This is a genomic window from Amphibiibacter pelophylacis, from assembly GCF_037688875.1.
Taxonomy (GTDB): domain Bacteria; phylum Pseudomonadota; class Gammaproteobacteria; order Burkholderiales; family Burkholderiaceae_C; genus Amphibiibacter; species Amphibiibacter pelophylacis.
In genome coordinates, this window is the sequence record NZ_JAWDIE010000009.1 from 56,360 (window position 1) to 112,128 (window position 55,769).

Sequence of the window (55,769 nt, forward strand, 5' to 3'; positions counted from 1 at the left end):
CCTGCGGATTCGTGTTCTGCCCGGGCGAGATGATGGCGCAGACCGACACCTGGCGGCAGACCGAATCGGCCTGGAACGCGCTCTTTGCCGGCTGGACGCGCCAGCCCGACCCGACCGCGCTGATGCTGACCTGCGTGTTTTTCGACCTGCGCGGGGTTTACAGCGGGGGCGGCAGTGGCGATATGTCGCTGCTGGAGCGCGTGCGCAGCCGCGCGCTGGGCTCGACGCGTGGCAACAGCCTCTTTCTGGCGCACATGGTGCGCAACGCGCTGTCGCACACGCCCGCGCTGGGCCTGTTCCGCCAGCTCAGCACTCGCCGCAAAGGGCCGCACAAAGGCACCATCGATCTGAAAATGAACGGTGTGGTGCCCATCGTTGATCTGGCGCGGGTCTACGCGCTGGCGGCGGGCCGCCCCGAGGTCAACACGCACGACCGGCTGGAATGTGCCAGCCGCAGCTGCGAGATCAGCGAACAGGACGCGCGCGACCTGCGCGACGCGCTGGAGTTTCTGTCCTCCACCCGCATCGCCCACCAGGCGGCGCAGACGGCGCAGGGCCAGCTGCCCGACAACCACCTCGATCCGCAGGAGCTGTCCAACTTCGACCGCAAGCAGTTGCGCGACGCCTTTGTCGTCGTCCAGACGCTGCAGGCGGGGCTGGGCAAGCGTTACGCCCTCTGACGGCCGGGCCGCTCAGCGCAGCGTCAGGGCGCAGCCCGCCACCATCAGCGTCACCCGCTGGGCCTGCGCGGCCATGGCCTGGTTGAGCCGCCCCAGCGCGTCCACATAGGCGCGCACGGGCGCGGCCAGTGGCACGACGCCCAGACCAATCTCGTTGCTGACCAGAACCACCGGCCCGGGCGCCGCCCGCAGCGCGTCCAGCGTGCGCGCCTGCAGATCCAGCCAGGCGGATTCTGTGAGCGCATTGTGTGGCGGCGGTGGCATCAGGGCGTTGACCAGCCACAGCGTCAGGCAGTCGATGACCAGCAGGCGCTGCGGGCTGCTTTGCGTGCGCACGGCCTCGTCCAGCGCCAGCGGGCATTCCAGCGTGGCGGCGGCGGGCAGGGTGCGGGCGCGGTCGGCGCGGTGGCGGGCGATGCGCTGGGCCATTTCGCCCGCCGTGTCCTGCGCGGTGGCGATGAACAGGGCCTCGTGGCCCGCGCTGCGCTCCAGCCAGTTCCGGGCGGCTTCCTCGGCGGCGCGCGATTTGCCGCTGCGCTGTCCGCCCAGGATCAGGTGCAGCCCGGCCGTCACTGCACGCCGCTGGGGCCCGGCGCGCCCTGCGGATCGGGCGTGAACAGGTGGGCGACATCGACTGCGTCGTAGCGGTAATGTTCGCCGCAGAACTCGCAGGCGATCTCGGCATGGCCACCGCGCTCGGCCAGCAGGGCCTGCACGTCGTCGTGGCCCAGGTGGCGCAGCATGCCGCCCACGCGCTCGCGCGTGCAGGTGCAGCCGTAGTGCGGCGTGCGCTGGCCCATGTCCAGCAGGGTGTCTTCCCAGAATAAGCGGCGCAGCAGCTCAGGCGCAGGCAGGGTGAGCAGCTCTTCGCGCTGGACGGTGGCAACCAGGTGGCTGATGCGCTCCACCGCGTCGTCGTGCGCGGCGCGTGTGGCGCTGTCGCGCTCGCCGCCCAGGTTGTTTTCTCCCTCGAGTGGCAGGCGCTGGATGAGGATCCCGGCCGCCGTCTCGCCGTCAGCGGCCAGCACGAAGCGGGTGTGCAGTTGTTCGCTCTGCTGCATGTAGTGCTCGAGCGCGTCGCTCAGGCGGTGCAGGGGCTGGCCGCTCGCGTCGTTCAGGGCGACGATGCCCTGCCAGGCCTGCTGGCCCGGGCGGGCGCGGCCGGGATCCAGCGTGATGGCGCAGCGGCCCAGGCCCCGCGTGTTGACCAGGCGGGCGAGGTCGGGGTTGCCGTGCGCTTCGGGCGGATGCTGGCTGTGCTGCGGCCCCGTCCATTTGCAGGTGGCGCGAAAGCCCAGGTCGTGACGCGCCTCGGCGACCAGCAGTTTCAGCGCGGCATCGCCCTGGATCTGCAGCTCAAGAGCGCCTTCAAATTTCAGATTGGCCTGCATCAGCACGGCGGCGGCGGCCAGTTCGCCCAGGGTGTCGCGCACGGCGTCCGGCAGCGGGGCCAGCGTCTGGCGGCGGCGCAGCAGCTCGCGCCAGCTGCCGCCCAGACGCACCAGCAGGCCGCGCACGGGCAGGCCATCGAACAGGAAAGACTGCAGCACATCGCCGCTGTCGGAAGTCATCGGGGTCATGGCAGTCGGCGTGCGGTGTCGCGGTGGCGCTGGGCGGTTTCCACGTAGTGATCGGCGCTGCGGCGCAGGCCGGCGATTTCTTGTTCGGTCAGCGCGCGCAGCACGCGGGCGGGGCTGCCGACGATCAGGCTGCCGTCGGGGAACGATTTGTTCTCGGTGACCAGCGCATTGGCGCCGACCAGGCAGTTGGCGCCGATGCGCGCGCCGTTGAGCACCGTGGCGCCCATGCCGATCAGTGCGTTGTCGCCGATGGTGCAGCTGTGCAGGATCACGCCGTGGCCGACGGTGACGTTCTCGCCGATGACCATGGGCACGCCCAGATCCGAGTGAATGGTGCTGTTGTCCTGGATGTTGCTGCGCGCGCCGATGCGAATCCACTCGTTGTCGCCCCGCAGCACGGCGCCATACCAGACGCTGCTGTGTTCGCCGAGTTCGACGCGGCCGACCACGTCGGCGCTGTCGGCCACCCAGGCGCTGCTGGCCAGTCGCGGGGTATCATCACCCAGTTGATGGATCGCCATGTTTTTTCCTGTTGCGGCCGCCATGCTGGCAGCCCGGTCTGGAGGGGTCTGGAAGGTCTGTGATGCCGCAATTCTACGATTGGCGCCCCGCGTGAGAGCCGCTGCCCCCGCAATCCCCCCGAACCCGTCCAGGATGGACCCAAGCCCGCCCGCTGGCCCACGCCAGCAGGCGCTGGCGGCGCTTGTTCAGGCGGATGTGGATGCCAAGCTGGTGGCCACGCAGCAGCTTTGGGCGCAGTGGCAGGCTGCGCAGGATGGGCCGCAGGCGGATCGTCTGGCCTGGCTGGATGCCGCCCGCGCCTGGCCCGAACCGCCGGAGGTTCCGGGCCGCCCAGCCCGCCCGCGGCTGCTGGACCCGAAATCGGTGCCCGCGCGCAACCCGGCGTCCTTGGCCGGTCGCCAGGCGCTGCTGCACGCCATTGCGCACATCGAGTTCAACGCCATCAACCTGGCGCTGGACGCGGTCTGGCGCTTTGCCGGAATGCCCGAAGATTTTTACGGCGACTGGTTGCGTGTGGCTTTTGAGGAATCGCAGCACTTCTCCCTGCTGCGCGATCACCTGCGGCATCTGGGGGCCGATTACGGCGATTTCGATGCCCACGATGGCCTGTGGCAGATGACGCAGCGCACCGCGCATGACATCGTGGCGCGCATGGCGCTGGTGCCGCGCACGCTGGAAGCGCGCGGTCTGGACGCCACGCCGCCCATCCAGGCCCGGCTGCGCCAGGCGGGAGACACGGCGGCGGTGGCCATTCTGGACATCATCCTGCGCGACGAAATCGGCCACGTCGCCATCGGCAACCGCTGGTACGGCTGGCTGTGCGCCCGTGAAGGGCTGGAGCCTCTGTCGCACTACCGCCGCCTGGCGCGCCAGTACGCGCCGCCCCGCCTGCGCCCGCCCATCAACTGGCCCGCGCGCGAAGCCGCCGGTTTCACCGAGGCGGAACTGGCTTGGCTGAGGCAGGAGGTGGGATGAGTCGGTTCAGGCGAACAGATCGGCGTGCGTGCCCGCGCGCACAAAAATCAGCAGGCCATGGCGGCTGAGGTTTTCTAGTCGGTAAATGAGCAGGAAATCACCCCCGGCATGGCATTCCCGGTGCCCGGCCCAGTCGCCCGCAAGGGCGTGATCCAGCCACTGCGGCGCCATCGGGCCACTGTTGGAGGCCAGCAGCGCCATCGCCTCTTTGAGGCAGTTCATGTCGTAGCGTCCCGAATGCGTCAGCCGCTGCCAGTCTTTGAGAAACTCGCGGGTGTAGTCCGTTGCGTGAGGCAGTGCTGCCCGCTTACGACTGGCGGCTGGCTTGGTCGAGTTCACTGATCAGCTGCTTGACATCGCTGAAGCGGGCGCGGCGCGTGATGGCGATCTGCTGGCCTTCGGCGATTGCGGCCCGGCTGCTGGCGGTGGGCGCCTTCAGTGCAAACGGCAGCTCCTGATCGGCCACGACACGGGTCAGGAAGACCCGGATGGCGTCGGACACCGTCAGGCCCATGGCGGCCAGTGTTTCTGTGGCCTGGGCTTTGATGTTTTCGTCCACGCGAACATGGACCATGGTGCTAGCTGCCATCGGGCCTCCTGCCTTCAACTTTGCGTCTGAATGAGAGACATTGTATCTCGCCCGACGTCTCTGCAGATCACTGTGCGCCCGCCAGACCCCACCACCCGCGCACCACGTCCGCCACGGCCTGGGCCAGTTTCGGGTGCTGGTCGGCGTCGAAATGGATGCCGTCCACGGCGCTGCTGCGGATGATCTGTCCGGCATCCAGAAAATCGGCGCCCGCCTCGCGGGCCACGGTGGCGTAGGCGGCGGCCAGGCCCTGCGAGCGCTCCGGGGCGCCTGCAAAGCTCTCGCGGGTGGGTTCAGCGACCACGATGGGCGGCGGCGCCACAACCAGTACGCGGGGCGTTGCGCCGTTCGGGCCACATTCGGCCTGGTGGACCAGTTTGAGCAGCTGCGCCACGCCCAGTGCGATGTCGATCGTGGGCAGGCCAAAGCGCTGCTTGCAGTCGTTGGTGCCCAGCATGATCACGATGCCATCCAGCGGCAGGTGCGTGGCCAGCAGCATGGGCAGGGCGTCTGAGCCGCGCCGCCAGGGCGTGAAAGGGTCTTCCAGGCAGGTGGTGCGTCCGCTCAGGCCTTCTTCGATGACATGAACCTGCGGCGCCAGCAGCGTGGCCAGCACGCCCGGCCAGCGCACATGGCGCGGGAAACGCACCGGCGCGCTGGGGTCGGCGCCCCAGGTGTTGGAATCGCCAAAACACATCAGGCTGCGGGCAATGACGGGGGAATTTTGTGCGGTCATGGTCGAAGACGTTGAGCAGTGGAAAGAGCAGTTTCGCACAAACCGGACCAGGGAAGACCCCCATGTCCTCCTGTCACATGTCCAATATCATATGGGCAGTCAACCGGATTCCGGTCCGACCGTCCAGCCAGACCCAACAACAGATCCCCCAACAGACCACGGAGACAGGACATGAGCCAGATCACCCCCCAGAACCGCCAACGCCGCGATTTTCTGCGCCTCAGCGCAGCCACCGGGGTGGCGGCCGCTTTGACGGCCGGCCTGGCCGCCTGTGGCAAAGGCCCCGAATCCAGCGGCAGCATGGCGGCAGCGCCTGCGGCAGCGGCCGATGGCACGGCGGGGGCGCCCGCTCAGGACGTCAACGTCATGATCGGCTACAACAACAACAGCAGCTGGGATCCGGTCAACACCACCGGATCGGCGTTCGCCATGGCTGCGCACAACCACATTTATGAGGCCCTGTTCGACGGCGATCCCTACACCCGCGAGCCCTACGCCGCGCTGGCCAGCGCCTTGCCCGATGCCGAAGCGCTCAAGGGCAAGGATCTGACCGTGACCCTGCGCGAAGGCGCCACCTGGCACGACGGACAGCCCGTGGTGGCCGATGACGTGGTCTACACCTTCGAGCGCATTCTGAATGCCGAGAAGCGTGTGCTGCTGTACGCCTTCTTCGGCACCTGGCTGGACAAGGTCGAGAAAAAAGACGACCGCACCGTCGTGCTGCACATGAAGTTCCCCTTCCAGGACGCGCTGAAGCGCCTGTCGGTGGCCAAGATCGTGCCCAGGCACGCCTACGAGGGCAAGAGCGACGAATGGCTCAAGGACGGCAGCAACCAGATCGGCTCCGGCCCTTACCGCGTGACCCGCTATGTGTCGGGCTCATTGGCCAAATTCGAGCGCTACGACAAGTACAACGGCCCGCTCAAGCCGATGATCAAGACCATGCAGTGGAACGTCACCGTGGACGCCTCCGCGCGCGTGGCGCAGCTGACGGCCGCGCAGGGCGGCATGCTGGCGTCGGACAACATCCCGCAGGACAACATCGAATCGCTGCAGCAGGCGGGCATCACCGTGGAAGGCGCTGGGTCGATGAACATGCTGGCCCTGGTGTTCAACGCCGCCAAAAAGCCTTACAGCGACCTGCGCGTTCGCCAGGCCCTGTTTTACGCCATCGACACCGACAAGCTGATGGCCATCGCCATCAAGGGCAAGGGCAAGCTGGCGTCGTGCTACCTCAACGAAGAGAACCCGTCTTACAGCAAAGCCAGCGATGTCTACGCTTACAACCCCGACAAAGCCAAGGCGCTGCTGGCCGAAGCCGGGGTGAAGGGGCTGAAGATCACGCTCAAGGCGGTCAACATCAGCTGGCTGGCCACGGCGGTCAACACCATCAAGGAATCGTGGGACGCCATCGGTGTGGAAACCACGCTGGAGGTCATGGACACCGCAGCGCTGGCGTCGCAGATGGCGTCCAAGGGCGATTTCGACGTGTCGGCCTGGTCCAGCAACCCGACGCAGTTCAGTATTGACGCCGATCTGAACATCCGCTGGTTCTACGCCGCCGATTCCAAGCACCTGCAGTGGTCGGGCTGGGACAAGACGGCCGACTACAAAAAGCTGGAAAAAACGCTCAACGACGCGCTGGCCAGCGCCGACGCCACCGAGCACAAAAAGCTGCTGGACAGCGCCCTGGGCACCATCGCCCACCAGGCGGTGATTTACCCGGTGATGCACATGCAGCTGTTCTCGGGCTGGCATGCGGACAAGCTGGAAGGCATGAAGGCGCTGAACTACCCGGGCCTGTATCTCAATCGGGCCAAGCGCATCGCCTGATCAGATCAGACCACGAAAGGACGGGCCGTGCAGGTTCTGAACATCATCCTGAGACGACTGCTGCTGCTGGTGCCGCTGCTGGTGGGCATCGTGCTCTTCGTTTTCATCGTCATGCGCTTCTCGCCGGTCGATCCGTCGGTGGCGGTGTTTGCCGAAGGGACCGTGGACGCGACCCAGCTGGCCGAGTTTCGCCATCAGCACGGGCTGGACCGGCCGCTGCCGGTGCAGTTTGTCAGCTTCCTGGGCCAGCTGGCCCAGGGCAATATGGGACGCAGCCTGGCGACGGGGCAGAAGGTGTCGGACATCATCGCCACGGCCATGCCGCTGACCATCCAGCTCACGGTGCTGGGCGTGCTGATCGCGATGGTGCTGTCGCTGACGCTGGGCGTCACCTCGGCCATCTACCGCGACCGCTGGCCCGACCAGCTGATCCGCGTCATCACCCTGGGCGGCGTGGCGGCGCCGTCTTTCTGGGTGGCCCTGCTGCTGGTGCAGTGGCTGGCGATTGGTCTGGGCCTGTTCCCGGCCGGGCGTTACATCAACCCGAACGATTCCATCTCCGGCTGGCTCATGACGATGACGCTGCCTGCCCTGTCACTGGCCCTGCCGGTGGCGGCGCAGATGACGCGCATCATCCGCACCTCGATGGTCGAAGAGCTGGACCGTGATTACGTGCGCACCGCGCGCGGCGGTGGTCTGCACCCGCTGGTGGTGGTGGCGCGCAATGTGCTGCGCAACGCGCTGATCAATCCGTTGAACGTGCTGGGGCTGCGCATCGGCTATCTGCTGGGTGGCGCGGTGGTGATCGAGACCATTTTCAATCTGCCCGGCATGGGCATGGTGATGATCAATGCGGTGCAGAACAACGAGCCCGCCATCGTGCAGGGCGTGGTCATCACGATTGCGGTGGGCTTCATCGGCGTGAATCTGCTGGTGGACATCCTCTCGCTGCTGATCAACCCGAAACTGCGCGGGAGGGGAGCATGAGCCTGATTTTTGGACGACTTTTTGCCCGTGCACCGGGCAAGCGCTCCGGGGGACTCGGTCTGCCGGGTCGCCTGTCGCTGGTCTTCATTGCGCTGCTGGTGGTGGTCGCCATCGTCGGCCCCTGGCTGATGAACGGCAATCCCAACGCCCAGGCCATCGTGGCCGACAAATCGCCCGCCTGGGGACACCCTTTTGGATTTGATTACCAGGGGCGGGATATTTTCGAGCGCCTGGTTTACGGTTCGCGCTGGTCGCTGTCGATTGGGCTGGGCGCCACGGCAATTGCGCTGGCGCTGGGCGCTTTCATCGGCGCCATGGCCGCGACCAGCCGCCGCTGGGTGGATGAAAGCATCATGCGCGTTCTGGACGTGATCATGGCCTTCCCCGGCATTGCGCTGGCGGCGGTGCTGGTGGCGGTGTTCGGGCGCGGTGTCGAGGTGCTGGTGGTGGCCATCGGCTTCCTGTACACGCCCATGGTGGCCCGCCTGGTGCGCGCCAATGTGCAGGCGCAGTACGAGGAGGATTACGTCCAGGCCGAGAAAATCATCGGCGCAAAGCGCTTCTTTATTCTGGTGCGCCACGTGGCGCGCAACTGTGCGGCGCCGGTGCTGGTGTTCTGCACGGTGATGGTGGCCGATGCGATCGTGTTCGAGGCCTCGCTGTCCTTCATCGGCGCGGGCGTGCAGCCGCCCAATCCGTCCTGGGGCTCGGTGATTGCCGACGGCAAAAACCTGGTCCAGCTGGGCGGCTGGTGGGCGACGCTCTTCCCGGGGCTGCTGATTTTCTCCACCGTGGTGGCGCTCAACATCCTGTCGGAAGGCGTGTCGGACGCCTGGGCCGCGCCGTCCAGCCGCCGCGTGCAGGCGGCCAAAGCGGCGCAGGCCGCCGAGCAGGCCGAAGCCGCTGTCGACAAGACGGCGGGCACGCTGCCGCCGCTGCCCGCAGGTCTGGCTCAGGCCCGCGAGCGCCTGAAAGCGCAGGCGCGCACCTTCACGCAAGAGCCGCTGCTGGAGATTCAGAACCTGAAGGTCTCGTTCAGCGGCTCGCACAACGGCGTCAACATCGTCAACGGGCTGAGCCTGTCGGTGCGCCCGGGCGAAGTGCTGGGCCTGATCGGCGAATCGGGCTGCGGCAAATCGCTGACCTCGCTGGCCATCATGGGCCTGTCGGCGCGCGAGGCGCGTCTGGACGGACGCATCCTGTTCGGTGGCCAGGATCTGCTGACCCTGTCGGCCGCAAAGCGCCGCGCGCTGATGGGCCACGAGATCGCCATGATCTATCAGGACGCGCTGTCCTCGCTCAACCCGGCCATGACGGTGCGGGCTCAGCTGCAGCAGTTCATTTCGCGGGGCGGTCAACGCAGTGCGCAGGAGCTGCTGGAGCTGGTCCACCTCGATCCGCAGCGCACGCTCAACGCCTTCCCGCACGAGCTGTCGGGCGGCCAGCGCCAGCGTGTGCTGATCGCCATGGCGCTGTCGCGCAACCCCCGCCTGATCATCGCCGACGAGCCCACTACGGCGCTAGACGTGACGGTGCAGGCGCAGGTCATGCAGCTGCTGCGCGATCTGCAGGCGCGCTTGGGCTTTGCGATGATCCTGGTCTCGCACGATCTGGCGCTGGTCTCGCAGATGGCCGATCGCATCGCCGTGATGTATGGCGGTGAACTGGCCGAAGAGGGCCGCAGCCACCAGGTGCTGGGTTCGCCCGCGCACCCTTACACGCGGGGGCTGCTGGCTTCGGTGCTGTCGCTGGAGGCCGACGAGCAGGAGCTCAGCCAGATCCGTGGCACCGTGCCCTCACCGGCCGATTTCCCCGCTGGCTGCCGCTTTGCCGGCCGCTGCGCCCTGGCGGACGCGGGCTGTCACAGCCGCAAACCCGTCGCACACGACAGCCTGGAAGCGGGGCACCGCGTGGCCTGCCACCGCCCGATCTGGCTGTCCCCCGATGATCTGGAGCAGGCCGCATGAACGCGCCCCAAAAGATGGACGACACCCGCCCGCCGCTGATCGAGCTGCGCGATGTCTGTGTCTGGCACCGCATCGGCGGCCAGAAACTGTTCGAACGCCAGACGGTTTACGCCCTGAGCGATGCCTGCCTGACCGTGCGCGCCGGTGAAACCGTGGGCATCGTGGGCGAATCGGGCTGCGGTAAATCGACGCTGGCCAAGGCCCTGGTCGGCCTGCAGCCGCCCACGCACGGCGAGATTTTCTTTCGCGGCCAGTCGCTCTGGAAAATGGACGCCGCCCAGCGCCGCGACGAGTTCGGGGGCGCGGTCGGTATGGTTTTTCAGGATCCGTCCACGGCGCTCAACCGGCGTCTGTCGGTGCGCCAGGTGATCCGCGATCCGCTGGACGTGCACCGGCGCGGCAACCCCGCCGAGCGCGAGGCGCGCGTCATCGCGCTGATGGAAATGGTCGGTCTGCCACTGAGCGCGCTCGATGCGCTGCCCACGCAGCTGTCGGGCGGACAGCGCCAGCGCGTGGCCATCGCCCGGGCGCTGGCCTTGGGCCCGGCGCTGCTGATCGCCGACGAACCCACTTCGGCGCTGGACGTGTCGGTGCGCGCGCAGATCCTCAACCTGCTGGGCGAGCTGCAGCAGCGCTTCAACCTGGGGATTGTGTTCATCTCGCACGATCTGCAGACGGTGCGCCGCATGAGCGACCGTGTCGTAACCATGTACCTGGGCCGCATCGTCGAGGAAGTGCCCGCCGCGCAGCTGCGCCAGGGCGGCGCCCACCCGTACACGCGCGCCCTGCTGTCGGCCACGCCCGGCATCCTGCACCCGGCCCAGCCGATTGCGCTGGATGGTCCCGTGCCGTCGGCCACGCGTCCGCCCTCGGGTTGCGCGTTTCGCACACGCTGCTGGAAAAGCACCGAAGCCTGCGCCCGGGAACTTCCCCCCCGGGTGCTGATCCAGCCCGGCCACGCGGTACGCTGTCTCACCCCGGAATCCGGGACCGACTGATCCCCCACAGATGGAGACTGCCTTGGACATCGAGCCCCTGCGCCCCCTGCGCCGCGCCCCTTTGCTGCACGTGTCGGTGCAGCACAGCCTGCGCGCCTTCATCGAAGACAACCAGCTGCCCGCCGGAGCGCCGCTGCCGCCCGAGGCCGAGCTGGCCGAAAGCCTGGGCGTCAGCCGCAACTCGGTGCGCGAGGCGGTCAAGGCGCTGGAATCGGTCGGCGTGCTGGAAACGCGGCGCGGCGTTGGGGTGTTCGTGCGCGAGTTCTCCTTCGAGCCGCTGCTGGACAACCTGGCGTACGGCATCGGCAATTCGATGCGCCAGGTCAGCGAGGTGCTGGAGATACGCCGCACCCTGGAAATGGGCCTGATCGACACCGCGCTGCACCGCTTCACGGCGCAGGATCTGGTCGATCTGCGCGCCGTCACCCAGCGCATGCACGATCGCGCCCGCCAGGGCCAGAGCTTCCCCGAGGAAGACCGTGAGTTCCACCGCATCCTGTTCCGCTCGCAGGGCAACGAAGTCCTGCTGCGCCTGATTGATGTCTTCTGGCTGGCTTTTTACAAGGCCTCCGATTTCGTCAACCTGGAAAACATGGACCCGATGTCCACCTGGCGCGATCACCAGGACATCGTGGACGCCATCGCCAGCGGCAAGCTGTCCAGCGTGCGCGAGCGCCTGGCGCAGCACTACCAGGGCGTGGACAAGACACTGGCGGGCGAGCTTGCCCCGCCGCCGACGCAGTAAGCCTTTGCGGACCCTGCCGCACCGGCCCAGAACCCCAGATCCAGAACCCCAGATTCCCCACCCACAAGGTCTCATCATGTCCCGATTTTTTGGTGTCGTTCCCCCCGTTGTCGTTCCCCTGCTGGCCGATGGTCAGGTGGATTACCCCTCCTACACGCGCGTGCTGGAGCACCTGATCCAGGGCGGCTGTCACGGCCTCTTTGTGCTGGGCTCGACCAGCGAGGTGATTTTCTTTGACGAGGCCACGCGCCAGCGCATCATCGAACATTCGGTGAAAGTGGTGGCGGGCCGTCTGCCGGTCATCGTGGGCGTGATCGATCCGGGCACCGAGCGCGTCATCGGCCACGCCCGTGCGGCGCAGCAGGCGGGCGCGGATGCGGTGGTGGTGACGGCGCCGTTTTACGCCATCACCAATCAGCAGGAAACGATGGATCACTTCCGCCGTGTGCGCGGCGCCATCGATATCCCGGTGGTGGCCTACGACCTGCCGGTGTGCGTGCACACCAAGCTGGCGCGCAGTACCACGGTGCAGCTGGCCCGCGAAGGCGCCATCCAGGGCCTGAAGGATTCCAGCGGCGACGACGGCAACACCCGTTACGTGATCCTGGACACGCGCGATGTGTCCGATTTCTTCGTCATGACGGGCTCCGAGATCGTGGTCGACAGCGCGCTGCTGATGGGCGCACACGGCGTGGTGCCGGGCCTGGGCAACGTCGATCCGGCCGGTTATGTGCGGCTGTGGGATGCGGTGCAACGCGGTGACGCCGCTGCGGCCCGCGCCGAGCAGGAGCGCCTGTGCCGCCTGTTCGAGATCGTCTGGGTGGCGTCCGGCCGCCTGAGCGGTGGCGCCAGTGGCGTTGGCGGATTCAAGACCGCCATGCGCCGTCTGGGCCTGATCGCCACCAACACCATGACCTCGCCGCGCGGCTCGCTCAACGAGGCCGAAAGCCAGCGCGTGGACGAGATCCTGCGCAGCGTGGGTCTGCTGGCTGCCTGATCTTCCCCTGTTCTGACCCGCCCCATCCGGGCGGATCGCGACCGGTATTGCTGCTGCTCTGGCTGCTGCTCTGGCTGCCGCCTGGGTTGCCGCGTTAGGCCGGGCGGATGAGGCCGCCTGTGCGTTTTCAAAAAAACCTCATTTTTCGCGGTTGCTGCCGTGACTTCTGGAGACATCCCATGAAAAAAACCAGCCTTGCCCTGATCGCCGCTTCTGGCCTGATCGCTTCCCTGCCCGCTGTGGCGCAATCCTCGGTGACCCTGTATGGACAGGCCTCGATCGGTATCGCGCAGGGCAAAACGAAGACCGTTATCAACGGCGTGACGACCGAGACGACCAACCGCGGCGTCATGAACAGCAATTACTCGGGCAGCATCCTGGGTTTCAAGGGCACGGAAGATCTGGGGGGGGGACTCAAGGCCAACTTCGTTGTGGAAGGCAATGTGTCCATGGACGGCGGTGCTTCCTTTGCGTTCGACCGCGTGACCATGGTCGGCCTGTCCGGCTCCTGGGGCGCGCTGAACATCGGCCGCCAGTACAGCCTGGTGCACAACATCCTGTGCGGCGCTGATCTGGACTGCTTCTCCAACTGGTCGACCACGGTGCACTGGTTTGTGCCGACCTATCTGCCGGGCACCGTGAACTGGCGCAACCAGTTTGGTCCCATCGACATCGGTCTGCAGGCGTCCAAAGGTCGCGGCACCACCAATGGCGTGACCAAGCCGACCAAAGCCGGTGGCGCCCTGCTGCGCTACGTGTCGGGCAGCAGCTTCATTGGCGCGGCCTACAACTATGCCGAAGGCAATTTTGACAACCGCAAGGGCATCAATCTGTCGGCGGGCGCTGCCGGAACACCGGCCGCAGACCAGTTCATCGTGGACAAGGGCCAAGGCTACACGGTGGCCGGTTCTTACGATTTTGGCGTCGCACAGACCTACGCCAACTACGTGGACAGCAAGGGCTACCCCGACCGCGACGTGGACAGCTATGCCCGCCACCAGCAGCTCAACCTGGGCGTGGCCGTGCCGGTCGGCGCTGTCACTCTCGGGGTGGGCTATGGCCGCAACCAGGGCGAATTCGTCACCGGCGGCGTGCGCACCGTGGGCAGCCACTACACCGGCAACAACTACTATGCAGGTGCTGTCTACAACTTCAACAAGGGCACGCGCCTGACGGTGCGTGCGGGCGTGAACAACGACCGCAAGGCCGATTCCGGCAACTCCACCCGCTCGACCCTGGTTGGTGTGGATTTTGCCCACCGCTTCTGATCCGGAAAACCGCATGAATCACGACGTCTCCACGCGCTCCAGCGCGCCTTCGCCCGCCCCCACCCACCCCACCTGGCAACGACTCGGCCTGTCCCTTCCCGCGCTGATCGTCTCCTGTCAGGCGGTGCCCGATGGCCCGTTCGACACGCCGCCTTTCATCCGCGCCTTCGCGCTGGCGGCGCTGCAGTCGGGCGCGCAGGGGCTGCGGCTGGAGGGCGTGGAGAACGTCCGCACCGTGCGCGCCGACTGCGACTGCCCCATCATCGGCATCGTCAAGCGCGATCTGGCGGACAGCCCGGTGCGCATCACGCCCTTTGTGCACGATGTGCAGGCGCTGGCCGAAGCGGGTGCGACGGTGATCGCGGTGGACGCCACCGATCGTGTGCGTCCGCAGCCGGTGGCCGAGCTGCTCGCGGCGATCCACGCGGCGGGCTGCCTGGCCATGGCCGACATCTCGACGCTGGAAGAAGCCCGCGCCGCGCAGGCGCTGGGCTTTGATGTGATCGGCACGACGATGTCGGGCTACACCGGCGGCCCCGTGCCCGAGGGGCCGGACCTCGTGCTGGTGCAGCAGGTGGCGGCGCTGGGCGTGGCGACGCTGGCCGAAGGGCGGCTGAACAGCCCGCAGGCGGCGGCCGATGCCGTGCGCTGCGGGGCGCAGGCGGTGGTGGTGGGGTCGGCGATTTCGCGGCCCGAGTACATCACCAGCTGGTACCGCCAGGCGGTGGACGCAGCGGCGGCGGCCGGGTCATCGGCGCAGCCGGGCGCGCCCGTGCTGGCGCTGGACATCGGCGGCACCAAAACGCTGGTGGCGCGGGTGGAGAACGGCGTCATCACGCACGAACTGCAGTTCCCCACGCAGCGCGGCGAGCATCCCGACCAGTGGCTGGCGCAGGCTCTGGCGGTCACGCAGGGCTGGCCGGGTGGCTGGACCCACGTCGCGGCCGCCGTCACCGGTGTGGTCGGCGACGACGGGCTGTGGACGGCCTTCAACCCGCAGACGCTCGATTTCCCGCCCTATCCGCTGGTGCAGCGCCTGCGCGAGGTCTTTGGCGTGCCCGCGCTGGCGCTGAACGACGCCCAGGCCGCCGCCTGGGGTGAAGCACGCTGCGGCGCGGGCCAGGGCGATGATCTGATGTTTGTGACGGTCTCGACCGGCATTGGCGCCGGGCTGGTGCTGGACAGCCGGTTGCGGCGCGGCCCAGCGGGCATCGCCGGCCACCTGGGCCAGTGGCGCGACGACGCCGGGCACCGTCTTGAGGATATCGCCTCCGGCAGCGCGCTGGGTCGTCAGGCTGTGCAGGCGGGCTGGCCGGGCGGGGCGCCGGAACTGGTCGAGCGCGCCCGCCACGGCGAGCCCGCGGCGCAGGCGCTGCTGCAGGCGGGCGTGGACGCGCTGGCGCAGGCCCTGGCGCGCGTGCAGCTGCTGCTGGACGTGCCCACGCTGGTGCTGGGCGGAGGCCTTGGGCTGGCGCCGGGCTACGCCCCGCTGCTGGAAGCCGCGCTGGCGCAGCGTCTGGGGCCACACGCCCCGCAGGTGCGCCCCGCCGCTCTGGGCGCGCACGCGGGCATTCTGGGCGCTGCGCTGTGCCCGCTGAACTGATCTGAAAGGCTGAACCGGTGACTTTTTCTCCCCTGACTTCTTCGACCGCCATGCGCCGCGAGGCGCTGGAATGCGCGCGCACCGTGCGCGACCAGGCCGATCTGGCCCGCGAGCCGCTGGCTGCCCTCGTGCGGCGCTGGCAGGCGCAGCCGCCTTCGCTGATGCTGACGGTGGCGCGTGGCAGCTCGGACCACGCGGCGCAGTACCTGGGCTATCTGGCCATGCTGCGCCTGGGGTTGCCGACGCTGTCGCTGCCGATGTCGCTGCCTACGCTGCACCAGGCGCCGTTGCAGGTGCAGGGCCAGTGGGCGATTGCGCTGTCGCAGTCGGGCGGCAGCCCTGATCTGGTGCTGGCCATGCAGGCGTTGGCCGCGCGGGGCGCGCACACGGTGTCCTGGGTGAACCAGGCCGCATCGCCCCTCGAGGCGGCGTGTCAAAACCACCTGCCGCTGGGCGCTGGCCCCGAGCGCAGCGTGGCCGCGACCAAAAGCTATCTGGCTGCGCTGGCGCTGGGCGCGCGCTGGGTGGCCGCGCTGGCGCAGGACGCGGCGCTGGCGTCGGCCCTGCAGGCCCTGCCCGATGATCTGGACGCAGCCGCCGCTGCGCAAAACGGCGCGGGGGCGTGGGCTGACACCGCCGTGCCGGTGCTGCAAGGCGCCGAGCGCATCATGGTGGTCGGACGGGGCCTGGGCCTGGCGGTGGCGCTGGAGGCCGCGCTGAAGTTCAAGGAAACCTGCGCCATCCAGGCCGAAGCCTTCAGCGGCGCCGAGATCCGTCACGGTCCGATGGCCCTGATCGGTGCGCTCTACCCGCTGCTGATTTTCGCGCCGCGCGGGCCGGAGCAGGCGGGCCTGCTGCAGTTCGCCGCCGACATGCGTCAGCGCGGGGCCGCCGTGCTGCTGGCCGCCCCGGCCGATGTGCCCGAGCGCGAGCTGACGCTGTCCACCGCCCACGACGCCCTGCTGGATCCGCTGCTGGCGGTGCAGGGCTTTTATCTGATGGTGGAAACGCTGGCGCGCGCGCGCGGTCGCGACCCCGATGCGCCGCCTTTCCTGAACAAGGTGACCCTGACGCACTGAGGCGGCGGGGACGCCTGGCGTGACACAATCGCAGCCATGCGAACCGACTGTTTCACGTCATGGTCCTGACCTCTTTTGCTGATCGTCTGCGGGCGCTGGTGAGTGCGCTCTATGGGGCCCTGCTTCCCCTGCTGTCCTGGCGCAACTGGCTGCTGGCGGCGCGGGTGTTCTGGGGCGCGGGTCAGCGGTATTCGCGTGGCGCGGGCATCAGCCACGGCGCGGCGGTGGCGTTTTTCACGGCCCTGTCGCTGGCGCCGCTGCTGGTGGTGGCGACCAAGGTGATGGTGCTGCTGCTCAGCCGCGATGCGGTGCAGCAGCAGCTGCTGGGCTATATGTCGTCCTGGCTGGGGCCGCAGGAGACGCAGTTCCTGGCCGAGCTGATCCAGCGCGCGCTCAACACGCAGTACGATCTCAGTCTGGAGAACCGCACCGCCTGGATCGCGCTGGTGACCACGCTGATCGGCGCGACCGCCGTGTTCATCGAACTGCGCACCGCGCTGCTGGGCATGGCGACGCAGCCCACCGAAACCTTCAGCCTGTGGGGCCTGCTCAAGGTGCGCATCCTGGCAGCGGCCATCGTGATCGGCGCGTCTTTTCTGCTGTCGGTGGCGCTGCTGCTGCAGACCGCCAGCCAGATGCTGGTGGGCTGGCTGTCCACGCGGGTCGAGCTGCTGGTGCCCGTGGTGCAGCTGGCTGATCTGCTGCTGGGGCTGTTCTTCATCGGCCTGGTGTTCGCGCTGCTGATCCGTGCGCTGTCGGGTCTCGGTATGAGCAAACGCCATGCGGCCATCGCGGGCGGCGTGGGCGCCATCCTGTTCATGCTGGGGCGCTACGCGATTGGCTGGTACATCGCGCACTCGGCCACGCAGTCGGCGCTGGGCGCGGCGGGCTCGCTCACGGTGATCCTGATCTGGGTTTACTGGACGAGCCAGATTTTTCTGTTTTCCGGCGCGATTGGCATCGAACTGACCGAGCGTTCGCGCCCTGAACCTGCGCCAGCCGCTGCTGAATCCGCCGTTGAACCGGCCGCGACGGCTGATCCGCAATCCTCCACTTCCGTCCCCGAAGAGCCTGCCCATGACGATGTCCGCGACAACGCCCAGCCCGAATCCGCAAACCGTCCTGCCCCCGCTTGAGCTGCCCTGGCAGCCGGTCTCGCCGCGCCTGCAACTGGGCGAGGGCGTGTGCTGGAGCGAGGATCAGCAGGCTTTTTTCGGCTGTGACATCGACGGCGGCAGCGTCTGGCGCCTGCGCTTTGACGGCACGAAGATCGACGGCGCACAGTTCGACACCGTGGCGCATTTCACCGACCCCAGCGCCTGCGTGCAGACCGTCCACGGCGAGTGGCTGGTCAGCGCGCGCGATGGCATTTACGCCTGCAGCGCGGATTTCAGCCAGCAGCGCCTGTGGGTACCCTCGCCCTTCGACACCGCGCAGGAGCGCTGGAACGACGCCCGCATCGGGCCCGACGGCGCCTTTTGGCTGATGACGATTTACGAGCCGCGCCAGCCGCCGCTGGCTCGCCTGTACCGTCTGGATGGCACAGGTGTGCTCACGCCGCAGATGCAGGGCCTGACCGTGGGCAACGGCCTGAACTGGAGCGCCGACGCCCGCACCCTGCTGTGGGCCGACACCACGTCGCACAGCGTCTACAGCGCCGATTTCCCCCTGGAATCGACCGCTGATCCGATCGACAGCGCCGCACAGAGCGCCGTGCTGCGCCTGCCGCGCAAGACCGATCTGCCCGAAGGTCAGGCTTACGGCGGTCGCCCGGACGGCTGCGCCCGCGACGAAACCGGCCACTTCTGGTCCGCCTGTTTTGAAGGCGGGCAGTTGCTGCGCTATGGCCTGGATGGCGCTGCAGTGCAGTCCGTGCCCGTGCCGGTGCGCTGCCCGACCATGCCCTGCTTTGGCGGCCCGGATGGCCGCACGCTGATCGTCACCAGCGCCTCGCACAAACGCCCGGCGGACGAGCTGGCCGCGCACCCGCACAGCGGCCACGTACTGGCCTGCCGCAGCGCCGTGGCGGGCCCGGCACCGCATCGTTTTCAGCGTGAACATCGCTTTTTCTGAGGGCAGCGGCTCCCATTTGAGGAACTTCGGCCCCGATTAGCCTAAAGCTGAAGATGGCATGCGCTAAAATTTCAGATCGCTGATGACGCAAAAGCGCAACAGGATGTGAAATTTCAAGGGTTTCTCCGTATAATGCGGCAGCTTTTGGCTAAGACCTTGTTTTGAAAAAGAATTTTACAGATTTGTCGGCGCGTCAGGATCAGGAAATCGACGGCTGGCAAGATGTGAAGGTCTTGAGCCGTGAAGAAGTGCGCGCCATCACACAGCAGCAGCCGAAATTTTCGTTTGCGGCCGTGGTGGTCTGGCAGGTGATTTTCAGCCTGCTGCTGGTGCTGTTCATGGGGTGGCGTGCGTCGTCTCTGAGAGACCCGGCGGTGGTCGCTGCAGCCTATGGTTCAGCCTGCATCTGGCTGCCACAGCTGCTGCAGAACTGGGGCATGCGCCGTCACCGTCTGGCCCTGGAGGTCGGTGTGCTGGTGAACCATGCCGGATTGGCCCTTGTGCATGTGTACACTTGGGAAATGGTCAAGGTGGGGCTGACGCTGGTGATGCTGGCTTTGGCTCCGGTGCTGATGTCGCCGGTCCGCTGGCTGCCTCTGGTGCTTGGTTTTGTGCTGTGTTTGAAGTTGGGGTGGTGGATGGCGCTGATGCTGCACGTGCAGCGCAGCAGGCGGTTCAGATCCACGTCGCAGGTAGTCAACTAAGGTCATTTATGTCTTCAGAAGGTCAGGCCCTGACAGCGGGCGAATACATCAAGCACCACCTGGCGCACCTGCAGTTTGATTTCGGCTTCAATGCCGTCAAACAGAAGAATATCGTCGACTTCTCGCTGTTCAACCTGGATTCAGTGTTCTGGACCGTGCTGCTGGGCAGTATTGCGTGCTTCGTGCTGTATCGCCTGGCGTCCAAAGCCACGGCGGGCGTGCCCGGGCGTTTTCAGGCTTTTGTCGAAATGCTTTTCGAAATGGTCGATAACCAGGCCAAAGCCCTGATCCACAACGAGAAAAGCCGCAAGCTGGTCGCCCCGATGGCTTTCGTTGTGTTCATCTGGATTTTCCTGATGAACTTCATGGATATGCTTCCCGTCGACCTGATTCCTGGTCTCTGGCACATGGCGGGTCCGGCCATGGGTTTCAAGGACTACATGCGCGTGGTGCCGTCGGCCGACCTGTCGACCACGCTGGCGCTGTCGATCACTGTTCTGCTGTTCTGCATCTACTACAACATCAAGATCAAAGGTCTGGGTGGCTGGGCGCACGAGCTGGTGGCCGCTCCGTTCGGCGACAAGTGGTTTCTGTATCCGATCAACTTCCTGATGCAGATCATCGAGTTCCTGGCCAAGACGGTTTCGCACGGTATGCGACTCTTTGGCAACATGTTTGCGGGCGAGCTGGTGTTCATGCTGATCGCCGTGATGGGCGGCGCCTGGGCCTTCAGCCTCAATCCGGCCACGGCGGGTTTCTGGCTGGCCATCGGCCACCTGATCGCTGGCACCATCTGGACGCTGTTCCATATTCTGGTGATCGTGCTGCAGGCTTACATTTTCATGATGCTGACGCTGATCTATATTGGTCAGGCGCACGACGCACACTGATTTGAGGGCGTGAGTGCGTAAGGCCCGACGCTCTCATCGGATTCTTTTTGGGCTGTTCCTTTTTTCTTAGGAGATATCATGGAAAACGTTTTGGGTTTGGTCGCTCTGGCTTGTGGCTTGATCGTTGGCTTTGGCGCTCTGGGCGCTTCGGTCGGTATCGGCCTGATGGGGGGCAAGTTCCTGGAATCTTCGGCGCGCCAGCCTGAACTGATGAACGAGCTGCAGTCCAAGATGTTCATTCTGGCCGGTCTGATCGATGCTGCCTTCCTGATCGGTGTTGCTATTGCCCTGCTGTTCGCCTTCGCCAACCCCTTCCAGCTGGCTTAATCGGGTCTGACCCTTTCAACACGGAAAGGATCATGTTGTGAATATCAACTCGACCCTGTTTATACAGGTCATCGTTTTCCTGGTGCTGATTGCCTTCACCATGAAAAAGATTTGGCCGCCGCTGGCCAAGGCCCTGGACGAGCGCGCCGCGAAAATCGCGGCCGGTCTGAAAGCCGCCGACGATGCCAGTGCGGCCATGGCCAACACCCGCCAGCAGATCGACCAGCAGCTCGCCCAGACGCGCGCTGAATGCTCGACCCGCCTGGCCGACGCCGAGCGCCTGGCGCAGTCCATCGTGGACGAAGCCAAAGGCAAGGCCAACGACGAGGGCCAGAAGATCCGTCTGCAGGCGCAACAGGAAGCCGGGCTCGAAATGGGCAAGGTGCGTGACCAGCTGCGCGAGCAGGTGGCCCTCCTGGCCGTCAAGGGCGCTGAGCAGATTCTGCGGCGCGAGGTCAAGCCGGCCGATCACGCCGAGCTGCTCAACCGCCTGAAGTCGGAGCTCTGACATGGCTGAAATCTCCACCATTGCCCGCCCCTACGCCGAAGCCCTGTTCAAGGCCGTCCCGGCCGCACAGGCCGCGCAGGCGGTCCGGCAGCTGGACGCCGTCGTGACGGTCTGGTCGGATGCGCGGGTGCAGTCCTGGGCGGAAAACCCCTCCTCGAAAGCGGCCGACGTTCAGTCGCTGCTGCTGGCTGCGGCGCCTTCCGCGCTGCCGGTTGTGGGCAATTTCGTTCAGGTGCTGATCGAGAACAAACGCCTGCGAGCCCTGCCCGAAGTCGCCAGCCAGTTCGCTGATCTGGTGCGCAGTGCGGGCGGTGCCCGGGTGGCGCTGGTGGAGAGCCCTTACGAGCTCGATGCGCAGCAGCTGGCCGACCTTCAGCCCACGCTGGAGCGCCGTTTCGGTGGTCGGCTGGAGCTGAAAGTGCGCCAGAACGCCGAGCTGATCGGTGGCGTGCGTGTGACGGTGGGCGACGAAGTTCTGGATACTTCCGTGCTGGCGCGACTGGGGCAGTTGCGTGCGGCCCTGACGGCCTGATTTTTTTAATTTGTCCAAGGTGGGGCGACGCGTGTCGTCCTGTCCCGCCGGGAGAGCGTAATGCAACTGAATCCCTCAGAAATTTCCGAACTGATCAAGACCCGGATTGAAGGTCTTTCCGGTGGCGCTGACGTGCGCAACCAGGGCGTCGTGGTCTCGGTGACCGACGGCATCGTGCGCGTGCACGGCCTGTCGGACGTCATGCAGGGCGAAATGCTGGAATTCCCCGCTGGCAGCGATGGCCAGCCCTCGTTTGGCCTTGCGCTGAACCTGGAGCGCGACTCGGTCGGCGCGGTGATTCTGGGCGAATACGAGCACATCCGCGAAGGCGACACCGTCAAGTGCACGGGCCGCATCCTGGAAGTGCCGGTCGGCCCCGAGCTGATCGGCCGCGTGGTCAACGCGCTGGGCCAGCCCATCGACGGCAAGGGCCCGATCAACGCCAGGATGACCGACGTGATCGAAAAAGTCGCCCCGGGCGTGATCGCGCGCCAGTCGGTGGACCAGCCGGTGCAGACCGGCATCAAGTCGATTGACTCCATGGTGCCCATCGGCCGTGGCCAGCGCGAACTGATCATCGGCGACCGCCAGACCGGCAAGACCGCCGTGGCCATCGACGCCATCATCAACCAGAAGGGTCAGAACATGACCTGCATCTACGTCGCGATCGGCCAGAAGGCGTCGTCGGTGAAGAACGTGGTGCGTGCGCTGGAACAGCATGGCGCGATGGAATACACCATCGTCGTGGCGGCAACGGCTTCCGAGTCGGCGGCCATGCAGTATGTGTCGGCCTACTCGGGCTGCACCATGGGCGAATACTTCCGCGATCGCGGCCAGGACGCCCTGATTGTTTATGACGATCTGTCCAAGCAGGCCGTGGCTTACCGCCAGGTCTCGCTGCTGCTGCGCCGCCCGCCGGGCCGCGAGGCTTTCCCGGGCGACGTGTTCTATCTACACAGCCGTCTGCTGGAGCGTGCAGCCCGTGTCAATGCCGATTACGTTGAAGCCTTCACCAAGGGTGAAGTCAAGGGCAAGACGGGCTCGCTGACCGCGCTGCCGGTGATTGAAACGCAGGCCGGTGACGTGTCCGCTTTCGTGCCGACCAACGTGATCTCGATCACCGACGGTCAGATCTTCCTGGAAACCAGCCTGTTCAACGCCGGTATCCGCCCCGCCATCAACGCCGGTATTTCGGTGTCGCGCGTCGGCGGTGCCGCCCAGACCAAGCTGATCAAGGGCCTGTCCGGCGGTATCCGTACCGACCTGGCGCAGTATCGCGAACTGGCCGCTTTCGCGCAGTTTGCTTCTGACCTCGATGAAGCCACCCGCAAGCAGCTGGACCGCGGTGCCCGCGTGACCGAGCTGCTCAAGCAGGCCCAGTACAGCCCGCTGCCGATCGCCCTGATGGGCGCGACGCTGTTCGCGGTCAACAAGGGTTTCATGGACGACATCGACGTCAAGCAGGTGCTGCCCTTTGAATCCGGCCTGCACCAGCACCTGAAATCCAGCCACGCCAGCCTGCTGCAGAAAATGGGCGACGAAAAGGCGTTGAGCAAGGACAGCGAGACCGAACTGTCTGCGGCCATTGCGGCTTTCAAGAAATCGTTCGCCTGATGGGTGTTGAGGGCCAGACACCGTCTGGCCCGTCCGTCTGAAAAGGAGCTGCCCAATGGCGGTAGGCAAGGAAATACGCGGCAAGATCAAGTCGGTGGAAAACACCCGCAAGATCACCAAAGCCATGGAAATGGTGGCCGCCAGCAAAATGCGCAAGGCGCAGGAGCGCATGCGGGCGGCGCGGCCTTACAGTGACAAGATCCGCAACATCGCCGCGAATCTGTCCCAGGCCAACCCAGAATACAAATCGCCCTACATGCGCAAGGCGATGAAGGTGAAGAACGTCGCCTACATCGTGGTCACGACCGACAAGGGTCTGTGCGGCGGTCTGAACACCAACGTGCTGCGTCTGGTCACCCAAGGCATGAAAGACCGCCAGACCGAGGGCCAGTCCATCAAGGCTGTGGCCATCGGCAACAAGGGCTTTGGCTTTCTGGGCCGTGTCGGCGTGCCGGTCATCAGTCACTACGTGCAGCTGGGCGACGCGCCGGTCATGGACAGCCTGATCGGGCCCGTCAAGGTCGCGCTGGATGCCTTCGTCAATGGCGAGGTGGACGAGGTGGTGCTGTGCTACACCCAGTTCATCAACACCATGAAGCAGGAACCGCGCATGGTCACGCTGCTGCCGCTGGGCGCAGGCCATCTGCAGCAGACCGAGGCCGAGAAGAAAGCGCACGCCTGGGATTACATCTACGAGCCGGACGCTGCCACCGTCATCGACGAGCTGCTGCAGCGCTATGTGGAGGCGCTGGTCTATCAGGCCGTGGCCGACAACATGGCGTCCGAGCAGTCGGCGCGCATGGTGGCCATGAAGGCCGCGACCGACAACGCAGGGAATCTCATCAGCGAGCTCAAGCTCGTTTACAACAAAACGCGACAGGCCGCCATCACCAAGGAACTGTCCGAAATCGTCAGTGGTGCCGCCGCCGTGTGATGGTTGCGACCGGAATGTGAATCGCGAATACCCAAGGAACAGATTATGACTACCCAAACCCAGGCCGTTCAAGGCCGCGGCAAAATCGTGCAGTGCATCGGCGCCGTGGTGGACGTCGAGTTTTCCCGTGACCAGATGCCGCGCGTGTACGACGCGCTGAAAATGGAAGGCTCTGCGCTGACGCTGGAAGTGCAGCAGCAGCTGGGCGACGGCGTGGTCCGCACGATCGCGCTGGGCAGCTCTGACGGTCTGCGCCGTGGCATGGAAGTGGTCAACACCAACGCCTCCATCACCGTGCCGGTCGGCAAGGCCACGCTGGGCCGCATCATGGACGTGCTGGGCACGCCCATCGACGAACGCGGCGAAGTCTCGCACGAGCAGACGGCCTCCATCCACCGCGCTGCTCCCACCTATGACGAGCTGTCGCCCTCGCAGGATCTGCTGGAAACCGGCATCAAGGTGATCGACCTGATCTGCCCGTTCGCCAAGGGCGGCAAGGTGGGTCTGTTCGGTGGCGCCGGTGTGGGCAAGACCGTGAACATGATGGAACTCATCAACAACATCGCCAAGGCCCACAGCGGTCTGTCGGTGTTCGCTGGTGTGGGTGAACGCACCCGCGAAGGCAACGACTTCTATCACGAGATGGCCGATTCCGGCGTGGTGAACCTCGAGAACCTGGGCGAATCCAAAGTGGCCATGGTTTACGGCCAGATGAACGAGCCCCCGGGCAACCGCCTGCGCGTGGCGCTGACCGGCCTGACCATCGCCGAATCGTTCCGCGACGAAGGCAAGGATGTGCTGTTCTTCGTGGACAACATCTACCGCTACACGCTGGCCGGCACCGAAGTGTCCGCGCTGCTGGGCCGTATGCCTTCTGCCGTGGGCTACCAACCGACGCTGGCCGAAGAAATGGGCCGCCTGCAGGAGCGCATCACCTCGACCAAAGTCGGTTCGATCACCTCCATCCAGGCCGTTTACGTCCCTGCCGATGACCTGACCGACCCGTCGCCCGCCACGACCTTCGCCCACCTGGACGCCACGGTCGTGCTGTCGCGTGACATCGCTTCGCTGGGCATCTACCCCGCCGTGGACCCGCTGGATTCGACCAGCCGCCAAGTCGATCCTAACGTCGTGGGCGAAGAGCACTACAACACCACCCGCGCCGTGCAGCAGACCCTGCAGCGCTACAAGGAACTGCGCGACATCATCGCGATTCTGGGCATGGATGAACTGTCCCCGGAAGACAAGCTGGCCGTGGCCCGCGCGCGCAAAATCCAGCGCTTCCTGTCGCAGCCCTTCCACGTGGCCGAAGTGTTCACCGGCTCGCCCGGCAAGTACGTGCCGCTGAAGGAAACCATCCGCGGCTTCAAGATGATTGTGGCTGGCGAGTGCGATCACCTGCCCGAGCAGGCCTTCTACATGGTCGGCACCATCGACGAAGCGTTCGAGAAGGCCAAGAAGCTGCAGGCCGCTTAAGGCCCGCTGCCGCCGCGCGGCGCCTGTGTGCTGCGCGGCCGAACCCCTTCACGAGATTGAGAGCTGACCATGGCCACCCTGCACGTTGACGTTGTATCCACCCACGAACTGATTTTTTCGGGCGAGGCCACCCGCGTGGTCCTGCCGGGCGAAAGCGGTGAGCTGGGCATCCTGCCGCGCCACACCCCGCTCATCACCCGCATCAAGCCGGGCTCGGTGCGCATCCAGAACGCCCAGACCCAGAGCGAAGAGCTGATTTTCGTCCAGGGCGGCATTCTGGAAGTCCAGCCGGGTGGCGTCACCGTTCTGGCCGACACCGCCATCCGCGGCAAGGATCTGGACGAGGCCAAGGCGCTGGAGGCCAAAAAGGCCGCCGAAGCCGCCATTCGCGACGCCAAATCCGAGATCGATCTAGCCGCCGCTCAAAGCGAGTTCGCCGCGATGGCGGCCCAGCTTGCGGCCATCCAGAAGCTGCGCCGCAAATAAGCGACGCTGCGGTCCGATCCGGCAGAACAAAGGCTCCCTCGGGAGCCTTTTTTTGGGCCCTGTCGCGCTGTGTCAGCTCAGGCGCGGAAAGCGCCGCGTGGCGTGATCGGGCAGGCCCAGCTCTTCCAGAATCTGGCGCAGGCGCTGGCCCGCGCTGTGCCGTTTCTGCCCGGTGTATTCGGCCAGGATCAGCTCGTTTTTCATGCTGTGCTCCCAGCCGACCAGCTCGGTCACCGTCACCTGGTAGCCCATGGCCTCCAGGTACAGGCAACGCAGCACATTGGTCACCTGGCTGCCCAGTTCGCGCGTGTGCAGCGGGCGGCGCCACAGCTCGGCCAGCGGGCTGCGCGCCAGCATCAGCGCCTTGTTCTGGCGCAAAGCGGCGGCCAGCTCGGCCTGGCAGCAGGGCACCAGCACCATGAACTGCGCCTGCTTGAGCAGACCGAACTCGATGGCATCGTCGGTGGCCGTGTCGCAGGCGTGCAGCGCGGTCACCAGGCCCACGCGCTCGGGCAGGGCGCTGTCCTGCGTGGCCTGCGCGACGCTCAGGTTCAGAAAACCCATGCGCCCAAAGCCAAAGCGCTGGGCCAGCTCGCGCGAGCGCTCAACCAGCTCGGGCCGCGTCTCGATGCCGTAAATGTGGCCGTCCGCCGCGTGGCGCACGAACAGGTCATAAAGAATGAAGCCCAGGTAGGATTTGCCCGCGCCGTGGTCGGCCGCGCACCAGTCGTCGCCGCTCTCCTGAGCCTGAACGCGCAGGCGCTGCAGCAGCGGTTCGATGAACTGGAACAGGTGGTAAACCTGCTTGAGCTTGCGCCGTGAATCCTGGTTGATGCGCGCATCGCGCGTCAGGATGTGCAGCTCCTTGAGCAGCTCGACGGACTGGCCGGCGCGCAGGTCGAGCTGGTCGGCATTGGAAGGCTGAGGCCGCGCCATCACGCGCCCTGGGCTGCGCGGGCGGCCAGAGCATCCAGCAGCTTGCCGTGCAGGCCGCCAAAGCTGCCGTTGCTCATGCCGACCACGACGTCGCCGGGGCGGCAGGCAGCTGCGACATCAGCGACCAGCGCGTCCACGCTGTCCAGCACGCGGGCGCGCTCGCCCAGCGGCGCCAGCGCGTCAGACAGGCTCCAGCCCTGCGGCTGCAATGCCCACACAGCGTCGGCGTCGGCCAGTGCGCCGGGCAACTGCGCCGCCATGGTGCCCAGCTTCATGGTGTTGGAGCGGGCCTCGAAGACCGCCAGCAGGCGTCCCCGGGCGGGAAGCTGGCGCCGAGCGCCGTCCAGCGTCAGGGCAATCGCCGTGGGGTGGTGTGCGAAATCGTCGTAAACGCTGACGCCGTGGACTGTTCCGCGCAGCTCCATACGGCGCTTGACGTTCTCAAAACGGCCCAGCGCCTGCGTGCCACGTGCCAGATCAATGCCGACGTGCTCGGCGGCGGCCAGCGCTGCCAGTGCGTTCATCTGGTTGTGACGGCCCTGCAGCGCCCAGGTCAGCTGCGCCAGCTTCCGGCCGTCGCGCATCACGGCGAAATCGTGCGGTTCGCCACTGGCCGTCAATGTCCCGGTAGCAGACGTTTCCAGCCCGAAAGGCTGCACCGGCGTATAGCAGCCGCGCGTCAGCACGCGGTCCAGCGCAGGCGCATCAAAGTTGCTGACGATGCGACCGGTAGAAGGCACGGTGCGGATCAGGTGGTGAAATTGTGTCTCGATGGCAGCAAGATCAGCGAAGATGTCAGCGTGATCGAACTCGAGGTTGTTCAGCACCACGGTGCGTGGCCGGTAGTGGACGAACTTGCTGCGCTTGTCGAAAAATGCGGTGTCGTACTCGTCGGCCTCGATGACGAAGTGCTTTCCAGCGCCCAGGCGCGCGGACACGCCGAAATTCTGCGGCACGCCGCCCACCAGAAAGCCAGGCTCCAGCCCCGCGTCCTGCAGAATCCAGGCCAGCATCGAGGTCGTCGTTGTCTTGCCGTGCGTGCCGGCCACCGCCAGCACATGGCGGCCCTGCAGCACGTTTTCGGCCAGCCACTGCGGGCCGCTGGTGTAGGGCAGGCCCTTGTCCAGAATCGTTTCCATCAGCGGGTAAGCGCCCGTCTTGGCGCGGCTGACCACGTTGCCGATGACGAAGACGTCGGGTGTGCCGCCAAGCTGCTCCAGCTGCGCGCTGTCGTAGCCTTCGATCAGGTCAATGCCCAGCGCGCGGAGCTGGTCGCTCATCGGCGGATAGACCTGCGCGTCGCAGCCCGTGACGCGGTGCCCGGCCTCGCGCGCCAGAGCGGCCACGCCGCCCATGAATGTGCCGCAGATGCCCAGAATGTGGATGTGCATGATGTCGCCCGAAAGTTCAGCGGCCCGCCCGGTGGGGCCGGGCGCCATTATCGCCGCTGGATCACTGCAGGGCGGCGAGCAGTTTCTGTCCGGCGCGGCCGTTCACGGCCATGCCCAGGCGCTGCTGTTCGGCGCGGATGGCCGTGCGCGTTTTGGCACCGATCAGGCCGTCGGGAGTGCCGATGTCGTAGCCTTTGGCGATCAGCAGCGCCTGAAGCTGGCGGTTCTGGGCGCGGCTCAGACCCGGATCGTCGGTCGGCCAGGCGCGGGCGAAGGGCACGCGCGCAGCGGGGTTGGCGATCAGATCAGACAGGTGGGCGATGGCCAGGGCATAGTTCTCGGACGCGTTGTAGCTGTACAGCGTGTCAAAGTTTTTCCCGACCAGAAAAGCCGGGCCGCTGGCTCCGGCGGGCAGCAGCAGACCGGCCGAGGTCAGCGTATCCGGCAGCGGCGAACCATCGGGCAGCGTCACCCCGGCCGAGCGCCAGTAGGACAGCGGCTTTTTGCTGCGGCGCCCGGACACGTCCGGCTCGCCCTGGTTCAGGCGGACTTCGTAGCCCCAGGGCTGGCCCGGCACATACCCAGCCTGCTGCAGGAAGCGCGCGGTGGAGGCCAGCGCGTCGGGGACCGAATCGACGATGTCGCGGCGGCCATCGCCGTCAAAATCGACCGCCGTGCGAAAGAAGGTGGACGGCATGAACTGCGTCTGGCCAAACGCGCCGGCCCACGATCCGCTGAGTTTTTCCGCCGGAATATGGCCTTCCTGGACGATGCGCAGCGCGTTGGCAAACTCGCTGCGGAAGTAGCTCTGGCGGCGCCCGAAGCACGACAGCGTGCCCAGCGAGACCAGCAGCGGCCTGGCCCCGAGGTTTTTGCCGAAATTGCTCTCCACGCCCCACACGCCCAGCACCATGGCGGGCGCCACGCCGTAGCGGCTCTGCACCTGCTGCAGCGTCGGCAGCCACTGTTTCAGGGCGGCGCGGCCGTCAGACACGCGCTCGTCATCGACCAGCACGGCCATGTAGTCCCACACGGGCATCGTGAATTCAGGCTGGGCGTTGAGCAGCGGCAGCACACTGCCATCGGCCTGCAGCGGTGCGACGAAGCGCTGCCAGGTGTCGTCGCTGATGCGGCCAAAAGCCGCTGTGCCACGCAGCTGGTTGAGGCAGCTGGCGTACTCGGTCTGATCCAGTACGGGCGCTGCGGTCTGCGCCTGCGCGTTCGGCGCTGCCAGCAGCGCGGCAATGGCGCACAGGGCCGACAGCACACTGGCCCAGCCCGCCTGAAGGCGTAAAAAATGAGTGGGCATTGATGTCATCGCAGAAAACGGACGGGCCGTGGGTGAAGAAATGTTGCGTGCTCGCGACAGGAAAGCGCTCAGCGCTGAAAAAGTGCGAAGAGCTGTGGCTGATGATTGCGCAATCATCAAAAGTGCAAACAGTTGATTTATTGGTTTTTTTTGGGAGACGAGTCGGTTTGCAAGACTTCGCTCGGTACAGACTGCATCAACTTGAGCGGGTTTTCCCTAGGCCAATGACGCAGTACCGGCATGATCCAATGATTGCGAGTCAGGTTTCTAACAAAAGTTCCAGCAAGGAACGGACCAGACCCTTTTTATCCTTTCATCCATCAGGGAGAACCCATGAAACTGATCGTCAAAGTGCTGGCTGCCGCTGCAGCCCTGACCGTGTCCGGTGTGTCGATGGCCCAAGTGACCATGGACGCCAACCTGGAACTGAACCCCACCATCACCAACAGGACTGCCACCTCCAACAGCAATTCGGTGGACACCGATGGCCGCGTTGAAGTGAACCTGGCGGCCCGCAAATCACTGGCAGACAACTATTTTGTCGCTGGCCGTGGCACTCTGCTGCTGAAGCTCGATGGCACGACGGCTGTGGATGATGCTTGGGGCCAGTTCGGCACCAAGCTGTGGGATGTGAAGCTGGGGCGCTTTGAGGCCATGGATCTGTTCCCGCTGGGCAAAGACACCCTGGTGGTCGATGCGCGCCTGGTGGGCGATAGCGAGTATGCCTTTGGCTACAACGCCAACGATCTGCGTGGCCGCGTGGGTGCTGGCCAGCTGCATGCGGCTCTGGGCGTGAACCCCATGCCGGGTCTGCGCGCCGAACTGGGTATTGTGCACGCCAACGACACGGGCGCGGGTCGTGTGCGTGGTCTCCGTCCGGCTGTCTCCTACACCACCGGTCCGCTGACCCTGCGCGGCGGTATTGAATACGTGAACACGCTGCGCAAGAGCGCCGTGACGGCCACGACCCTGCCCGGTACGATCACCAACCCTGACGGATCGGTCAGCAACGTGACGATTACTACTGCTGCAGGCAGCGACGCTGTTCCCAGCTCGAGCGCCACCGGCTTTGGTCTGTCGCTGGGGTACAACCTGGGCGTGGGTACTGACGTGAACGTCAACTACGCCAAGAAGAAAGAGCGCAGCGCTTTGGGCGCCAACATCGTGATGGGCGATTTCGGTCTGGGCGCCGTTTATGCCCGCAACACCGACACCAATCGTTCGCGCTATGCGGTGTACACGGCTTACTCCCTGCCGCTGCTGGATATCAAGGGCGCGACGATCACTCCCGCTCTGAGCTTCGGCAAGAACACCGGCAGCGACACCCAGGTCGCAGCGCGTGTGCGTGTGAACTACGCATTCTGATTCCACCCAGTCAGAGAAAAACCCCGTCGGGCCGCAAGGCCCGGCGGGGTTTTTTCATGGGCAAGCGTGTGAGCTGCTTCAACAGACTGAGTATCATAAATTTATAGATTGAATTTTTTAATGGCATCAAGAGGACTATGAATCACGAATTGTGGTGCTGTGGCGACAAAATTGCGCTGACGCAACAGGCTCCAGCCTCGGGTTTGATGCGTTAGGCGCATACCATCGAAAAAATTATCAAATATTTGATTTCAAAGGTACTTTGATGGGCCAATGGCCTGATCTGACTTTGCTATGGGCCCTGGTGATGCGTCGCGAGAACGGGTTTCCCCTGGTCTCAACACCCTGCTTTGACATGATTCAATCGATATAAGTCGGTATTCGGAAAAATTGTGAAGATGGCGCCGACCCGATTTTTATCTTTTCACTCAGCAGGAAGACCCCATGAAACAGATCGTCAAATCGCTGGCTGCCGCTGCAGCCCTGACCGTGTCCAGCGTGTCGATGGCTCAGGTGACGTTTGATTCGAACCTTGAGCTGAACAATATTTACCGCAGCCATTCGGCAGGCACGTCATTGGGCGGCCCGCTGGGTGGCAGTTCCTTCAACAGCTCGGGGCGCGTTGAACTGAACATCAACGGCAAAGCCACGCGCGGCGAATACCTGGTTTCTGGCCGTGCCACCCTGGGTCTGCAGACGGACGGCACAACCTATGTGGACGACGCCTGGGGCGCCTTCGGGAATAATCTGTGGAACGTGAAGCTGGGCCGTTTTGAGGCGATGGACCTGTTCCCTGCCGGCAAGGATGTGGCCGTGGAACGCACGTATGGCGATAACGACCAGCTGAGCAACAACCTCGATGTGACGGCTTCGGGCGGCCAGTTCTACAAAGGCAATGTGCTTCGCGGGCGTTCGGTCGGACTGAACAATGTCAGCAAGAGCAATCTGCACATCGCTGGACAGTACACGGGTATTGCCGGACTGACTGCGGAGCTGGGCCTGGTGGCAGGCAAAGGCAACAGGGATGGCCGCCTGAGCGGCGTGCGTCCGGCGCTCACTTATGTGACCGGGCCGGTCACCGTGCGCGCGGGTCTGGAATACATCCGGCGCGACGAGACGGCGGCTGTTCCAGCGGTCACCGATACGACGGGGGCGGTGGTGATTGCCCGCGCGGTCGCTGCTGTTCCCAGCGATTCGGCAACGGGTGGCGCGATAGGCGGCAGTTACCAGCTGAACCCGGACACCATGATCAATCTGAGCTACGCCCAGCTGCGGTCGCGCAAGACGCTGGGTCTGAACACCGTGGCGGGCAACTTCGGTCTGGGCCTGGTGTATGGCAAGTTCGGGGGCTTTACGTCGACCGATGGGGCCGGCAACCCGGTGGCGGTGTCGGGCGGCAACGAGGCCCTGATTTACACCGCCTACTCGATACCTCTGCTGGATATCCCGGGCGCAACGATCACCCCTGCGGCCAGCTATTCGCGCTTCAAGCCGGATGCGGGCGAGTCGCGCGATGTGTTTGCGGCCAATGTGCGACTGAATTACGCCTTCTGATTTCATCCGCTCAGAAGAAAACCCCGGCAGGCCGCAAGGCCCGGCGGGGTTTTTTGTGGGGCGCCGCCTGGTTCAGTTGCCCGGGGCCACTTTCACGGGCCGCGTTTTGGCCGCGATCTTGACCTTCTGCACCTTGATCTTGCCCGCCTTGCGCGCTTTCCACAGGTCGTAAGCGGCCTGCTGCGCCACCCACGCGTCGGCGCGGCCACCGTTCTCGATGCCCAGCCAGGCCTCCAGACGCAGGGCCATTTCGGGCGATACACCCGCGCGTCCGTTGAGCAGGCGCGAAAACGCCACACGCGTCACGCCGAGCTGGTCGGCGGCGTCGGTGACGCTGATGTCCAGGGCGGGCAGCACATCGTGCTTGAGGATGTCACCGGGGTGGGGGGGCGATTGCAGGATCAGCATGGAATGTCTCCGAGGCGTGCGGGCGGCGTCAGGCCGGTGTTGTTTTGGCGGAAAGATCGATCAGGTCGACGTCCACCGCGTGTCCGGCACGAAAACCGAAGGTCAGCAGGTACTGCGGGTGAGGAGCGGTGCTGAACTGGCCGGGCGCGGTGGCGCTGGTTTCCAGCGACCAGCCCGGCAGGTGCATGTCGGAGGCGCGCTTGGCCACCGACAGCCGCGAGATATGGCGGATCACGGCGGGTGCTGCGGCCGGCCGTATGCCCTGGCGCACGCTGTGCACCACCAGATTCTCCAGGGAAGTGCTGAGAAAATTTTTGATCATGGGCGCATTCTGTCCAGAGTGCCTCAAGGCGTCAAACCGGCGGCGCAAACCTGCGCACAACTTCAATTGTGTCAGCTTTGCACCGCTTGTATCAGATGACGCATTGTGGAAATCCCTTGCAGTCCTGGCTTTTGGCACGCCGCCGGTTCAGCGGACGACCGAAGTGCTCAGGCCCATGCGGCGGGCGGCTTCTTCGAGCTCGCTCAGGCGTTTGTCGGAGGGTGTGCTGGCCGCAGACGCTGGAGCGGCACTGACGCGGGTGTCGTGGGATTCGCGCGTGTCGTGGCGGTCTGTGCGCGAGCTCCAGACGCTGTCGCTGGCGTGGGCGCCGCCCGTGCTGCGCGCCGCTTCGGGCGACCAGGCGGTGCGCGTGGCCGGGGCCGGGGCGCTGTCGGCCTTGTGCGCATCGCCTGCGGCAGCGGCTGAGGCGGGCTGGGCTGTGGCCACCTGGACCTGGGGATCGAGCTTGGGCGGCGTGGCCTCGAGCTTGTTCTCGCGCATGTAGCCGTCCATTTCGCGCCAGCCTTCGTAGATCGGGGCACGCGACATCTTGCGGTTCAGCGTGTAGCAGTCCTCGATGGCGCGCCCGGCCTGGCGGCAGGCGCCGCCCACCGCCTTGCCTTCAGTATCCTGTTTGCGGGCCATGCTCTGCATGGATTCAAGGCCCAGCTGTTCGCAGCCGGCCAGCAGCGGCAGCAGCAGGAGAGAGCAGAGAAGGGGTTTCAGTTTCATGGCGCGATCCGGCGAAGTGGCGGGCGTGGCCCGTCGTTAACGGGGTTATCGGCGCTTCACCGCAAAACCCAGGGGCGATGTGCCACCGGGGCCCTGCCGCCAGGGCCTCTGGAGCGCCGTCTGTTGTAAATCCACCACCGGGTTGGTCCCCCCCGGGGCCGCACCCCCTGTTTTGCCGCCGTAATACCGGAGGGCGCTACTCTGGCATGTCCCTTTTTGGACAGGGATATCTCAGAATCTTGGTGTTAACCCGGTGTTGACCGGGATGCAGCAAGACCCAAGGAGTGAATCCATGATCTCAGATGAACTGGTGGACCTGTCGCGACTGCAGTTCGCCGCCACCGCGATGTACCACTTTCTGTTCGTGCCCCTGACGCTGGGCATGGTCTGGATCCTGGTCATCATGGAAACGGTGTACGTGATGACCGGAAAAGTCATGTGGAAAGACATGACCAAGTTCTGGGGCAAGCTCTTTGGCATCAACTTTGCCCTGGGCGTGACCACGGGCATCACGATGGAGTTCCAGTTCGGCACGAACTGGGCCTATTACTCGCACTACGTGGGCGACATTTTTGGCGCCCCGCTGGCCATCGAGGGGCTGACGTCCTTCTTCCTGGAATCGACCATGATCGGTCTGTTCTTCTTCGGCTGGGACCGCCTGAGCAAGGTGCAGCACCTGATGGTGACCATCCTGCTGGCGCTGGGCACCAACCTGTCGGCGCTGTGGATCCTGATCGCCAACGGCTGGATGCAGAACCCGGTCGGCGCCGAGTTCAACTACGAGACCATGCGCATGGAAATGGTCAGCTTCTGGCAGATTCTTTTCAACCCGGATGCGCAGGCCAAGTTCGTGCACACCGTGTCGGCGGGCTATGTCACGGCGTCGATGTTTGTGCTGGGCCTGTCGAGCTGGTACCTGATCAAGCGCCGCAACGTCGATTTCGCCAAGGCGAGCTTCCGCGTGGCGTCGGCCTTCGGCCTGGCGTCGGTGCTGAGCGTGATCGTGCTGGGCGATGAATCGGGTTACACCGTGGCCGAGGCGCAGCAGACCAAAATGGCGGCCATCGAAGCCATGTGGGAAACCAAACCCGCTCCGGCTGGCCTGGCGCTGGTGGCCGGCATCAACGACGCCGAGCAGAAAAACGACTGGGAAATCGAAGTCCCGTGGGTGATGGGCCTGATCGGCACGCGCTCGCTGGACAAGCAGATTCCGGGCATCCACGACATCAAGGCGCGCAACCGCGAGCGCATTGTCAGCGGCGCCATCGCCGTGGACGCGCTGGACGCCCTGCGCAAGGACCGCAGCAACACCCAGGCCCGGGCGCTCTTCGAAGAGCACAAGGCCAACCTCGGTTTTGGTCTGCTGCTCAAGCGCTACGTGGCCGACGTCAAGCAGGCCACGCCTGCGATGGTGCAAAAGGCCGTGGACGACACCGTGCCGCGCGTGGCGCCGATGTTCTGGTCCTTCCGCCTGATGGTGGCGCTGGGTCTGGCCATGCTGCTTTCGCTGGGCCTGTCGTTCTGGGTGTCGCTCAAGGGCACGTTCGAGAAGAATCCGCTGCTGCTCAAGCTCAACCTGTGGATGCTGCCCGTGCCCTGGATCGCCTGCGAAATGGGCTGGTTTGTCGCCGAATACGGCCGTCAGCCCTGGACGATCTACGGCGTGCTGCCCACGTACCTGAGCACCTCCACCCTGAGCGTGGCCAGCCTGTGGGGCTCGCTGGCGGGCTTTGTCGGGCTGTACACCGTCTTCCTGATCGTCGAGATGTACCTGATGGTCAAGTTTGCCCGTCAGGGCCCGGGCAGCCTGGGAACGGGCCGCTACGAACTCGAAGCCCGCCACGCCTGAGCCTCAAGGACACGACATCATGATCGACTTTATTTTTGATTACACCACCCTCAAGGTGATCTGGTGGCTGCTGGTGGGCGTTCTGCTGATCGGCTTCGCCATCATGGACGGCCACGACATGGGCGTGGGCACGCTGCTGCCCTTCGTCGGGAAATCCGACGTCGAGCGCCGCGTGGTCATCAACACCGTGGCCCCGCACTGGGACGGCAACCAGGTCTGGTTCATCACCGGCGGTGGCGCCATTTTTGCGGCCTGGCCGCTGGTGTACGCCACAGCCTTCAGCGGCTTTTACTGGGCCATGCTGGCGGTGCTGTGGGCGCTGTTCTTCCGTCCGGTGGGCTTTGACTACCGCAGCAAGATCAACAACCCCACCTGGCGCAACACCTGGGACTGGGGCCTGTTCATCGGGGGTGCCGTGCCGCCGCTGATTTTCGGCGTGGCGTTTGGCAACCTGCTGCAGGGCGTGCCCTTCCAGTTTGATGACCGCATGGTTTCGACCTACACCGGCAGCTTCTGGGCCCTGCTCAACCCCTTCGCGCTGCTGGCCGGGGTGGTCAGCACGGCGATGATCACGCTGCAGGGCGCCACCTACCTGGCGCACCGCACCGAGGGCGACGTGCAGCGCCGCGCCATCACCGCCGTCACCGTCATGGGGCTGCTGATGGTCGTGACCTTCATCGGCGCCGGCGTGTGGCTGCAGGCCATTGACGGCTACCGCATCACCTCGCCCGTGGTCACCGATACTCTGGCGGCACCGCTGGACAAGACCGTGGTGCGCGAAGCGGGCGCCTGGATGGCCAACTACGCCGCCGTGCCGCTGCTGTGGGTGCTGCCGATTCTTGGCGTGGCCGGGGCGCTGGGCGCCGTGGTGCTGGCCCGCGCGGGTCGCACGCTGCTGGCTTTCGTGGCCTCGTCGCTGGCCATAGCCGGTGTGATCGGCACGGCCGGCGCCAGCATGTTCCCCTTCGTCATGCCGTCCAGCACCATGCTGAACGCCAGCCTGACGCTGTGGGACAGCGTGTCCAGCCACCTCACCCTGGGCATCATGCTGGTCGTTGCGGTGATTTTCGTGCCCATCATCCTGATCTACACCAGCTGGGCCTATGCGGTGATGCGGGGCAAGGTCACCGCCGCCTACATCCGCGAAAACCAGCACACGGTCTACTGACCGCCAACCCCTCCTGAAAGGATTTCATATGTGGTACTTCACCTGGGTGCTGGGCGTGGGTTTCGCCATCCTGCTGGCCGTCATGAACGCGATGTGGGGCGAGAACGAGCAGTCGCGCACCGACAGCAAGAAGAAGTGATTTTCCCGCTGCGGCGGACAAATCTGTGCTGATGAAAACGGCAGGTCGCAAGGCCTGCCGTTTTTTTGCGTTCAGGCATGAAAAATCAGCAGTGCGGGTGCGCTGCGGTGTCATATTTTTTTCATGGCTCCAGGTCATGCTGACGGTTTTGCCGACTGCCATCGACTGCCGCAAGGAACTGCCATGACTTCTGATTCTGACTCCACGCCCGCCCCCAGCCGCCGCCGATTCCTGGGCAGTCTGGCCGCGCTGGGCGCCGCCCAGGCGGCCTTGCCCAGCGCACAGGCCGCCCCACAGCGGCACACAGCCCGCGCGCCCCGCACGGGTGCTGCACTGGACCGCGCGCTGGCGGCCGAGGTCAAAACCATCGTCGTGATCTACGCCGAAAACCGCAGCTTCAACAACCTGTTTGGCGATTTCCCCGGCGTCGAGCGCCCGCTGTCGGCGCTGCAGCACACCGATTACATGCAGCGCGACCGCGACGGCCAGCTGCTGGCGGTGCTGCCGCCGATCTGGAAAGGCATGCTGATCAAGGACCAGACGATAGACGGCGTCACTTACCCGGGCGGCCAGCAGTACCAGGATCGCCGCCCCAACGCGCCTTTCCCGCTGCAGGGGCCGAACGGCGAGCCACTGCCGCTGGGCCTGGTCACGCGCGATCTGTGGCATGTGTTCTACCAGAACCAGATGCAGATCAACGGCGGCAAAAACGACGGCTTTGTCGCCTGGGCCGATTCTGGCGCGCTGACCATGGGCCACTACAGCGACACGCGCTACAACCTGCGCCTGTGGGATGTCGCCCGCGAGAACGTGCTGTGCGACAACTTTTTCCAGGGCGCGTTTGGCGGCTCATTCCTGAACCACCAGTATCTGGTTTCGGCGGCGGTGCCTTTCTACCCGGATGTGATGAATTCGGTGGCGCGCACGCAGGTGGCGCGCACACGCGGCGGCGATCCGCTCAGCCCCTGGCTGGAGCCTGCCGCTGGCAGCCCGGCCAGCGCCATGGACGGCCCGCCCCAGTTTGGCCCCAGCGCGCTCACGCCCGACGGTTACGCCGTCAACACCATGGCGCCACCCTACTGGCCCACCTGGACCCGCGACCGCAGCCGCCCGGATTACGCCAAACCGGACGATCCCATGGTGCTGGTGCCGCAGACGCACGAGCACATCGGCGACCGGCTGGACCGCAAAGGCATCGACTGGGCCTGGTATTCAGGCGCGTGGCAGGCGACCATCGACGAGTACAAGGACTCGGACGGCATTCCCAAAATCCCCAATTTCCAGTATCACCACCAGCCCTTCAACTACTTTCGCAACCTGGGGCCAGAGCATCCTCAGGCGCGCCAGCGCCGCCTGCGCGACGGGGGGCTGGGCGACGAGTCGCGCACCAACCACTTCCTGGCTGACGCGGAGGCCGGGCGTCTGCCCCCGGTCACCTTCTACAAGCCCCAGGGCAATCTGAACCTGCACGCGGGCTACGCCGACGTGGCTTCGGGCGACCGCCACATCGCGCACTGCATCAAGAGCCTGCAGGCCAGCCCGCAGTGGAAGAACATGGTCATCGTCGTGACCGTGGACGAGAACGGGGGCTGGTGGGATCACGTGGCACCGCCTCAGGGCGATCGCTGGGGCCCGGGCACGCGCATTCCGGCGCTGGTGATTTCGCCGATGGCGCGGCACGGTGTGGTCGACCACACGGTCTACGACACGGGCTCCATCCTGCGGCTGATCACACGCACCTTCGCTCTGCAGCCACTCGACGGGCTGGTGCACCGCGACGCCGCCATGCGCGCGCGCGGTCAGAAGCCCATGGGCGATCTGACCGCAACGCTGGCGCTCTGACCGATGGGCCGTGTCAGGCCGTAATCTGCACCGGCGCCCCGCTGCGTGCGCTGGCATAGAGCGCGTCCAGAATCTGCATCACCACCCAGCCCTGGTGGCCGTCGGCGTCGTGCGGCGTGTCCGACAGGATGGCGCTGGCGTAGTGGTGCATGGCCGACAGCGCGGTGCCCGTGGGCGTGCGCAGCAGGGTGTCGGTGGCGCTGCCGTGCTGGTCGCTGAAGATTTCGGCCTGAAACTGGTAGGTCTCGTTCAGATTGCGCTGCAGCAGCCCGGCTTTGGTGCCCAGCAGGCGGGTTTCCATCAGTTCGGCTTCGCGGATGTGCGCGGCCCACGAGGCCTCGATGGCCAGCGTGGCGCCGTTCTCGAAGCGGATGAAGCCAGCGGCCAGGTCTTCCACATCAAACGCCTGGCCCGAGGCGGCGGCCAGTGGCCCGGCAATCGGGTTGTAGGCGCTGCCCATCACCCAGACGGGCTTGGGATAGCCCATCAGCCACAGCGCCAGATCCAGGCGGTGCACGCCCAGGTCGATCAGCGGGCCGCCGCCCGCCAGCGCTTTCTGGCCAAACCAGCCGCCAAAGCCGGGCATGCCCCGGCGGCGGTGCCAGACGGTGCGGCCGAAGTAAAAATCGCCAAACACGCCCGCGTCCACCTGCGCCTTGATGGCCTGCGTGGCCGCGCTGAAGCGGTAGGAGAAATTGATCATCAGCCGCCGCTGGGCTTTTTCGGCGGCGTCCAGCATCTCGCGCGCCTCGGCGGCGCTCATCGCCATCGGCTTTTCGCACAGCACGTGGCAGCCTGCGGCCAGCGCCTGCAGCGTCAGCTCACGGTGGAAGGCGTTGGGCGTGCAGATGCTGACGGCGTCCAGCGGCGCAGCCGACTTGTGCAACGAATTCTGGGCGGCCAGCAGTTCGCTCAGGCTGGCGTAGCGAGCGGCGATGCCGAACTGCTCGCCCACCTGCTCCAGCCGCGCCGCGTCGGCATCAGCGATGGCAACCACATCCACCTGCGGATGCTGGCGCCAGCCTTCGATGTGCATGCGGCCTATGCCAAGACCCACGACGGCCACGCGCAGGCGGCGGCCCGGATCCGCCGAAGGGGCTGGATTGTGCGGCGTCAGGCCCGGGTGGGTTTGGGCGGCCTGGGCCTGGTAGTCGTTGGTGGCACTCATGGCTCACTCCAGATCGCTGCGGGTCTGCAGCACGCCGGCCGTGGCGAAGCGGCCGGATTTCTCGCTGAGCACTTCCAGCGGCGCGGTGTTGGGGCAGACATCGGCGATGGTGACGCGGGGCGCGGCCCACTGCACGGCGTTGGCCAGCACGCGCTGCACGTTGGCGTCGAAATAGGTGGGATAGGCCTCGTGGCCGGGGCGGAAGTAAAACACGCGCCCGTGCCCGCGCTGCCAGCAGCAGCCCGAGCGGAAGACCTCGCCGCCCTCGAACCACGAGGTGAAGACCAGCTCGTCCGGCGCGGGGATGTCAAAGCGCTCGCCGTACATTTCCTCGTGAGGCAGCTCGAAGTATTCGCCAAGACCGGCTGCGATGGGGTGGCTGGGCTCGATCACCCACAGGCGCTCTTTCTCGTGCGCTTCGCGCCATTTCAGCGAACAGTTCGTGCCCATCAGGCGGCGGAAAATCTTCGAAAAATGCCCCGAATGCAGCACGATCAGCCCCATGCCCTCCAGCACGCGGCGCTGCACACGCTCGACCACGGCGTCGCTGACCTTGCCGTGCGCCTTGTGGCCCCACCACAGCAGCACGTCGCAGGCGTCCAGGCGCTCCTGCGTCAGGCCATGCTCGGGCTGGTCCAGAGTGGCGATGCCCACCTCCAGCGGCACCGCGCCCCGGCCCAGCAGCGGCGTACGGCGCAGGCCGTCGGCGATGGTGGCGTGCAGGCCTTCGGGGTAGATGGCGCGTATGGCGGGGTTCTCGCGCTCGTGTTCGAATTCGTTCCAGACGATGACGTTCAGGCGGTCTTGTTTCATGGCGGTGTGGGAGTTGCAGGTGGCTTGTGTTCAAATTCCATGACAGATTAAAAGAGCTGCCAGTGAGCTTCAAGCAGATTAATCAGCACATATCCCGGAACAATGTTCAAAATCCGAGATGTCGTCATGCCGCCTGATCCGGGCCTTGCGGACGCTTTGACGCAGGCCCTGACCCGCGCGCTGGCGGGTCTGAACCGGGGCGACTGGCCGCTGCGCAGTCCCGGCCCAGCGGCAGGACGGCTGCCGGGCACGGATGACAGGCCTCGCCCCGGCCACTTCCACCTGGTGCCCGAGCTGTTTGTGCAGGTCTCGGGCTGGACGGTGTTTGGCTTTGACACCGGCACGCTGCGCCTCTCGGCGGGTGAGCTGCTGCTGGTGCCGCCGCAGTGGCGCCACGATGAGCGCGTGGGTGACGAGGCCGGCGCAGGCGTGTTCGGCAACGCCGTCGTCTACGCCGAAGGCGGGCGCCTGGACAGCCACTGGGCGCGGCAGGTCTCGCCCGGCAAGCCGGGCATCGCGCATCTGGTGTCGGCGTCCGGGCCTGCCGCGCTGCAGGTCGAGCACTGGCTGCAGGAGGCCGCCCGCGTGCCGCCCGGCCCCTGGCAGGAGACCCAGCGCCGCGCCCTGATCGCCGCTGCGCTGGCGGGCGTGCTGGCGGTGCTGGATCAGCCCGCTGCGCCAGGCGCCGCGCTGGACGAACCGCCCTGGCTGCCCCGCGTTCGCGTCTGGCTGCAGAACCGTCTGGGCGACCCGACACTCAGCGTGCGCAGCCTGGCGCAGCAGGTGGGCTGCACGCCGGATCATCTCTCCAGCGTGTTCCGCCAGCACATGGGCGAGCCGCTGGCCGCGCACATCACCCGCCTGCGCATGCAGCGCGCCGTGCGCCTGCTGGAGCAAGGCGAAGGCGCAGGCAAAGCCATCGCCTGGGCCTGCGGCTACGCCAGCCACAGCTACTTCTGCCGCGCCTTCCGCCACCACCACGGCTGCAGCCCGGGCGAGTGGGCGGCGCGTGCGGCCGCGCCAGCTTCTGCTGCGCCATCCTCCGCTTTGGGCGAAGTCTGACTCTGGCCTTTGCTGCTGTGACTTCGCGGCGCGGGGCTTCATCATCGCGGCCGGGCTGCCGATAGCGGCGGCATCCTCAACAACACTTCAAGGAGTGCGCATGGACGCATTGATCCCCTGGCTGCAGACGCCGTTTCTGGGCACGCCCACCGGCCTGTGGCTGAGTTTTGTCGCCGTCGTCATCGTGCTGCTGGCGCTCGATCTGGGCGTGCTGCACAAAGAGGAGCGCGAAATCGGCGTGCGCGAGAGCCTGCTGCTGTCGGCGGGCTATATCTCGGTGGCGCTGCTGTTTGGCGTCTGGGTCTGGCACAGCCTGGGCGCGCAGGCGGCGACCGAGTACCTGACGGGCTTCGTCATCGAGAAATCGCTCTCGATGGACAACGTCTTCGTCATCGCCATGATTTTTGGCTTTTTCGCCATCCCGCGTGCGCTGCAGCACCGGGTGCTGTTCTGGGGCATTCTGGGCGTGATCGTCCTGCGCGGCATCATGATCGGCCTGGGCGCGGCGCTGGTCAGCGAGTTCAGCGCGGTGCTTTACCTGTTTGGCGCCTTCCTCGTGTTCACCGGCATCAAGATGCTGCGCATGGGTGGCGATGACGAGCACAACCTGGAGGACAGCACGATCCTGAAGTTCCTGCGCCGCCACCTGCGCGTCACGCCCGGGCTGCAGGGCAAGGCCTTCTTCGTGAAGCAGCCCGATCCGGCCACGGGCCGTCTGGTGACCTGGGTGACGCCGCTGTTTCTGGCGCTGTGCCTGATCGAGTTCGTTGACCTGATTTTCGCGGTGGATTCGGTCCCGGCCATTTTCGCCATCACCACCGACCCCTTCATCGTCTACACCAGCAACATCTTCGCGGTGCTGGGCCTGCGCGCGCTCTACTTTGCGCTGGCCGCCATGATCCACCGCTTCAAGTACCTGAAGGTGGCGCTGGCGCTGGTGCTGGTCTTCATCGGCGGGAAGATCTTCCTGGTGGGCTTCATCGGCAAGATTCCGGCGGTGGTGTCGCTGACGGTCACCTTCGGCCTGATCCTGGGCGGCGTGCTGTATTCGATGTGGAAGACGCGCGGCGAGCCCGCTCCCGACGCTGTGCCCCCGAAGCACTGAGCGCCGGGCGCTGACCCCGCGAGGGTGCGGGTGGGATGCGGCAGCGGCATCGCCGATAATGCCGCATCCGCCCCGTCGGGGCCTTTGTCTGTGCCCGCCTTCGCCATGAACACCGCTGCTGCTGAACCCGTGTCCCACTCGCTCAAGGGCGCCCGCCGCTGGGTGGTGAAAGTGGGCTCCAGCCTGGTCACCGACGGCGGCAAGGGCCTGGACGCCACGGCCATCGCCACCTGGTCCGAGCAGATCGCCGCGCTGATCGAGGGCGGCGCCGAGGTGGTGATGGTCTCCAGCGGCGCCATCGCCGAGGGCGTGAAACGCCTGGGCTGGCGCAAGCGGCCCACCGGCATCCCGGAGCTTCAGGCCGCCGCCGCCGTCGGGCAGATGGGCCTGGTGCACATGTACGAAAGCCAGCTCAAGGAGCGGGGCCTGGCCAGCGCGCAGATTCTGCTGACGCACGCCGACATGGCCGACCGCGAGCGTTATCTCAACGCCCGCGCCACGCTGCTGACGCTCCTGCGCATGCGCGTGGTGCCCGTGGTTAACGAGAATGACACGGTGGTCACCGACGAGATCAAGGTCGGCGACAACGACACCCTGGGCGCGCTGGTCGCCAACCTGATCGAGGCCGACGCCTACGTCATCCTCACCGACCAGCCGGGCCTCTACACCGCTGACCCGCGCAAGAACCCGGACGCGCAGTTTGTCCACGAGGCCCAGGCCGGCCGGCCGGAGCTGGAAGCGATGGCGGGCGGCGCGGGCTCCAGCGTGGGCACGGGCGGGATGCTGACCAAAATCCTGGCCGCACGCCGCGCTGCGGGCAGCGGCACCAGCACCGTCATCGCCTGGGGCCGCGAGCCCGACGTGCTGCCGCGCCTGGCCCGCGGCGAAGCCATCGGCACCCATCTGTACGCCGCCACGGCCAAGCACGCGGCGCGCAAGCAGTGGATGGCCAACCACCTGCAGCTACGCGGCCGCATCACGGTGGACGACGGCGCCGTGCGCCAGCTGGTCAGCGGCGGCAAAAGCCTGCTGCCGATTGGCGTGACGCAGGTCGTCGGCGAGTTCCAGCGCGGCGACGTGATCGCCGTCTGCGCGCCCGGCGGGCAGGAGATCGCCCGTGGCCTGGTCAACTACGCCAGCGCCGAATGCCGCCTGATCGCGCGCAAGCCCTCATCGCAGATCGCCGCCCTGCTGGGCCACGCGCAGGAGCCCGAACTGATCCACCGTGACAACCTGACCGTGGTCGGCGGGGGGTGAGCGGGGTCAGGCCCACACAAAAAAACCGGCCTGCACTCTCGTGCGGCCGGTTTTGGCGTGAAGTGCGGGCTTTTTAGCGCGGCAGCACCGTCGAGCCCATCAGGAAGCGGTCCACTTCGCGCGCGGCCTGGCGGCCCTCGCGGATGGCCCAGACGACGAGGCTCTGGCCCCGGCGCATGTCGCCTGCAGCAAACACTTTGGCGACATTGGTGGCATAGCCGCCGCTGTCGTCGGTGCTGGCGCGGGCGTTGCCCCGGGCGTCCTTGTCCACACCGAAAGCCTCCAGCACCGGCGCGACCGGGTGGACAAAGCCCATGGCGAGCAGAACCAGGTCCGCCTTCCAGGTCTTTTCCGTGCCGGCCACGGGCTCGGGCTTGCCGTTCTTCATGGCGATCTCGACCGTTTTCAGGCCGGTGACCTTGCCTTTTTCGCCGATGAATTCGGTGGTGGAGATGGCGAACTCGCGCTCGCAGCCCTCGATGTGGCTGGAGCTGGTGCGCAGTTTCAGCGGCCAGTAGGGCCAGACCAGGGGCTTGTTTTCCTGCTCGGGCGGGCGGGGCATGACCTCGAACTGGGTGACGCTTTTGGCGCCGTGGCGGTTGCTCGTGCCCACGCAGTCGCTGCCGGTGTCGCCACCGCCGATGACGATGACGTGCTTGCCGTCGGCGCGCAGCTGCTTTTTCAGCTTGTCGCCCGCGTTGACCTTGTTCTGCTGCGGCAGGAATTCCATGGCGAAGTGGATGCCGTCCAGCTCGCGCCCCGGCACGGGCAGATCGCGGCTGTGCTCCGATCCGCCGCACAGCAGCACGGCGTCGAAATCGCGCTGCAGATCGGCCGCCGACAGCGTGGTCTGCGCGTCATTGGTGACCTTGCTGCCCGAGCCGTCTTTGGGCCATTCGCCGACCAGCACGCCGGTCCGGAAAACCACGCCCTCGTCCTGCATCTGAGCGATGCGGCGGTCGATGTGCGATTTTTCCAGCTTGAAATCGGGGATGCCGTAGCGCAGCAGGCCGCCGATGCGGCTGTTCTTTTCGAACACCGTCACGCTGTGACCGGCCCGCGCCAGCTGCTGGGCGGCGGCCAGGCCGGCCGGGCCGGATCCGACCACCGCGACCTTGCGGCCCGTCTTGACGGCGGGCACCTGCGGCGTGATCCAGCCCTCTTCCCAGCCCCGGTCGATGATGGCGTGTTCGATGGATTTGATGCCCACCGGCAGAGCGTTCACGTTGACCACGCAGGCGGCCTCGCACGGGGCGGGGCAGATGCGGCCGGTGAACTCGGGGAAGTTGTTGGTGCTGTGCAGCACCGTCAGCGCGTGGCGCCACTGGTCGCGGTACACCAGGTCGTTGAAGTCGGGAATGATGTTGTTGACCGGGCAGCCGTTGTTGCAGAAGGGCGTGCCGCAGTCCATACAGCGCGCGCTCTGTGTTTTGCTCTGCTCGGGGGTCAGGCCGATGACGAACTCTTTGTAGTCCTTCAGGCGCGTGGGCACGTCGAGGTAGCCTTCCTCGATGCGCTCGTGTTCCATGAATCCGGTGATGCTTCCCATGGTGATTCCTTCGTGTGCGGTCGGAGCGCTCAGGCGCGGTTCTGCAGGACGGGCGCGGCGCTGCCTGCGGTGGATGTTGCGGTGGCGGCAGCGGCCTGCGCCATGTCTTTCAGCGCACGGCGGTATTCGTGCGGGAAGACCTTGACGAATTGGCTGCGGCTGTCGGCCCAGTGGTCCAGGATGTCGCGGGCCTTGCGGCTGCCCGTCCACTGGTGATGGGCTTCCAGCAGGGCGCGCAGCTGCACTTCGTCGGTGCGGCCCTGGTGCAGATAGCTGGTGCCGGCCTGGACCTGTTCCTGCTGCACCGAGGCGGGCTGTACGGGCTCCAGCGCCACCATGCTGGTGTTGCAGCGCTGGGCGAACTGGCCATCCTCGTCAAAGACGTAGGCGATGCCGCCCGACATGCCGGCCGCGAAGTTGCGTCCGGTCGCGCCCAGCACGGCGACGGTGCCGCCGGTCATGTACTCGCAGCCGTGGTCGCCTGTGCCTTCGATGACGGCCGTGGCGCCCGACAGGCGCACGGCAAAGCGCTCGCCCGCCACGCCGCTGAAATAGGCTTCGCCGCCCGTGGCGCCGTACAGCACCGTGTTGCCCACGATGATGTTGCTGTCGGCCTGGCCCCGGAAGCCCACCGGCGGGCGCACCACAATGCGGCCGCCCGACAGCGCTTTGCCGGTGTAGTCGTTGGCTTCGCCGACCAGGAAGAAGGTGATGCCGCGCGCCAGGAAGGCGCCGAAGCTCTGCCCGCCCGTGCCTTCCATCTGCACGTAGATGGTGTTGTCAGCCAGCCCTTCGGGATGGCGGCGGATCAGCTCGCCCGACAGCATGGCGCCGACGGTGCGGTTGACGTTGGTGGCGGTCTCCATGATCTTGACCTGTTCGCCGCGCTCCAGCGCAGGCAGGCAGCGGCTGATCAGGCGGTGGTCGAGCGCGCGGCCCAGGTTGTGGTCCTGCACCTCGGTGTGGTGGTCGGGCACGGGGGTTTCGCCCTCGTACAGCGGCGCCACCGCCTTGTGCAGCACGCGGCTGAAGTCCAGGCCTTGCGCCTTCCAGTGGCTGATGCCCTTGCGGGTGTCCAGCAGGTCGGCGCGGCCGATCAGCTCGTCAAAGGTGCGCACGCCCAGCTGCGCCATGATCTGGCGGGCTTCCTCGGCGACGAAGAAGAAGTAGTTGACGACGTGCTCGGGCTGGCCGGTGAACTTGGCGCGCAGCGCCGGGTCCTGCGTGGCCACGCCCACCGGGCAGGTGTTCAGGTGGCACTTGCGCATCATGATGCAGCCTTCGACCACCAGCGGCGCGGTGGCAAAACCCACCTCGTCGGCGCCCAGCAGCGCGGCAATGACGACGTCGCGGCCGGTTTTCATCTGGCCGTCGGCCTGGACGCGCACCCGCGAGCGCAGGCCGTTGAGCACCAGGGTCTGCTGCGTTTCGGCCAGACCCAGCTCCCACGGGCTGCCCGCGTGCTTGATCGACGACCAGGGCGAAGCGCCCGTGCCGCCGTCGTGACCGGCGATGACGATGTGGTCGGCCTTGGCCTTGGCCACGCCCGCTGCGATGGTGCCCACGCCCACTTCCGAGACCAGCTTGACGCTGATGTCGGCGCGCGGGTTGACGTTTTTCAGATCGTGGATGAGCTGCGCCAGATCCTCGATCGAGTAAATGTCGTGGTGCGGCGGCGGCGAAATCAGACCCACGCCCGGCACCGAGTAGCGCAGGAAGCCGATGTACTGCGACACCTTGCCGCCCGGCAGCTGGCCACCTTCGCCAGGCTTGGCGCCCTGGGCCATCTTGATCTGGATCTGGTCGGCGGCGCACAGGTATTCGGTCGTGACGCCAAAGCGGCCTGACGCCACCTGCTTGATCTTGCTGCGCAGGCTGTCGCCGTCTTTCAGGACGTAATCGGCCTGGACCACGTCGTCGCCCAGGATGGATTTGAGCGTGGTGCCCGCCACGATGGGGATGCCTTTCAGCTCGTTGCGGTAGCGCGCCGGGTCTTCGCCGCCTTCGCCGGTGTTGCTCTTGCCGCCGATGCGGTTCATGGCGATGGCCAGCGTGGTGTGCGCCTCGGTGCTGATCGAGCCCATGGACATCGCGCCCGTGGCGAAGCGCTTGACGATTTCTGTGGCGGGCTCGACCTCGTCCAGCGCAATGGCCTTGCCCGGATCGATGCGGAACTCAAAGAGGCCGCGCAGCGTCATCTGGCGCTGGCTCTGGTCGTTGATGATCTGCGCGTATTCCTTGTAGGTGCCGAACTGGCCCGAGCGCGTGGCGTGCTGCAGCCGGGCTATGGCGTCCGGCGTCCACATGTGCTCTTCGCCGCGCGCGCGCCAGGCGTATTCGCCGCCCGCGTCCAGCATCTGCGCCAGCACCGGGTCGTCGCTGAAGGCACGCAGGTGGTTGTTGATGGCTTCCTGCGCCAGCTCGAACACGCCCACGCCCTCGATCTGCGTCGGCGTGCCCCGGAAGTACTTGCCGACCAGGTCGCGGTTCAGGCCCACGGCCTCGAAGAGCTGCGCACCGCAGTAAGACATATAGGTGCTCACGCCCATTTTGGACATGATCTTGGACAGGCCTTTGCCGATCGCCTTGACGTAGTTGTAGATGGCCTTGTCGGCGCTCAGGTCGCCCGGCAGATCCTTGTGCATCTGCGCGATGGTGTCCAGCGCCAGCCAGGGGTGGACGGCTTCGGCGCCGTAGCCCGCCAGCACGGCGAAGTGGTGGACCTCGCGCGCGGAGCCCGTTTCCACCACCAGACCGGCGGTGGTGCGCAGGCCGGTGCGCACCAGGTGGTGGTGGATGGCCGACAGCGCCAGCGCCGCCGGAATCGCCACCTGCTGCGGGCTGACCGCGCGGTCGCTCAGGATCAGGATGTTGTGGCCGCTGCGCAGCGCATCGACGGCCTCGGCGCACAGGCTGGCCAGCTTGGCCTCGATGCCTTCCTTGCCCCAGGCCAGCGGGTAGGTGATGCTCAGCGTGCAGGCCTTGAACTTGCCGTTGGTGTGCTTTTCGATGGCGCGCAGGCGGGCCATGTCGTCAAAAGTCAGCACCGGCTGCGACACCTCCAGACGCATCGGCGGGTTGACCGCGTTGATGTCCAGCAGGTTGGGCTTGGGGCCAATGAAGCTGTTCAGCGACATCACGATGGCTTCGCGGATCGGGTCGATCGGCGGGTTGGTCACCTGCGCGAAGAGCTGGCGGAAGTAGCTGTACAGCGGCTTGCTGCGCTGCGACAGCACGGCCAGCGGGCTGTCGTTGCCCATCGAGCCGATGGCTTCCTCGCCGTTCTGCGCCATGGGCGCGAGCAGGAACTTGCTGTCTTCCTGCGTGTAGCCAAACACCTGCTGGGCGCGCAGCAGCTCCAGCGCGGCGGGCGCGGGGCCGTCGCCGGGTTCGATTTCGTCCAGGCGGATGCGCACGTTGTCCACCCACTGCTTGTAGGGCTTGGCCTGGGCGAACTGGTTTTTCAGCTCGTCGTCCTGGATGATGCGGCCCTGTTCCAGATCAATCAGGAACATCTTGCCCGGCTGCAGACGCCATTTCTTGACGACTTTGGTGCTGGGGAAGGGCAGCACGCCGGCCTCGGAAGCCATGACGACCAGGTCGTCGTCGGTGATCCAGTAGCGTGCCGGGCGCAGGCCGTTGCGGTCCAGCGTGGCGCCGATCTGCTTGCCGTCGGTGAAGACCATGGCGGCTGGGCCGTCCCAGGGCTCCATCATGGCGGCGTTGTATTCGTAGAAGGCGCGGCGGCGCGGGTCCATGGCCTCGTGCTGCTCCCACGCTTCGGGGATCATCATCATCGCGGCGTGGGCCAGCGGGTAACCGGCCATGGTCAGCAGCTCGATGGCGTTGTCAAAGGTGGCCGTGTCCGACTGGTGCTCGAAGCTGATCGGGTAGAGCTTGGGCAGATCTTCGCCCAGCACGGGCGATTTCATCACGCCTTCGCGGGCGCGCATCCAGTTGAAGTTGCCCTTGACGGTGTTGATCTCGCCGTTGTGCGCCACCATGCGGTAGGGGTGGGCCAGCGGCCATTCGGGGAAGGTGTTGGTCGAGAAGCGCTGGTGCACCAGCGCGAAGGCCGAGGTCACGCTGGGCTGCTGCAGATCCAGGTAGTACTGGCCGACCTGGTTGGCCAGCAGCAGGCCCTTGTAGATGATGGTGCGGCAGCTCATGCTGGGCACGTAATACTCGCGGCTGTGCGTCAGGTTCAAGTCCTGGATGGCGCTGCTGGCGGTCTTGCGGATGACGTAGAGTTTGCGCTCCAGCGCGTCGGGCACGATGATGTCCGCGCCGCGCCCGATGAAAATCTGGCGGATCACGGGCTCTTTTTCGCGCACGCGCGGCGACATCGGCATGGCCGTGTCCACCGGCACGTCGCGCCAGCCCAGCAGCACCTGGCCTTCGGCCTTGACGGCGCGCTCGAGTTCCTGCTCGCAGGCTAGGCGGCTGGCGTGTTCTTTAGGCAGGAAAATCATGCCCACGCCGTATTCGCCCGGCGGCGGCAGTTCGATGCCCTGCGCGGCCATTTCGGTGCGGAAGAAAGCGTCCGGAATCTGCAGCAGGATGCCCGCGCCGTCGCCCATCAGCTGGTCGGCGCCGACTGCACCGCGGTGGTCGAGGTTCTCCAGGATTTTCAGGCCCTGCTGCACGATGCTGTGCGCGCCCTGGCCCTTGATGTGGGCGACAAAGCCCACGCCGCAGGCGTCTTTTTCCTGGCTGGGCTGATACAGGCCGTGGGCGTGCGCCTGGGCCAGCGCGGCGTCCTGGGCGTGAACTGCTGAAGGAGTTGAAGGGGTGGTCATGGCTTCTCCCGCCGTTGATGTCTGACTGGTCTGACCCTGACGGAATCAGGGTCTATCGTGAATGGCGCAAGGATACTGCAGCGCAGCACGGCTGCACAACGCCCGTCCGATCTTTATTAATTGGGGACGCGCTCTAATTTGCTGCGTCGCAATTGAATCTGGAATTAAATTGGGGACGAACTTTATTCGCGTCGCGGGCGACCCACTGGCGCGCGCGTCAGCGGCCGGGGCGTCTGGCGCTGCAGTTCGGCCACAAAGGCCGCGTCGCCCAGAACGCCGCTGCGCAGGCTGCGCTCCAGCGCCTCGGTGGTGGCCGGGCCAGCTTCGCGGGCCTGCTGCAGACGCTGGCGCCAGGCGGCTTCGCGCTCGAAGGGCGTGTTGCCCAGCGCCCACCACGCGGGCGGCGGGCTGAGCCAGCCGGGGGGCCAGTCCAGCGCGCCGGTCTGGCCCAGATGGACGGGAGCGCTGCTCCAGCCGTACTGCCCGGCGCTGGCGCACAGGCTGGCGCGCTCGGGGGCGAGCTCGATGTGCGCCATCACCGCGAGCACCCGGTCCGGCGCCAGAACCGCCAGGCGGAAGCGCCCGTCCCACAGCGTGCCGCTGCGGCCGTGGCGGCGGTTGAAGGGCGCGCTGTAGCGGCTGCCGGTGCGGTGCAGCGCCTGGCTGATGCCGGACGCGTCCTGCGGGGTCAGTAGCAGGTGGATTTCGTGGGGCAGCAGCGCCAGCGCGTGCAGCTCGACCGACTGCAGGCGGCACGAATCGACCAGGTGCCCCAGGTAAAGGCGCTGGTCCTCGGCGTCCACGAACACCGGCCGGCCGCTGTGCCCACGCTGCACCAGCCAGTGCGGCAGCCGGGGGAAGCTCAGCCGGGCCTGACGCGCCATGCGGGCTCAGGGCTTGCGGGCGGCTTTGGCGTCGTCCGGCGGCGCATCGTCGTCAGGCGCCTGATCGGCCCACAGGGCGCGCGTGTCGTCCTGGCAGTCGGCGGGCAGCGTGGTGCTGTGCTCCAGCAGCGACTGCACCTGCAGGCGGTTGCTGTAGCCGGTGTCGGGATCGTCGGCGTCACTCGCAGCGGAATCCTGCGGGGTTTTGGCGGGCTGGGTCGTTTTGGGGGCGGTGGCGGCCTTGCCATTGGCCGCAGGTTCCGGGGCCGACGGGGCCGCATCGGCATCCGGGCTGTCACTGCCGGGCGGGATTTCCTCCATCGAGGTTTCCGCGCTGGCCTGCAGGTGGACAAAAATCGGCGTTCCTTCGTCCAGCTGGCCGCGCGCCTGGCGCAGCTGGTTCAGCAGCGGCGGGTCGGCGCTGAGCTGGTAAACCTCGGCCTGGCCGCAGGCGCTGAACAGGTCGCGCGAGCCTTCGCGCCAGTACAGGCCGAAGAACTGGTCGGTTTCGGCCGCACTGGCAGCTGCAGCGGGCGGGGCCGCCCCTTGTGCTGGCGCCTCAGCGTCGGCCGGGGCGCTGTTGCGCTGGCAGCCGGCCAGCAGCGCCGCAGCAATCAGGGGAGCCAGAAGGGGCGTCACGCGGGGCTTGGACAGGGCGATTGGCATGGCGGATCGGGGCAGGCAGGAGGCCCTTCAGGGCGCGGGTTCGAAGGCCGGAGCCGCAGCAGGCGCATCCAGCGCCTGAGTCAGCGCCAGAACTTCATCCATCAGATCAGGGCGCAGCAGCAGGGCATTGTGGCCGCATGGCGTCGTGATGCGGTTTTCGGGAGCGGGCCCCACGGCGGGAGCGGCCAGGGCGGCGGCACTGGCCGGGGTGACCAGCGGGTCGGTTGGCGTCAGCCAGGCCAGCGCGGGGGGCAGGCCGTGGCGGTCGATGTGCTGTCGGGTGCGCTGCAGGAAATCGCTGTCCGGGCGCATGTCCAGCGCGGCCACGCTGCGCGCCAGTCTGGCCAGGCGCGTGCCCTGGTGCGGCGTGCCCAGGGTGATGAAGCGGGCCACGCCGGCGTCCTGCGCGCCGTGCGCCTGCCACCAGGCGCGCAGGGCCAGTCCGCCCAGGCTGTGTCCGACCACCACCGGATCGCGGCCGGTGATGGTGCGCATGGCGTGGATGGCCTGTGCGACTACGGGGGCGTGATCCATGATGAGGCCTTCGGTCGCGCCCAGGTTGACCGCCACACAGGGTCGGTTGACGCTGGCCCAGCGGCGCAGCCAGGCGTTCCAGGCGCTGCGGTGGCACTGGTAGCCATGCACCAGAATCACGCCCGTCTGGCCGCGGTACTTGGCGCCGATGATGTTGGGGCACTGGCGCCAGCGCAGCGCCATTTCCAGCGCCATGACCTGCAGGGTGCTGACGGTTTCGCTGGCCAGCGCGCGCAGCAGGGCTCCGGCGCCGGTCTGGCCGACACTGTCGCCGACGTTGGCCCGCGCCATCAGGCCGACCAGCGTGCCCGCCCACAGCAGGGGCGAGAGCAGCGCCAGCACCAGCCACACGCTGACGGCGTGCGTCATGCCCAGCCAGCACAGCACGGAAGGAATCAGTACCAGCGCCGTCAGGCCGCCCAGCAGCCAGGAGCGCGGCCAGGGACTGCGCTGCGCCTCGTTGGCCCGCAGCCAGGCCAGCGCCGAATCGAGCGCGGCTGGGTCGGGCGGGGCGGGGCGTCCGGGAGCCGCCGCATCGGCGTCGGTGGGGTGGGCGTGTGAGTCCATGAAGTGACCAGCGCAAATTGGCAAGTATGCAACAAAGCGCCCGGCTTTGATCCGACGATGCCGCCGCCATCCAGACCGTCCCCAAGCCAGCGTGTATGCTGGCGAACCGCTGTCCCCGAGGCTGGGTGACTGGTCTGGAGCCGTCAATGAGCAAGGCATCACTGCCCATCCCCGCGTCTGTATCTGCCCGGGGGCTGAGCGCGGATTTCGATGAATCCGTCTCGCCCTGGTCAGTGCTGTTCTCGTTTCGGGGGCGGCTGGATCGCGCCCATTACTGGTCTTACGGCACGCTGGGTCTGCTGTGTCTGTCGCTGTCGGGCTATGCGCTGCTGGACATTGCCGGAATGTCACCCGTGCGCGTGGACGAGTTCATGAAGCTGTTTCTGGCCTGGCCGCTGTTTGCCCTGGTCGTCAAGCGCTGCCGGGACCGCAACCTGTCCGGCGTGTGGGCGCTGCTGGCTTTGGTGCCTCTGCTGAATGTGTATTTTCTGATCGTTGAACTGGGCCTGCGCGGGGCGCACCCGAAGGCCGGCCGTTTCGGGCCGCCCCTGCATCGGCCGCGCTGGTGAAGCGCGCGGGCTTTTTTCTGCCTCCTTTCCTGACCTGAACCCATAACCACCGCCATCCATGACGATTCTTTCTGCGATGCCGATGTCTTTCCGGCCTGTCACCCGCCGCGTGGCCACGGGTCTGCTGCTGTCTGGTCTGGTGCTGCTGGCGGCCTGCGGCCAGAAGGCGCCCGAGAGCCCGCCCGCAGCCGACGCGGCCAGCGCGGCCCAGCCCGCCCCCGCGCTCACAGTCACCACCACCCGGCTGGAAAGCGGCCAGTGGCCGATGCGGCTGACCGTGACTGGCAATGTGCTGCCCTGGCAGGAGGCCAGCGTGAGCTCTGAAGTGTCTGGCGTGACCGTTAGCCAGGTGCTGGTCCAGGTGGGCGACCGGGTGAAGAAGGGCCAGGAGCTGGCCCGCCTGGCGCCCACGGCGCTGGACAGCCAGCAGGCCCAGGCGCAGGCTGCGCTGGCCCAGGCGCAGGCGCAGGCCATGCAGGCCAGCAGCCAGGTCCGTCGCCTGAAGCCGCTGGTGCAGGAAAACTTCATCAGCAAAAGCCAGCTGGATAACGCCCTGGCGGCCGAGCGCTCGGCGCTGGCGGCGGTGCAGTCGGCGCAGGCCGCGCTGGCCGTGGCGCAGAACCGCAGCGCCCAGCGCGCCGTGGTCGCGCCGGACGAGGGCAGCATCAGCGCCCGCAACATCGCGCCCGGCCAGGTCATCGCCGCCGGGCAGGAGCTGTTCCGCCTGATCCGCCAGAACCGCCTGGAATGGCAGGCGCAGGTGCCGTCCAGCGACCTGGCGCGCGTGCAGCCGGGTCAGCGCGTGGACATCCGCCTCTCCGAGGGCGGGGTGGTCAGCGGCGTGGTGCGCGAGCTGGCGCCCACGGTGGACACCCGCACGCGCATGGGCCTGGCCTATGTGCGCCTGGAGCAGCCGCCCGCCACGCTGCGCTCGGGGCAGTTCGTGCAGGGCGACATCGAACTGGGCCAGGGCAGCGGCCAGACCCTGCCCGCCACCGCTTTGGTCCTGCGCGATGGCTACTATCACGCCTTCGTCGTCCAGCCGGACCAGCGCGTGCGCGATGTCAAGGTCGAGGTCGGCCAGACGCTGGGCGACCGCGTGCAGATCCTGTCCGGCATCGGGCCGCAGGACGCCGTGGTGGCCACGGGCACTGGCTTCATCGCCGATGGCGATGTCGTGCGCGTTGTGCAGAAATAAAGCGGAGCGGCCATGAATTTCTCCGCCTGGAGCATCCGCAACCCGATTCCGGCCATCATGCTGTTCATCCTGCTGACGGCCATGGGCCTGGTCAGCTTCCAGCGCATGACGGTGCAGAACTTCCCCGACATCGAGCTGCCGGTGGTCACCGCCGTGGTGACCTGGCCGGGCGCCTCGCCGGGGCAGATGGAAACCGAGGTCACGCGCAAGATCGAAAACGCGGTGGCCAACCTGCAGGGCCTCAAGCACATCCACGGCCGCGCTTACGACGGCGCGACCAGCGTGTCTGTCGAGTTTGACATTGCCAAGAACATCGACACCGCCGTGCAGGAGGTGCGCGACGCCGTGGCCGGTGTGCGCTCGACGCTGCCGGCCAACGCCAACGACCCGGTGGTCAGCAAGGTCACCTTTTCCAGCCAGCCCATCCTGACCTTCACGGTGTCGTCCAGCCGCATGGACGAGGCCGATCTGTCCTGGTTT

General features: G+C 66.4%; 54 protein-coding genes (2 of these 54 running past the window's edge). 35 read left to right on the plus strand and 19 right to left on the minus strand.

The genetic code is table 11. The features are described from left to right. Positions 1-680, plus strand: the final stretch of a protein-coding gene (locus RV045_RS07365; RefSeq protein ID WP_423235135.1) for a putative nucleotidyltransferase substrate binding domain-containing protein. Its footprint begins 820 nt before the window's first position; only the last 680 of its 1,500 coding nucleotides appear in the window; its start codon lies beyond the left edge, outside the window; the stop codon is at positions 678-680. A gap of 12 nt (positions 681-692) precedes the next feature. Here the strand turns inward: RV045_RS07365 and RV045_RS07370 are convergent, their stop codons facing one another. Genes RV045_RS07370 through RV045_RS07380 form a run of 3 tightly spaced genes read right to left on the minus strand, consistent with a single transcriptional unit; the run spans position 693 to position 2,781 of the window. Continuing rightward, positions 693-1,253 (minus strand): bifunctional adenosylcobinamide kinase/adenosylcobinamide-phosphate guanylyltransferase, encoded by a 561-nt coding sequence (locus RV045_RS07370; RefSeq protein WP_423235136.1) that lies wholly within the window; start codon positions 1,251-1,253, stop codon positions 693-695. After that, complete coding sequence (hslO, locus tag RV045_RS07375; RefSeq protein ID WP_423235137.1) at positions 1,250-2,260, minus strand: Hsp33 family molecular chaperone HslO; 1,011 nt, start codon at positions 2,258-2,260, stop codon at positions 1,250-1,252. Before hslO ends, RV045_RS07370 begins: the two co-directional genes overlap by 4 nt. Continuing rightward, entirely contained in the window at positions 2,257-2,781 is a 525-nt protein-coding gene (locus RV045_RS07380) for a gamma carbonic anhydrase family protein (protein WP_423235138.1), read from the minus strand. Before RV045_RS07380 ends, hslO begins: the two co-directional genes overlap by 4 nt. 133 nt (positions 2,782-2,914) lie before the next feature. Between RV045_RS07380 and RV045_RS07385 the strand changes: the two genes are divergently transcribed. Further along, positions 2,915-3,757 carry a ferritin-like domain-containing protein gene (locus tag RV045_RS07385; RefSeq protein ID WP_423235139.1) on the plus strand — a complete coding sequence of 281 codons (843 nt, stop codon included), beginning with the start codon at positions 2,915-2,917 and terminating at the stop codon, positions 3,755-3,757. Between the two features lie 6 nt (positions 3,758-3,763). Here the strand turns inward: RV045_RS07385 and RV045_RS07390 are convergent, their stop codons facing one another. The 3 genes from RV045_RS07390 to RV045_RS07400 form a co-directional block, all read right to left on the minus strand. Beyond that, on the minus strand, positions 3,764-4,096 hold the full coding sequence (locus RV045_RS07390) for a type II toxin-antitoxin system YafQ family toxin (protein ID WP_423235140.1): 333 nt from the start codon (positions 4,094-4,096) through the stop codon (positions 3,764-3,766). Then, the gene (locus RV045_RS07395; protein WP_423235141.1) at positions 4,065-4,346 is read right to left on the minus strand and encodes a type II toxin-antitoxin system RelB/DinJ family antitoxin; all 282 of its coding nucleotides are present in this window, start codon (positions 4,344-4,346) and stop codon (positions 4,065-4,067) included. The genes RV045_RS07390 and RV045_RS07395 overlap by 32 nt, the downstream gene beginning before the upstream one ends. A 67-nt stretch (positions 4,347-4,413) precedes the next feature. Beyond that, complete coding sequence (locus tag RV045_RS07400; protein ID WP_423235142.1) at positions 4,414-5,082, minus strand: SGNH/GDSL hydrolase family protein; 669 nt, start codon at positions 5,080-5,082, stop codon at positions 4,414-4,416. A 171-nt stretch (positions 5,083-5,253) separates the two neighbouring features. Between RV045_RS07400 and RV045_RS07405 the strand changes: the two genes are divergently transcribed. The 20 genes from RV045_RS07405 to RV045_RS07500 all read left to right on the plus strand — a co-directional run bounded on the left by RV045_RS07405 (position 5,254) and on the right by RV045_RS07500 (position 26,103). After that, entirely contained in the window at positions 5,254-6,915 is a 1,662-nt protein-coding gene (locus RV045_RS07405) for an ABC transporter substrate-binding protein (protein ID WP_423235143.1), read from the plus strand. A 27-nt stretch (positions 6,916-6,942) separates the two neighbouring features. Beyond that, positions 6,943-7,902 (plus strand): ABC transporter permease, encoded by a 960-nt coding sequence (locus RV045_RS07410; protein WP_423235144.1) that lies wholly within the window; start codon positions 6,943-6,945, stop codon positions 7,900-7,902. After that, a complete protein-coding gene (locus RV045_RS07415) occupies positions 7,899-9,869 on the plus strand; it encodes a dipeptide/oligopeptide/nickel ABC transporter permease/ATP-binding protein (protein WP_423235145.1) in 1,971 nt (656 codons plus the stop codon). The genes RV045_RS07410 and RV045_RS07415 overlap by 4 nt, the downstream gene beginning before the upstream one ends. Continuing rightward, positions 9,866-10,867, plus strand: a complete 1,002-nt coding sequence (locus tag RV045_RS07420) for an oligopeptide/dipeptide ABC transporter ATP-binding protein (protein ID WP_423235146.1) — start codon at positions 9,866-9,868, stop codon at positions 10,865-10,867. The genes RV045_RS07415 and RV045_RS07420 overlap by 4 nt, the downstream gene beginning before the upstream one ends. A gap of 22 nt (positions 10,868-10,889) precedes the next feature. Next, positions 10,890-11,612: a FadR/GntR family transcriptional regulator gene (locus tag RV045_RS07425; RefSeq protein ID WP_423235147.1), complete on the plus strand. Its 723-nt coding sequence runs from the start codon at positions 10,890-10,892 to the stop codon at positions 11,610-11,612. 76 nt (positions 11,613-11,688) lie between these two features. Beyond that, positions 11,689-12,609: a dihydrodipicolinate synthase family protein gene (locus RV045_RS07430; protein ID WP_423235148.1), complete on the plus strand. Its 921-nt coding sequence runs from the start codon at positions 11,689-11,691 to the stop codon at positions 12,607-12,609. A 179-nt stretch (positions 12,610-12,788) separates the two neighbouring features. After that, on the plus strand, positions 12,789-13,877 hold the full coding sequence (locus tag RV045_RS07435; protein WP_423235149.1) for a porin: 1,089 nt from the start codon (positions 12,789-12,791) through the stop codon (positions 13,875-13,877). A gap of 13 nt (positions 13,878-13,890) precedes the next feature. Continuing rightward, positions 13,891-15,480 carry a putative N-acetylmannosamine-6-phosphate 2-epimerase gene (locus tag RV045_RS07440; protein WP_423235150.1) on the plus strand — a complete coding sequence of 530 codons (1,590 nt, stop codon included), beginning with the start codon at positions 13,891-13,893 and terminating at the stop codon, positions 15,478-15,480. Between the two features lie 50 nt (positions 15,481-15,530). Next, positions 15,531-16,559 (plus strand): SIS domain-containing protein, encoded by a 1,029-nt coding sequence (locus RV045_RS07445; RefSeq protein ID WP_423235206.1) that lies wholly within the window; start codon positions 15,531-15,533, stop codon positions 16,557-16,559. A gap of 59 nt (positions 16,560-16,618) precedes the next feature. Further along, the gene (locus RV045_RS07450) at positions 16,619-17,695 is read left to right on the plus strand and encodes a YihY/virulence factor BrkB family protein (protein WP_423235151.1); all 1,077 of its coding nucleotides are present in this window, start codon (positions 16,619-16,621) and stop codon (positions 17,693-17,695) included. Then, the gene (locus RV045_RS07455) at positions 17,637-18,632 is read left to right on the plus strand and encodes an SMP-30/gluconolactonase/LRE family protein (protein WP_423235152.1); all 996 of its coding nucleotides are present in this window, start codon (positions 17,637-17,639) and stop codon (positions 18,630-18,632) included. The genes RV045_RS07450 and RV045_RS07455 overlap by 59 nt, the downstream gene beginning before the upstream one ends. Positions 18,633-18,793: 161 nt before the next feature. Further along, positions 18,794-19,336 carry an ATP synthase subunit I gene (locus tag RV045_RS07460; RefSeq protein ID WP_423235153.1) on the plus strand — a complete coding sequence of 181 codons (543 nt, stop codon included), beginning with the start codon at positions 18,794-18,796 and terminating at the stop codon, positions 19,334-19,336. A gap of 8 nt (positions 19,337-19,344) precedes the next feature. Beyond that, positions 19,345-20,226: a F0F1 ATP synthase subunit A gene (gene atpB, locus RV045_RS07465; protein ID WP_423235154.1), complete on the plus strand. Its 882-nt coding sequence runs from the start codon at positions 19,345-19,347 to the stop codon at positions 20,224-20,226. Positions 20,227-20,304: 78 nt separating this feature from the next. Further along, the gene (atpE, locus tag RV045_RS07470) at positions 20,305-20,553 is read left to right on the plus strand and encodes a F0F1 ATP synthase subunit C (protein WP_423235155.1); all 249 of its coding nucleotides are present in this window, start codon (positions 20,305-20,307) and stop codon (positions 20,551-20,553) included. 37 nt (positions 20,554-20,590) lie between these two features. After that, on the plus strand, positions 20,591-21,061 hold the full coding sequence (locus RV045_RS07475; protein WP_423235156.1) for a F0F1 ATP synthase subunit B: 471 nt from the start codon (positions 20,591-20,593) through the stop codon (positions 21,059-21,061). Between the two features lies 1 nt (position 21,062). Beyond that, a complete protein-coding gene (locus tag RV045_RS07480; protein ID WP_423235157.1) occupies positions 21,063-21,593 on the plus strand; it encodes a F0F1 ATP synthase subunit delta in 531 nt (176 codons plus the stop codon). Between the two features lie 60 nt (positions 21,594-21,653). After that, on the plus strand, positions 21,654-23,207 hold the full coding sequence (gene atpA, locus RV045_RS07485; RefSeq protein ID WP_423235158.1) for a F0F1 ATP synthase subunit alpha: 1,554 nt from the start codon (positions 21,654-21,656) through the stop codon (positions 23,205-23,207). Positions 23,208-23,262: 55 nt separating this feature from the next. Then, positions 23,263-24,141, plus strand: coding sequence for a F0F1 ATP synthase subunit gamma (gene atpG / locus RV045_RS07490; protein WP_423235159.1), 879 nt, complete (start codon positions 23,263-23,265; stop codon positions 24,139-24,141). 45 nt (positions 24,142-24,186) lie between these two features. Next, positions 24,187-25,617: a F0F1 ATP synthase subunit beta gene (gene atpD / locus RV045_RS07495; protein ID WP_423235160.1), complete on the plus strand. Its 1,431-nt coding sequence runs from the start codon at positions 24,187-24,189 to the stop codon at positions 25,615-25,617. Positions 25,618-25,686: 69 nt separating this feature from the next. Beyond that, entirely contained in the window at positions 25,687-26,103 is a 417-nt protein-coding gene (locus RV045_RS07500) for a F0F1 ATP synthase subunit epsilon (RefSeq protein ID WP_423235161.1), read from the plus strand. Between the two features lie 72 nt (positions 26,104-26,175). Here the strand turns inward: RV045_RS07500 and RV045_RS07505 are convergent, their stop codons facing one another. The 3 genes from RV045_RS07505 to RV045_RS07515 all read right to left on the minus strand — a co-directional run bounded on the left by RV045_RS07505 (position 26,176) and on the right by RV045_RS07515 (position 29,739). Continuing rightward, on the minus strand, positions 26,176-27,039 hold the full coding sequence (locus tag RV045_RS07505) for a class I SAM-dependent methyltransferase (RefSeq protein WP_423235162.1): 864 nt from the start codon (positions 27,037-27,039) through the stop codon (positions 26,176-26,178). Then, positions 27,039-28,430 (minus strand): UDP-N-acetylmuramate:L-alanyl-gamma-D-glutamyl-meso-diaminopimelate ligase, encoded by a 1,392-nt coding sequence (gene mpl / locus RV045_RS07510; RefSeq protein WP_423235207.1) that lies wholly within the window; start codon positions 28,428-28,430, stop codon positions 27,039-27,041. Before mpl ends, RV045_RS07505 begins: the two co-directional genes overlap by 1 nt. 61 nt (positions 28,431-28,491) lie before the next feature. Then, a complete protein-coding gene (locus RV045_RS07515) occupies positions 28,492-29,739 on the minus strand; it encodes a lytic murein transglycosylase (RefSeq protein ID WP_423235163.1) in 1,248 nt (415 codons plus the stop codon). Between the two features lie 333 nt (positions 29,740-30,072). On the opposite strand from RV045_RS07515, the gene RV045_RS07520 reads away from it, so the two are divergent. Continuing rightward, the gene (locus RV045_RS07520; protein ID WP_423235164.1) at positions 30,073-31,104 is read left to right on the plus strand and encodes a carbohydrate porin; all 1,032 of its coding nucleotides are present in this window, start codon (positions 30,073-30,075) and stop codon (positions 31,102-31,104) included. Between the two features lie 444 nt (positions 31,105-31,548). Further along, positions 31,549-32,658 (plus strand): carbohydrate porin, encoded by a 1,110-nt coding sequence (locus RV045_RS07525; RefSeq protein ID WP_423235165.1) that lies wholly within the window; start codon positions 31,549-31,551, stop codon positions 32,656-32,658. Between the two features lie 72 nt (positions 32,659-32,730). Here RV045_RS07525 and RV045_RS07530 read toward each other — a convergent pair whose 3' ends face one another. From RV045_RS07530 to RV045_RS07540, 3 genes are all read right to left on the minus strand, one after another. After that, entirely contained in the window at positions 32,731-33,066 is a 336-nt protein-coding gene (locus RV045_RS07530) for a HigA family addiction module antitoxin (RefSeq protein WP_423235166.1), read from the minus strand. Between the two features lie 28 nt (positions 33,067-33,094). Then, entirely contained in the window at positions 33,095-33,388 is a 294-nt protein-coding gene (locus tag RV045_RS07535) for a hypothetical protein (protein WP_423235167.1), read from the minus strand. 147 nt (positions 33,389-33,535) lie between these two features. Then, positions 33,536-34,120 carry a hypothetical protein gene (locus RV045_RS07540; protein WP_423235168.1) on the minus strand — a complete coding sequence of 195 codons (585 nt, stop codon included), beginning with the start codon at positions 34,118-34,120 and terminating at the stop codon, positions 33,536-33,538. Positions 34,121-34,412: 292 nt separating this feature from the next. On the opposite strand from RV045_RS07540, the gene RV045_RS07545 reads away from it, so the two are divergent. Genes RV045_RS07545 through acpA form a run of 5 tightly spaced genes read left to right on the plus strand, consistent with a single transcriptional unit; the run spans position 34,413 to position 39,118 of the window. Further along, entirely contained in the window at positions 34,413-35,969 is a 1,557-nt protein-coding gene (locus RV045_RS07545) for a cytochrome ubiquinol oxidase subunit I (RefSeq protein WP_423235169.1), read from the plus strand. Positions 35,970-36,000: 31 nt separating this feature from the next. Continuing rightward, positions 36,001-37,137, plus strand: coding sequence for a cytochrome d ubiquinol oxidase subunit II (gene cydB / locus RV045_RS07550; RefSeq protein WP_423235208.1), 1,137 nt, complete (start codon positions 36,001-36,003; stop codon positions 37,135-37,137). Positions 37,138-37,165: 28 nt separating this feature from the next. After that, positions 37,166-37,276 (plus strand): cytochrome bd-I oxidase subunit CydX, encoded by a 111-nt coding sequence (gene cydX / locus RV045_RS07555; RefSeq protein ID WP_423235170.1) that lies wholly within the window; start codon positions 37,166-37,168, stop codon positions 37,274-37,276. 25 nt (positions 37,277-37,301) lie between these two features. After that, positions 37,302-37,463, plus strand: a complete 162-nt coding sequence (locus RV045_RS07560) for a hypothetical protein (RefSeq protein ID WP_423235171.1) — start codon at positions 37,302-37,304, stop codon at positions 37,461-37,463. Next, the gene (gene acpA / locus RV045_RS07565) at positions 37,460-39,118 is read left to right on the plus strand and encodes an acid phosphatase (protein WP_423235172.1); all 1,659 of its coding nucleotides are present in this window, start codon (positions 37,460-37,462) and stop codon (positions 39,116-39,118) included. Before RV045_RS07560 ends, acpA begins: the two co-directional genes overlap by 4 nt. Positions 39,119-39,131: 13 nt before the next feature. Here the strand turns inward: acpA and RV045_RS07570 are convergent, their stop codons facing one another. Then, on the minus strand, positions 39,132-40,286 hold the full coding sequence (locus tag RV045_RS07570) for a Gfo/Idh/MocA family protein (RefSeq protein ID WP_423235173.1): 1,155 nt from the start codon (positions 40,284-40,286) through the stop codon (positions 39,132-39,134). Positions 40,287-40,289: 3 nt separating this feature from the next. Further along, the gene (locus tag RV045_RS07575) at positions 40,290-41,099 is read right to left on the minus strand and encodes a ThuA domain-containing protein (protein ID WP_423235174.1); all 810 of its coding nucleotides are present in this window, start codon (positions 41,097-41,099) and stop codon (positions 40,290-40,292) included. Between the two features lie 102 nt (positions 41,100-41,201). On the opposite strand from RV045_RS07575, the gene RV045_RS07580 reads away from it, so the two are divergent. The 3 genes from RV045_RS07580 (at position 41,202) to proB (ending at position 44,523) form a co-directional block, all read left to right on the plus strand. Beyond that, the gene (locus RV045_RS07580) at positions 41,202-42,161 is read left to right on the plus strand and encodes a helix-turn-helix transcriptional regulator (protein WP_423235175.1); all 960 of its coding nucleotides are present in this window, start codon (positions 41,202-41,204) and stop codon (positions 42,159-42,161) included. Positions 42,162-42,261: 100 nt separating this feature from the next. Further along, positions 42,262-43,266, plus strand: coding sequence for a TerC family protein (locus RV045_RS07585; RefSeq protein ID WP_423235176.1), 1,005 nt, complete (start codon positions 42,262-42,264; stop codon positions 43,264-43,266). A 105-nt stretch (positions 43,267-43,371) separates the two neighbouring features. Beyond that, entirely contained in the window at positions 43,372-44,523 is a 1,152-nt protein-coding gene (gene proB, locus RV045_RS07590; RefSeq protein ID WP_423235177.1) for a glutamate 5-kinase, read from the plus strand. Between the two features lie 73 nt (positions 44,524-44,596). On the opposite strand, the gene RV045_RS07595 is transcribed toward proB, so the two are convergent. The 5 genes from RV045_RS07595 to RV045_RS07615 all read right to left on the minus strand — a co-directional run bounded on the left by RV045_RS07595 (position 44,597) and on the right by RV045_RS07615 (position 53,522). Beyond that, the gene (locus tag RV045_RS07595; protein ID WP_423235178.1) at positions 44,597-46,072 is read right to left on the minus strand and encodes a glutamate synthase subunit beta; all 1,476 of its coding nucleotides are present in this window, start codon (positions 46,070-46,072) and stop codon (positions 44,597-44,599) included. Positions 46,073-46,101: 29 nt separating this feature from the next. Beyond that, positions 46,102-50,871 carry a glutamate synthase-related protein gene (locus RV045_RS07600; protein ID WP_423235179.1) on the minus strand — a complete coding sequence of 1,590 codons (4,770 nt, stop codon included), beginning with the start codon at positions 50,869-50,871 and terminating at the stop codon, positions 46,102-46,104. 182 nt (positions 50,872-51,053) lie between these two features. Further along, positions 51,054-51,755 carry a transposase gene (locus RV045_RS07605; RefSeq protein ID WP_423235180.1) on the minus strand — a complete coding sequence of 234 codons (702 nt, stop codon included), beginning with the start codon at positions 51,753-51,755 and terminating at the stop codon, positions 51,054-51,056. Positions 51,756-51,761: 6 nt separating this feature from the next. Further along, positions 51,762-52,421, minus strand: coding sequence for a hypothetical protein (locus tag RV045_RS07610; RefSeq protein WP_423235181.1), 660 nt, complete (start codon positions 52,419-52,421; stop codon positions 51,762-51,764). Between the two features lie 27 nt (positions 52,422-52,448). Next, a complete protein-coding gene (locus RV045_RS07615; protein WP_423235182.1) occupies positions 52,449-53,522 on the minus strand; it encodes an esterase/lipase family protein in 1,074 nt (357 codons plus the stop codon). Positions 53,523-53,668: 146 nt separating this feature from the next. Here RV045_RS07615 and RV045_RS07620 point away from each other — a divergent pair, with 146 nt between their 5' ends. The 3 genes in view from RV045_RS07620 to RV045_RS07630 are tightly spaced (at most 58 nt apart) and all read left to right on the plus strand, a layout consistent with a single transcriptional unit that may run on beyond the window. Further along, positions 53,669-54,091, plus strand: a complete 423-nt coding sequence (locus RV045_RS07620; RefSeq protein WP_423235183.1) for a DUF805 domain-containing protein — start codon at positions 53,669-53,671, stop codon at positions 54,089-54,091. Between the two features lie 58 nt (positions 54,092-54,149). Then, entirely contained in the window at positions 54,150-55,289 is a 1,140-nt protein-coding gene (locus tag RV045_RS07625; protein WP_423235184.1) for an efflux RND transporter periplasmic adaptor subunit, read from the plus strand. A 12-nt stretch (positions 55,290-55,301) separates the two neighbouring features. Next, positions 55,302-55,769 carry the start of an efflux RND transporter permease subunit gene (locus RV045_RS07630; protein ID WP_423235185.1) on the plus strand. The gene runs 2,613 nt beyond the window's last position, so the window shows 468 of its 3,081 coding nt (coding positions 1-468); it begins with the start codon at positions 55,302-55,304; its stop codon lies off the right edge, out of view.

Bases quoted from the DNA above. Each gene is read 5' to 3' on its own strand.
- hslO (WP_423235137.1), bottom strand. From the start codon at position 2,260: ATGACCCCGATGACTTCCGACAGCGGCGATGTGCTGCAGTCTTTCCTG.
- RV045_RS07380 (WP_423235138.1), bottom strand. From the start codon at position 2,781: ATGGCGATCCATCAACTGGGTGATGATACCCCGCGACTGGCCAGCAGC.
- RV045_RS07385 (WP_423235139.1), top strand. From the start codon at position 2,915: ATGGACCCAAGCCCGCCCGCTGGCCCACGCCAGCAGGCGCTGGCGGCG.
- RV045_RS07395 (WP_423235141.1), bottom strand. From the start codon at position 4,346: ATGGCAGCTAGCACCATGGTCCATGTTCGCGTGGACGAAAACATCAAA.
- RV045_RS07400 (WP_423235142.1), bottom strand. From the start codon at position 5,082: ATGACCGCACAAAATTCCCCCGTCATTGCCCGCAGCCTGATGTGTTTT.
- RV045_RS07405 (WP_423235143.1), top strand. From the start codon at position 5,254: ATGAGCCAGATCACCCCCCAGAACCGCCAACGCCGCGATTTTCTGCGC.
- RV045_RS07415 (WP_423235145.1), top strand. From the start codon at position 7,899: ATGAGCCTGATTTTTGGACGACTTTTTGCCCGTGCACCGGGCAAGCGC.
- RV045_RS07420 (WP_423235146.1), top strand. From the start codon at position 9,866: ATGAACGCGCCCCAAAAGATGGACGACACCCGCCCGCCGCTGATCGAG.
- RV045_RS07430 (WP_423235148.1), top strand. From the start codon at position 11,689: ATGTCCCGATTTTTTGGTGTCGTTCCCCCCGTTGTCGTTCCCCTGCTG.
- RV045_RS07435 (WP_423235149.1), top strand. From the start codon at position 12,789: ATGAAAAAAACCAGCCTTGCCCTGATCGCCGCTTCTGGCCTGATCGCT.
- RV045_RS07440 (WP_423235150.1), top strand. From the start codon at position 13,891: ATGAATCACGACGTCTCCACGCGCTCCAGCGCGCCTTCGCCCGCCCCC.
- RV045_RS07445 (WP_423235206.1), top strand. From the start codon at position 15,531: ATGCGCCGCGAGGCGCTGGAATGCGCGCGCACCGTGCGCGACCAGGCC.
- RV045_RS07450 (WP_423235151.1), top strand. From the start codon at position 16,619: ATGGTCCTGACCTCTTTTGCTGATCGTCTGCGGGCGCTGGTGAGTGCG.
- RV045_RS07455 (WP_423235152.1), top strand. From the start codon at position 17,637: ATGACGATGTCCGCGACAACGCCCAGCCCGAATCCGCAAACCGTCCTG.
- atpB (WP_423235154.1), top strand. From the start codon at position 19,345: ATGTCTTCAGAAGGTCAGGCCCTGACAGCGGGCGAATACATCAAGCAC.
- atpE (WP_423235155.1), top strand. From the start codon at position 20,305: ATGGAAAACGTTTTGGGTTTGGTCGCTCTGGCTTGTGGCTTGATCGTT.
- RV045_RS07480 (WP_423235157.1), top strand. From the start codon at position 21,063: ATGGCTGAAATCTCCACCATTGCCCGCCCCTACGCCGAAGCCCTGTTC.
- atpA (WP_423235158.1), top strand. From the start codon at position 21,654: ATGCAACTGAATCCCTCAGAAATTTCCGAACTGATCAAGACCCGGATT.
- atpG (WP_423235159.1), top strand. From the start codon at position 23,263: ATGGCGGTAGGCAAGGAAATACGCGGCAAGATCAAGTCGGTGGAAAAC.
- atpD (WP_423235160.1), top strand. From the start codon at position 24,187: ATGACTACCCAAACCCAGGCCGTTCAAGGCCGCGGCAAAATCGTGCAG.
- RV045_RS07500 (WP_423235161.1), top strand. From the start codon at position 25,687: ATGGCCACCCTGCACGTTGACGTTGTATCCACCCACGAACTGATTTTT.
- RV045_RS07505 (WP_423235162.1), bottom strand. From the start codon at position 27,039: ATGGCGCGGCCTCAGCCTTCCAATGCCGACCAGCTCGACCTGCGCGCC.
- mpl (WP_423235207.1), bottom strand. From the start codon at position 28,430: ATGCACATCCACATTCTGGGCATCTGCGGCACATTCATGGGCGGCGTG.
- RV045_RS07515 (WP_423235163.1), bottom strand. From the start codon at position 29,739: ATGCCCACTCATTTTTTACGCCTTCAGGCGGGCTGGGCCAGTGTGCTG.
- RV045_RS07520 (WP_423235164.1), top strand. From the start codon at position 30,073: ATGAAACTGATCGTCAAAGTGCTGGCTGCCGCTGCAGCCCTGACCGTG.
- RV045_RS07525 (WP_423235165.1), top strand. From the start codon at position 31,549: ATGAAACAGATCGTCAAATCGCTGGCTGCCGCTGCAGCCCTGACCGTG.
- RV045_RS07530 (WP_423235166.1), bottom strand. From the start codon at position 33,066: ATGCTGATCCTGCAATCGCCCCCCCACCCCGGTGACATCCTCAAGCAC.
- RV045_RS07535 (WP_423235167.1), bottom strand. From the start codon at position 33,388: ATGATCAAAAATTTTCTCAGCACTTCCCTGGAGAATCTGGTGGTGCAC.
- RV045_RS07540 (WP_423235168.1), bottom strand. From the start codon at position 34,120: ATGAAACTGAAACCCCTTCTCTGCTCTCTCCTGCTGCTGCCGCTGCTG.
- RV045_RS07545 (WP_423235169.1), top strand. From the start codon at position 34,413: ATGATCTCAGATGAACTGGTGGACCTGTCGCGACTGCAGTTCGCCGCC.
- cydX (WP_423235170.1), top strand. From the start codon at position 37,166: ATGTGGTACTTCACCTGGGTGCTGGGCGTGGGTTTCGCCATCCTGCTG.
- acpA (WP_423235172.1), top strand. From the start codon at position 37,460: ATGACTTCTGATTCTGACTCCACGCCCGCCCCCAGCCGCCGCCGATTC.
- RV045_RS07570 (WP_423235173.1), bottom strand. From the start codon at position 40,286: ATGAGTGCCACCAACGACTACCAGGCCCAGGCCGCCCAAACCCACCCG.
- RV045_RS07575 (WP_423235174.1), bottom strand. From the start codon at position 41,099: ATGAAACAAGACCGCCTGAACGTCATCGTCTGGAACGAATTCGAACAC.
- RV045_RS07580 (WP_423235175.1), top strand. From the start codon at position 41,202: ATGTTCAAAATCCGAGATGTCGTCATGCCGCCTGATCCGGGCCTTGCG.
- RV045_RS07585 (WP_423235176.1), top strand. From the start codon at position 42,262: ATGGACGCATTGATCCCCTGGCTGCAGACGCCGTTTCTGGGCACGCCC.
- proB (WP_423235177.1), top strand. From the start codon at position 43,372: ATGAACACCGCTGCTGCTGAACCCGTGTCCCACTCGCTCAAGGGCGCC.
- RV045_RS07595 (WP_423235178.1), bottom strand. From the start codon at position 46,072: ATGGGAAGCATCACCGGATTCATGGAACACGAGCGCATCGAGGAAGGC.
- RV045_RS07600 (WP_423235179.1), bottom strand. From the start codon at position 50,871: ATGACCACCCCTTCAACTCCTTCAGCAGTTCACGCCCAGGACGCCGCG.
- RV045_RS07605 (WP_423235180.1), bottom strand. From the start codon at position 51,755: ATGGCGCGTCAGGCCCGGCTGAGCTTCCCCCGGCTGCCGCACTGGCTG.
- RV045_RS07610 (WP_423235181.1), bottom strand. From the start codon at position 52,421: ATGCCAATCGCCCTGTCCAAGCCCCGCGTGACGCCCCTTCTGGCTCCC.
- RV045_RS07615 (WP_423235182.1), bottom strand. From the start codon at position 53,522: ATGGACTCACACGCCCACCCCACCGACGCCGATGCGGCGGCTCCCGGA.
- RV045_RS07620 (WP_423235183.1), top strand. From the start codon at position 53,669: ATGAGCAAGGCATCACTGCCCATCCCCGCGTCTGTATCTGCCCGGGGG.
- RV045_RS07625 (WP_423235184.1), top strand. From the start codon at position 54,150: ATGACGATTCTTTCTGCGATGCCGATGTCTTTCCGGCCTGTCACCCGC.